Here is a 57,671-nt window from a genome sequence, read left to right on the forward strand (position 1 = left end):
CGGTAAGTAATCCTGCTCAGTTTTGTTGTCAGACTTACTTTAGCGAGAAATGACAAATTTTGGTTAAGGCTACCAGGAACAAGGAGAATTTTAGCTTCTGTCTCTTTCCCTGCTAACTTGAAGGTTGCAAAATTAACTGCCACTCTGACTTTTGGCGATTCCAGACGGGTGAAGATGTTTCGCCGACAACATAAGGACCCCAGTAGCGCCCGGAACCATCTTGAGCAAAGGCAATCAGCACATCTCCCTTTTCTAGCTGTACAATTCCTTTGGGTAAAGAGAGAACTAATCCACTGGTAGCACCTTCTTGGGGAGCAAAGTCCCAGTGTCCTGGTTCACCGTACACTGATTGTTTGACGGTAGCAGACTGCTGTTTTCTCACTCCTACCTGTTTTGGTAAAAAGGCAACTCTCACTGGATAATCTGTTTGATTACTCAAGCGTAAAGCTCTCTGAGGAGTTTTGACCGACGTTGCTCTTGGATTGACTTTTGTCGTAGATTGGTTGTTGGTGACTGACTCGATCGCAGCAGAATCCCGATTTGATAAGGAAACTGGAGAAACTCGCGGCTGTGTTTGCTCAACAGTAACGCTGATTTCCCACCGACTCAGGATCAATGCCACAAGTACAAATCCACAGCTAACGCTAAAGATAGTGTAAACTTGCCATTTTGGTAGATTCATAGTTTTTTAGATATAACTATTTTTATGTTTAAGAGGTGATAATTTTGTCATAACAGATCCCCGTTCAGATGGAAACGGATTTGGGCTAAATAAAATAACCTTTAATATAAATGACTAAGCCCATGACGGTAATTTCGGAGTTAATCTTAAATTAACTCCCCCAGATTATAAAATGTTACTTAGGTTCCCGTTTCTCTTCTTAAATTATCTCTGGCAATGCAAAACACTCGTCTTAACACTTTAGTTGTTTATACTAGTAATCAGATTGGCGCTTGGTTTCGCAACCCTTGGCGACGGTTATCATTACAATTAATCTGTTTGTTGCTGGGCTTTTTTCTGGGAACTGCTGTCTCTACGGAAACTGGTCAATCGGCACGATGGGATGTGCCAGCAGCCGGAATTTTGGTATTATTTACTGAGTTATATAGTAGATTTTTTTACACAACTAGAAAGCCTGGAGTCCAACGCTCTTTATTAACTGAATCAATTAATTTGCTCAAAATTGGCTTGACTTTTAGTCTATTTATTGAAGCGTTCAAACTCGGTTCTTGATGCTATGCCAGAACTCAACAGGAAATCATTAAGAGAAATCCTCGAAAATTGGGTTTCTAGTAATAGTTTATCAGCATCTTCTCTGGAAAAACTACAGATTTGGGCTTTGGCAGATCAGTCACGGGCAAAAGCTTTTGGAATTACTTCCGAAAATGTGGCCCAGTTGCTTGATAATCGCTCGCACTTCTTCCCCCAACTCCATCCCCAAGTCATCGCATATTGCCAAAACAAAGGTTTCACCAGTCGCCCTTTAATTCTAGAAACTCTCTGGGAATTATGGCTACCTTTGGCAATTCAATTAGCAACTTGGCGGCGTGATTTACCACGTCCTTTAATTCAAGGAATCTTGGGCGGACAAGGCACGGGAAAAACCACTTTAGCAGCTATTCTTACTTTAATTTTAAAACATTTGCGGCTCGAAACTATAAGTATTTCGATCGATGACCTCTACAAAACCTACGCCGAAAGACAAGAACTGCAACAACAAGACCCTAGATTAATTTGGCGAGGGCCTCCGGGAACTCATGATGTAGAATTAGGAATTAAAGTTTTAACTCAATTACGCCAACAAAAAACACCTGTAGAAATTCCCCGCTTCGATAAATCTTTGTGGCAAGGTGCAGGCGATCGCACTACGCCAGAAATAGTCGAAAAAGCTGATATTGTATTATTTGAAGGTTGGTTTGTGGGGGTGCGTCCGATCGATCCTACCACCTTCGACTCTGCACCAGAACCAATTGTTACTTTAAGCGATCGCACTTTCGCCCGTGACATCAATTTTAAACTCCAAGAATACGTTCCTTTGTGGCAACTTTTAGACCGTTTAATTGTCCTTTATCCCGTCGATTATCGGCTTTCTTTGCAATGGCGTAAACAAGCAGAACAAGAAATGATTGCATCTGGAAAAACCGGAATGACAAATGAAGTTATTGAGCAATTTGTCGCCTACTTTTGGCGCAGTATTCACCCAGAATTATTCATTAAACCATTAGTTGAAAACCCAGATTTAGTAGATTTAGTTATTGAAATCAATCCCGATCATTCTCCGGGTGTCCTGTATTAATAAAATCATTCGTTGTCTAAAAAAAGCGATCGTTATTGCATATCGATCGCCTAAACCTAATATAATATCTATATCCTACGGTAGATAAGTTAATTGCATTTGTACTGTATATATTTTATGCTGCAAGTCAGATAGAGTTGCAATACAGACGCTCTATATTATTTAAAGGCTTCTACTACCATTTATGCTGTTGCCCAATTATGTAAAACTTCGGGTTGAGTCAGTAAAAATTCCACTACGTTGGTTACTGGTGATACCGTTTGTGTTGCAGACAGTGGGAGCAACGGCACTAGTGGGTTATCTTTCCTACCGTAGCGGACAAGAGGCAGTAGAGAATCTAGCGAATCAGTTGTTGCGGCAGACATCAGAACGAGTTAGCGATCGCCTTAACAGCTACTTACAACGATCTCAAAAAGTTGTAGCTGCCAATCTTTTAGCAACACAACAGAAAATCGTAAACCTGAATAATTTTGCACAACTGCGGCAACAACTATGGCAGCAGATAGTTTTAGACTCATCGCTACCGGGTAGTTTGTTTTGGAGCGATCGGGGTAATGGTCTGGGATATGAAAGAATAGGTTCCCAAGAGAGACAACACTTTGCCCAAAAAGTAACGGGTAAACTATTCCCGATCGGAACCATTTATTTAACCGAAATGAATCCCAATCAGCGTCGATTTTATGAGGTTGATTCTCAAGGCAAACCCCAAAATTTGGTTCTGACAATTAAGCATAATTTTCGCACTCTTGGCTGGTATCGTCAGGCGAAAACCGTTGGTAAACAACATTGGACACCTATCTATGTCGGTCAAGTTGTCCCGACTTTACAAGTCATGGCAGTCGCTCCTATATACGATCGAGCCGGAAATTTTCAGGGAATGTTTACCTCAATCTATTTCCTCTCCGAAATTAGTACATTTCTCAATCAATTAAACTTCTCTCCCACAGGACAAGTTTTTATTATTGAACGATCGGGCAATCTGATTGCTACCTCAAATTTATCAGACGCAATTGGAACGAGATTAGTTAACGGAAAACCCGATACGCCTAACGGCACGCTACGCGAACGCTTACCAGCCGTAAATAGCCAAGATGAAATAACACAAAAAATTGCTCAACAGCTACAGAAAAGATTCGGCAGCTTTCACCAGATAAAAAATGCTCAACAACTAAATTTCACTATTAATAATCAACGGGTTTTTGTACAGGTTAAATCTTTTAAAGATCGATACGGCTTGGATTGGTTAGTAATCACAGTGGTTCCAGAGTCAGATTTTATGGCTCAAATTCAGAGCAATAAACGCCTCACTGTCTTACTTTGCTTGCTGACTTTAGGCTTGGCAATTACATCAGGATTGACAATTGCTAATAGATTCACTACCCGTATTACTCGGCTAAATCAAGCCAGCCAGCAACTCGCAGCTGGAGATTTAACCCAGAGATTACCAGATGATAGCTCAATTGTCGAAGTACAAGGATTGGCGCAATCTTTCAACCTAATGGCAGATCAGTTAGAAGCATCTTTTGAGCGGATCAAAATTGCCCTAGAAGAATCTCAGGAAAAATTTACTACTATTTTTCGTACTAGCCCCGATCCGATCGCAATTTTAACCAAAACAGAAGGACGCTTTGTAGAAGTCAACGCCAGGATGAGTGAGTTCTACGGTTATTCCCGTGAAGAACTTATCGGTTACACAGCGACAGAATTGGGTTTGTGGGTAAATTTAGACCAACGTCAGCAGTTTCAACAATTCGTAGAACAGGGTGCAGTTTACAATTTTGAGACTACAACTCGGATTAAATCTGGTGAAATTAGGATATTGCTGCTCTCAGGTGAACGCTGCAACCTGGAAGGACAGGAGGTAACGATTATTGTAATTAAGGATATTACCGATCGCTACCAACTGGAAGCCATGAAAAACGAATTCGTTTCAATGGTTAGTCATGAATTACGAACACCTTTAACTTCAATTCGCGGTTCTCTGAGTATTTTAGAATCAGGTGTCTTGAAAAATAAACCGGACAAAGCTCAACAAATGTTAGAGATTGCCGTCAAAAGCACCGATCGCCTAGTCCGTTTAGTCAATGATATCCTCAATTTACAGCGATTAGACTCCGGTATAGTGCCGCTAGTTAAGGAAATCTGCCAAGTTAATGATTTGATCGAGCAAGCAATAGAATCAGTAAAGGCGATCGCCAACCAAGCAAATCTCACCTTAGAATGGGTTCCCCTAAATGCTTCCGTTTGGGCATCTAGCGACGAAATTATTCAAACTTTAATTAACCTTTTGGGCAATGCGATTAAGTTTTCTCCAGCAAACAGCACTATTTGGGTGAAAGCTGAAGTTACCAACAATTTAGATTTACGAATCATAGAAAAATTCCCAGAGTTAACCGAAATTAACCCCGAAAAATATATTCTGTTCTCAATTACAGACCAAGGAAGAGGCATTCCTCCAGACAAATTAGAATCAATCTTTGGACGTTTTCAACAAGTAAATTCTGCCGATTCTCGTGAGAAAGGAGGAACAGGTTTAGGGTTAGCTATCTGTCAAAATATTGTCCAACGACATCAAGGATTAATTTGGGCCGAAAGTGTCATGGCACAAGGAAGTACTTTTTATTTCACTCTGCCAATGGGAGATTAGCGATCGCACCAACCAACAAATCAATCCCTAACCCGGGATAGATAACTTAATGACACTGATAGGCTGGGTGTTTTATCCTAACAAATAGAGAAAATTTGCAGAACTAATTATTACCTGCACTTGCTCAGAGGCTATAACTACCGTTTATGCCGTCGCCCCGTTCTCTTTTTTGCCAACACTTTCGGATTGATTCAGCAAAAATTCCGCTGTGGTGGTTGCTGGTAGTTCCGTTTGTGTTGCAAACTGTGGGAGCAGTGGCGCTAGTGGGGTATCTGTCTTACCGCAGCGGGCAACAAGCCGTAGAGAAACTGGCTCATCAATTGATGAAAAATGTTGGACAGCAAGTTACCCAGGAACTCGATCGCTATTTGCAAAATGCCCACAAGTTCAATCAATGCCAAATAGCAGCGATCGAATCAGGCGCAATCAACCTACAAAACCTCGATCGACTACATCGATATTTAATCCTACAACATCGGCAGAATGAAGAACTGACAACACTTTTGTTTGGAACTCCCCAAGGCGATTTGCGAGTCAGTCATCGCGTCAGCAAGAGAGATTATGGCGTAACGACACGCTTAAAACCGGGAGAGTTGCCCTTTGAAGCTGCTATATCCAAACCATCCAACCCTGCCATTAACCATACTTACAGTGTTAATCAGGCAGGGGATTTGGGGCGCTATTTGGAAACCGTTAAAAATATTGATGTGCGCGATCGCCCTTGGTATCGTCAAGCGGTGAAAACGGGAAAAGCAGGTTGGACTAACCCTTTTCAAATTAGTAGTACTAATATTTTGGCTCTCAATGCTTACACTCCTTTTTATAATAAATCACGTCAATTGTTAGGAGTCTTTGCTGTTAATATTAGCCTCAATCAACTGAGTGATTTTCTCCGTCGTTTAGAGGTGGGAAAATCGGGGAAAGTGTTTATTATCGAGCGCAACGGTTTGTTGATTGCTGACTCAACCGCAGAACCTTCTTACTCAGTATCGGGGAAACCTGACTTAAGTGGAATAGCTGAACCGGGAACTTTGAAATTTAAGCGTCGCTTACCTTGGGAAACTCCTCATCCTGCAATTCAAGATTCCTATCAGTATTTGCAAACAAAATTTAGTAATTTGACAACAATAAAATCGCCGCCAGCCTTAAATTTTCAAATTCGTGGTAATCGTTATTTTTTAACCGTTTACCCCTATCAAGATAAATATGGGTTGGATTGGTTAGTAGTAACAGTAATTCCAGAATCGGATTTTATGGCAGAGATTCAGAATAATAGGCGCACCACTTTATTACTCTGCTTGCTGACTTTATTGATGGCGATCGCATCAGGATTAATTCTCGCCAATCGATTTACTACTCGCATTACTCGCCTAAATCAAATTAGTCAGCAACTCGCATCTGGAGATTTAACCCAGAGGTTGCCAGCCAATAGTTTAATTATTGAAGTCAGAGAATTGGCGCAATCTTTTAATCTGATGGCAGATCGGTTAGAAGAATCTTTCGATCGCCTTCAGAACTGTCTAGAAGAGTCAGAAAAAAAGTTTACCACTGTTTTTCGTACTAGCCCTCAGCCAGCCTGGATTGCTACCCTAGCAGAAGGACGCTGCATTGAAATGAACGACAGTTTCAGCAAGGTTTTGGGCTATTCCCGAACTGAGGCGATCGGGAAAACCTGTGTTGAGATGCAATTATGGACTGATTTGGCAGATTTACAACACTTTCGCGCATCCCTGCTTCAGTATGGCAGAATAGATAATTTTGAAGTCAGGTTTCGCACCAAATCAGGTGAAATTAAAACAGTATTGCTGTTTGCCAAAGTCACTCGCTTGGATGAGCAAGATTGTGTAATCGGGGTGTTGAGCGACATTAGCCATCGCAAACAAGCCGAAATCGCCCTACAAGCTAGTGAAACCCGTTTTAGGACAGTCGTAGAATATGCGCCAGATGTATTTGTGATTTACGATCGCGATCTACGCTTGCAATATGTCAACGAGCGTGCCCTGAAGCGAACCGGATGGACTTACGAAACCTTTATCGGTAAACGAGATGAAGATTTGTTTCCCAAAGAAGTCACCTCTACCTATTTGCCAATCCTACTGCGAACCGTCGAAACTCGCACTTTTGGGTCGGGAGAAGCCACAATTCAACTACCAGGACAAGAACCTTACACAATTCTGGTAAAGTATGTCCCGATTTTGGATCGACAGGGTGAAATTCAACAAATTTTTGGCATTACGACTGATATCACAGAACGCAAACAAGCGGAAATCGCCCTACAAACCAGTGAAACTCGCCTCCGGTTAGCATTGAAAGCTTCTGGCGCGATCGCTTGGGAACGCGATCTAGAAACTGATGAAATCTTGTTTACCAACACTGTTACACCGTACATCCCGGAAAACATCCCCTATCAGCAAGCAATGGCATTAGTCCATCCAGACGATCGAGTTGCACTCGATCAAGCTAATCAAGAAGCTATTGCTCAAAGAGGCACATTTCAGATTGAACATCGCGTCGCAACTTCCCTACAAAACCCGGAATGGCGATGGTTTCAAGTTAGTGCTAGAGTTCTCACTGACAGCACAGGTAAACCTACTCGCATCATTGGAATGTCTGTGGATATTACCGATCGCCACCAGCTTGATACCATGAAAGACGAATTTGTTTCCATAGTTAGTCATGAACTGCGGACACCTTTAACTTCTATTTATGGTTCCCTGAACCTTTTAAAATCGGGTGTGTTGAAAAATAAACCGGACAAAGCGCAACAGATGTTAGAAATTGCCGTAAACAACACCGATCGCCTAGTACGTTTAGTCAACGATATTCTCAATTTACAGCGATTAGACTCTGGTCAAGTCCCTCTGATTAAGGAAATTTGCCAAGTTAGTGAATTGATCGAGCAAGCGGTAGAATCAGTAAAAGCGATCGCCGACCAAGCCAATATCACTCTAGAATGGGTTCCCCTATCGGTTACAGTTTCCGCATCTGGCGACGAAATTGTTCAAACCTTAATTAACCTCCTGAGTAATGCGATTAAATTTTCCCCAGCAAACAGCACCATTTCGATGAAAGCCGATGTAACCAACAATTTAGATTTGCGAATTTTAGCAAAATTCCCAGACCTAAAAGAAACCATTCTCTCAAACTGTATTTTGTTCTCAATTACAGATCGAGGAAGAGGCATTCCAGCAGACAAACTCGAATTGATTTTTGGGCGCTTCCAACAAGTAGATGTCTCAGATTCTCGTGAGAAAGGAGGAACAGGTTTAGGGTTAGCTATTTGTAAAAATATTGTCCAACGTCATCAAGGATTAATTTGGGTAGAAAGTGCGATCGGACAAGGAAGCACTTTTTATTTCACACTGCCAATGGAAGATTAATCAAATTGATTTAAGCTGTGGAGCATTTAAAAGTTATATTGTAGGGTGCGTCAGAAGGGGATATTTTCCTTTCTATATAAGGCTTTACCCTCTGACGCACCCTACTCGTTAATAAGTGATAGGACTTACCCACTGGCGATCCCCCAACCCCCTTACCAAGGGGGCTTGAGAAATTCCCCCTTTGGTAAGGGGGGCTAGGGGGGATCGGGGTTTCAGGCTGAGAGTGCGTAAGTCCTAAGTGATTTAAATGCGTAACAGCTTACCCAATCCCCAATCCCCAATCCCCAATCCCCAATCCCCAATCCCTAATCCCTAAATCCCCAACTGAATTTTCCGCACCAACTCATAAAAAGGTTCCCAATTATCCTCATTAGTAATCGGTTCCCAAATCGCTTCAATTTGCGGTCTAAGTAACACAGTTTTCGGATTCCAACGCTTCATTCTCGCTGCAACTTCTGCCATTTCCGACTGGGGCAAATTCTGCAAAACTCGATGATATAAACTCCGCCAATTCTCCAAACTTTCCCGATTTTCCAAACCTTGTAAAAAGTCCGGTTCACTCAAAATTGAATTAACATCCTCGCGCCAGTTACGGGAAAACAAATCAGTTATTTCCGAGAAAAAAGCATGATAACCAACTTGAGTATCTCCTAAAACCTGAATAGTTGATTTTAACAACTCTTCAGCTTCCGGCATTGGCAAATTTTCTAAACCCAACTTTCGTAACATTAACTCTTGATAATGTTGGGCATAAAATTCCGAAAACTTCTCCAATGCCGCTTCCATATCTGCTTTCGACATTACCGCACGCAAAGGCACTTGCAGCATTTCCAAATTCAACTGGCAAATAGCAGGTTGATAACCGTAACAGTAGCGACCATAATAGTCAAAATAAGCGGCTGTAAAAGTGGGATTATAAGTAGGAATAAAAGCATAAGGCCCATAATCAAAACTTTCCCCAGTAATTGACATATTATCAGTATTTAAAACTGCATGACAAAAACCTGCCGCCATCCATTGCGCCACTAATTGGGCTACTTTTTGCACTAATTGGGCATAAAATAACGCATAACGTTCCGATTCATTTTCTATCTTTAATAAATGAGAATAATAAATCTCAATTACATGATCTAACAGCTTTTTAATTAGATCGCTACGTCCAATATAATGTAACCTTTCAAAAGTACCAAAGCGGATATGAGAACGGTTAAAACGTACCATTACAGAGGAACGAGTTGGCGAAGGTTCATCGCCGCGCCACAGAGATTCCCCAGTTTCAATCATGCTAAAACAGCGGGAAGTTCTCACACCCATTTGATGTAAAGCTTCAGCTGCTAAAACTTCTCTCACTCCCCCTTTAAGTGTTAATCTCCCATCCCCACCACGCGAGTAAGGTGTTCTACCCGATCCCTTAGTTCCAAAATCGTAAAGTTCCCCATCTATTCCGCGAATTTGTCCGTAAAGAAAACCTCTGCCATCTCCTAAAGCTGGGTTATATTCCCCGAATTGATAGCCATGATAACGCAAAGCTAAAAAAGGTCTAACCCCTTGAAATTGACCAAAAGCTTCAATAAAATCTTCGTCAAACACTTTTTCTGGATCTAATCCAATTTGGGGTAATAATTTATCATTACGAAACCGTAAAATATGCTGGGGAAATTCCGCTGCCAGAACGCGATCGTAGTAATCTTCACCCAAGTTTTCTAATGCTGGTTCGTATTTCAAATTTAAGAAAGGATTAGCAACATTTAATTGCATTTCATCTACCCCAAAAAAACTACCTAGATCCCCGACTTGTTGAAGAAGTCGGGGATCTAAAAACTTTAAAAACTAGCCTCCTAAGATTACCATCATGAGTTTACCAGTTAGCTCAAATCTTTGCTTGCTAGTACTTACTGACGGTTTTGGTTTTGGTTTTGGTTTTGGTTTTGTTGAATTTGCGCTTCCAACTTTTTGAGTTGTTCTGGAGTCAGAACCGATCGGATTTGTTGGTTAGAAGCCTGTACAATTGTACCAATGCGAGATTTTTGATCTTGAGAAAGGTTCAATTTTTGCAGAACTGGGGCAGCATTTTCACCAGAACGCATTGCTTCACTAAGCATAGTACGCTGTTCTTGGGTGAGTACTTGCTCAATTTTTTGTTGTCTGTCAATCAAAATACTGCGAATTTTTTGGATTTGATCTTGACTTAAACCCAGTAATTCTTCAACACTCTGAGATTGACTGTTTGGTTGAGCGTTTGGTTGACTGTTTGCTGGGGGTGTAGTGTTTGGTCTGGGAGGCTGTTGTGCAAGCGCAACTTGAGAACCTATTGTAGCGAGGGCTACAACGCTAGCAAATAGGGAAACGAGCTTGGCGGAAGAAAAAGCCATTCAAAAAATCCTAAAAAAAGAACAACAAAGTGGTTTGATGAAAGAGTGTACTATCTATTCATCAATTTGGCTGACGCGACGCAGGTTTAGGATATCACTCATTTTTTTAATTTGAGTGAAGATGCGTTCTAATTGCTCATGATCGCGGATATCAATACCAAGATCGATTACAGCTGGTCGGCCTTCAAAAGTCCTAACCTGAGCATTTCGCACGTTGATGTTATTATCTGTCAAGCGGGAGAGAATATCTTTGAGCACTCCCACGCGATCGAGCACTTCAATTTGGATATTAACTGGATAAGTCTGCCGACAACCAGTGTCGGGATCTAAAGATCTCCAGCCAACGGGTAAAAGACGATCTCCTGGTACACTTTCCAAATTAGGACAACCCTGCCTATGGATAGAAATACCCCGACTACCTCTTGTTACCACACCGAGAATCGGTTCAGCGGGAATCGGATTGCAACACCCAGCTAGATAATGAAGCAATCCATCTATACCAACAATGGGAGAACAGGAACTACTGTGACTGGACTTACTATTGTTGGTATTCGGTACAGAACGTGACGTTGTGGGTACTAAAGAAGTTTCCTCAGTTGCAGGTTCAATTGGTTGCAAGGCTTTCACAGTTTCTCGCATCCGATTTACCACCAAGTTAAGGGTGACTTCGCCGTAACCTAAAGCAGCTAGGAGATCGTCAACGCTGTGATAGTTACATCGTTCTGCAACTGACTGCATTTGTTCGGATTTGATCACTGCCGAAAAGCCGCTTTTGCCAAATTCCTTTTCTAACAGTTCTCTTCCCCTTGCCACATTTTCGTCCCGATGCGATCGCTTGTACCATTGCCGAATTCGGTTCTTGGCACCAGTGGTTACTACAAAGTTTAGCCAATCTAAACTCGGATGACTATTTTTCTGAGTCATAATATCCACGATATCGCCATTTTTCAAGGGCGTATCTAACTGCACCATTCGACCATTCACCTTCGCGCCATAACAGTGATTCCCCACTTCTGTATGTATCCGATAGGCAAAATCTACCGCTGTCGCACCTTGCGGCAAAGAAATTACATCCCCCTTGGGAGTGAAAACGAAAACATCATCAAATTCTAAGTTATCTTTGACGTTTTCCAGGTATTCTTCCGCATCTTTCAGTTCATTTTGCCATTCCAGCAGTTGCCGCAACCAAGTAAACTTTTCTTCATCAGCAGTGACGCGACTGCGATTAGATTTACCAGTTTCCTTATATTTCCAGTGCGCTGCAATCCCATACTCAGCTATGTGGTGCATTTCCAAAGTGCGGATTTGGATTTCTACAGGTCTACCAATTGGCCCAACCACAACCGTATGTAACGATTGATAGCGGTTAGGTTTTGGTAAACCAATATAATCTTTAAACCGACCGGGAATCGGCGTAAAAGAATCGTGAACCACAGCCAAAGAACGATAACATTCCTCGTTTGTCTCTACAATTAAGCGAATTGCTGCTAAATCGTAGATTTCGTGGAATTCCTTTTGCTGTCGCTGCATTTTTTGGTAAATGCTGTAAAGATGCTTAGGACGACCACTAATATCTAATAATTTAATTCCAGCTTCATCGAGTCCTTCTTTGAGGACATCTTGTACTTTACCAAGTCTAGCTTCCCGATCGGTCCGTTTTTCCGCTACCAATTCTTGAACTTGGCGATAGGATTCTGGTTCTAAATATTTAAAAGATAAATCTTCCAATTCCCACTTAAATCTACCGATCCCCAAGCGATTTGCCAAAGGAGCAAAAATTTCTCTGGTTTCTTGAGCAATGCGACGGCGTTTTTCATCTGCCAAATGTTCTAAGGTTCGCATATTATGGAGGCGATCGGCTAACTTCACCACAATCACCCGAATATCCTTCGCCATCGCCACGAACATTCGTCGGATATTCTCCGCTTGTCGTTCTGTCTTACTAGAGAAGTTATGGGAAAACTTGGAAAGTTTGGTGACACCTTCCACTAATCTGGCGACTTCTGCACCAAACCGCTCTTCGATTTCTTCGACTGTAACATCGGTGTCTTCTACCACATCATGAAGAAACCCAGCTGCTATCATCGCACTACCGCCACCCAAGTCGCGTAACAACCCCGCGACAGCAACGGGATGACAAATATAGGGTTCTCCTGATTTGCGGTACTGACCTTCATGGAGTTGGTAAGCAAATTCAAATGCACGACAAATTAAGCCTGTATCATTGGTGGTACAAACTTCGGGGTTCGCACAATTAGCAGATAAACATTCCTGTAACCAGTCAGGAATGACGCAATTAATAATGGGAGTTGGCGCGACTGCGTTCATAATGTTGAACTTCAAACCTTAAGGATAAAAAGATTTCCACAAATTTGGTCAAATCAGCTAGTGAGCAATTTTGTCCCAAGAGGGTTGAGTACCCTTACCTTGGTGAAAATAGCATTAGCATTCATCAAGGGCTGTACTTTAAGAATATTGTTAACGTAAGGAATCAGAACTGCCCAAAACCTAAAACTTGGCTTAAGCTATGTCTCATCCCCAGTTAAATAACTGTCTGCATTAATGAAAACTTTTGTTACATAAGATTGTATCTCAAGCATTTACATAATGTTGCCAAATTCATTTCGCGATCGCTATCAGAAATTTTTACTAACCATCGAGCATTGTCAAAATCTACTCAATGGCTACTCATCTATCTCACAATCACCAGAAAACCAACAAACCGCAGCCACAAGCTCAGCCAAACTGGAGTTAAAACAGGATTTCGCTCAATTACAAGCAGTTTTTACCGAAGAAATTGCCAATTTAAGTTTAGATGACTTAGAACCAGCCATAGCCTCTCGCTTACAATCCTACCTAACAGAAATCAACAAGCAACTTCAACTACTAGGAATTGATCTCACCTTTTTACAAGCTTCTCGCCAAAGGGCAACCGCACAAACCAAAATAGCCCAAATCCGCTCCCGTCTGCAAACCTTAACAAATTACTCGCAAGCGATTTTAGATCTTTGACTTCTGCCCCTGAAATTTTGCCTAATCCTCTCTAAAGTTACTCAAAAGAGGGGTTTCAGACCCAAGGAGTTTTGATGTACGATCGCTGCACTTCAGGAAAAAATATTTTCTCTCTAGGGCCACCGTAGTAATATCGAAATTGGTTCAATATTATCGAAGAGTTTCCCAGAGGATTGAAAAAACCGTGCAGTGTCCCAAAAATCAGCGTATAAGCTTAGTTGATGGTACATTATCTGATAAATTACCCGTCAAACATTGCCCAGATTGTCAAGGAAACTGGATTTCTCACACTAGCTACGAAGAATGGATATTATCTCAACCCCCAAGATTAGCTGAACCAAAGTTAATCGCTAGTAGCTCTGTCACAGACTCCAATTTTGTCCCCTCTCCTAATGATAATCGTGCAGCACTCTGTCCCGAATGTCAGCATTACCTAACAAGAGCTAGAGTTTTCTATAATCGCTGTTTTTATATCGAGCGTTGTATGCACTGCGGTGGAATTTGGTGCGATAAAGGAGAATGGGAAGTTCTGGAAAAACTAGGTTTACATACTAATATTGAACAACTGTTTTCTCATGAATGGCAATCAAGAGTGCGGGAGATGGAATATGCAGAAAAAGAACGTCAAGCGACTGAAGCAAAACTCGGTGCAAAAGTCGCATCAATGGTTTTTGAATTAGCAGAAATCCTCGAAAATCATCCTAATGGCGATTTTGGTGTTGCTTACTTAATGCGGCGATTTAATAAGTAATTTGATTAGTCATTGGTCATTGGTCATTGAGCAATGACGGTGATAACGACTAAAGTCATTACTACGAACTTATTATGATTATATAACAAATGACCAATGACAAAGGACTAATGACTAATGACTGGTGACAAAGTTCTCTTTGCTGTAGAAAATTTGCGCGTAGCTTATCCTCTAGCTTCATCAATTTCGGAAAATATTCAATGGGCTGTTGATGATGTTTCTTTTACTTTAAAACCTGGTGAACGTCTGGGATTGGTGGGAGAATCTGGTTGCGGAAAGTCTACTTTAGGACGTGCAGCAATGCGTTTGTTACCTACATCAACGCGCATTGAAGGAAGAGTAACTTTTCAGGATCGATCGGTTTTCGATCTGTCTCCATCAGAGGTGCGTCGCTTTCGAGGAGAAGCGGTAGCATTGATTTTTCAAGATCCAATGACTCGCCTCGATCCGCTGATGACTATTGGCGAACATTGCATCGAAACTCTCAAAGCACATCAACCTGAATTATCTTCCCGTGAGGCGAAGGAAAAGGCAATTGCTACTTTAGAAGCGGTGAAGATTCCTGCTAGTAGATGGGCGCAATATCCCCATGAATTTAGCGGGGGAATGCGGCAAAGAGTGGCGATCGCACTCGCCCTCCTCCTCAACCCTAAATTAATTGTAGCAGATGAACCAACAACGAGTTTAGATGTTACTGTTTCGGCGCAAATTTTAGATGAATTAACTCGGCTTTGTCGGGAAAGAGAAATGGCTTTATTGTTAATTTCTCACGACTTGGCAATGGTGGGGGAATATTGCGATCGCATGGCAGTAATGTACAATGGGAAAATAGTTGAAACTGGCAAAACTGACTCAATTATTTACCATCCTCAGCATCAATATACGCGATCGCTCCTACAAGCAGCACTGCATTTACAAGCAGTTGATGAGAAGGAAGCAGAGGGGCAGAGGGGCAGAGGGGCAGAGGGGCAGAGGGGCAAAAGTCCGATTTTGCAAGTTCAGGATTTGAAACAGCATTACAGTTTAGAAAGTGGTTTTATTGAGAAATTATTGGCTCGTAAAAGTCAAACTATTAAAGCTGTTGATGGGATTAATTTAGAACTTTATCCAGGGGAAATATTAGGGTTGGTGGGAGAATCTGGTTGTGGGAAAAGTACCTTATCCCGGACAATCTTACAATTAATTCATCCTACTTCTGGAAAAGTCGAATTTTTAGGCAAAGAACTTACCACTCTTCCTCGTGAGTCAATGCGACTAACTAGAAGAGACATTCAAATGATTTTTCAAGATCCCCATGCTTGTTTAAATCCTCGGATGACAGTCGGACAAAGTATTAGCGATCCCTTATTTATTCATAAATTAGCAACTCCCACCGAAGCAAAAACCCTAGTATTAGAAATGCTTAAAAGAGTGGGATTAACACCAGTTGAAGATTATTATGAACGATATCCTTCTGATTTATCTGGAGGACAACAACAAAGGGTAGCTATTGCTAGAGCTTTAATTACTCGCCCGAAATTGGTAATCTGTGATGAGCCAGTAAGTATGTTAGATGCTAGTGTGCAAACCCAAGTTTTAGAATTAATGTTGGAATTAAAGCGAGATTTTGATTTAACTTATTTATTTATTACTCATGACCTTTGGGTAGCGCGGTTTTTCTGCGATCGCATCGCCGTCATGAATAGCGGTAAAATAGTAGAAATTGGCCCCACTCACCAACTTTTCACCAAACCCCAACACCCCTACACTCAAACATTATTAAAAGCTGCCCCTTTGTTAGCTAAAAAAACATAATAGTCATTAGTCATTAGTCATTAGTCATTAGTCATTGGTCAAAACTTTAACAAATGACAAATGACTAATAACCATTGACTAAGCTTGCAAATGTGCTTCTAAGAACCATAAACGCTTATCGATCGCACGGGAAACTTCCGTGTAAAGATCGGCAGTATCAGCATCACCCAAACTGCCAGTTTTATCGATGGCATCCCGAATCAACTTAGCATAAGGAGCATAGCGTTCTGCCAAAGCGGTAACATGAGATTTGCCATCTAAAATATCTAAAGGATACTCTGGCAAAGTAGAACGTTCAGCAGCAATCCGTGCCGTACCCAAAGCTACGCCACCTAAAGCTGTAATCCGTTCCGCGATCAAATCGATAAACTCTTCTAACTCAGTTGCCATTTCATCGAACAACTCATGCAACTGGAAGAAATCCATGCCTTTGACATTCCAGTGAGCTTGCTTCACTTGAGTTTTCAGATCTAAAGTAGATGCAAGACTTTGGTTAAGAATTTCGGCAATTTGCGATCGCACTTCCGCAGGAATGTCAATGCGAGTCGGGTAAAGGCGCGAAGCATCCATATCGTGACTCATGAGTTTAGCTAGTAAAATTTGATTTAAACCGAGCCTGTAAGCAGCTTTTTACTGAATCAAACTCAGCTATTGAGAAGAATATTCTAATTTTAGTACACATATACACAGATCCCCGACTTCTTCGAGAAGTCGGGGATCTCGATGGGATTGAGCAAATTAATTACTTAACCCACTTTTTACCAACCAATTCTGCCAAATCGACAACCCGTTGAGAATAACCCCATTCGTTGTCGTACCAAGCAACGACTTTCACCATATTGCCACCCATAACCATAGTTAGGCTAGCATCAACGATCGAGGAAGCATCATGACCTTTATAGTCAGAAGACACCAACTCTAAATCGCTATATTCGAGAATACCCTTCAACGGGCCTTCTGCTGCTTCTTTAAGAGTTTCGTTAACTTTTTCTGCAAAAGTTTCCTTCTCTACGATTACCACCAAGTCCACTACAGAAACGTTGGGAGTAGGAACGCGCAAAGCGATACCATTAAGTTTGCCCTTCAATTCTGGCAATACTAAAGCCACGGCCTTAGCAGCACCAGTAGAGGTAGGTACAATATTCATTGCGGCTGCTCTTGCCCGACGCACATCTCTGTGAGAAGCATCCAAAAGACGTTGATCTCCGGTGTAGCTGTGGGTAGTGGTCATTGTACCCTTGATAATCCCGAAATTCTCATGAATTACCTTAGCCACTGGAGACAAGCAGTTAGTGGTACAGCTAGCGTTGCTGATGATTACGTGCTTATCATGGTCATAATCATGATCGTTGACCCCAACCACAAAAGTACCATCATCATTTTTGCCTGGGGCGGTAATCAGAACCTTTTTCGCACCAGCGTTTAAATGTTTGGATGCTCCCTCTCTGCTGGTGAATACGCCAGTAGATTCAATGATTAGATCGATATCCCAGTCTTTCCAGGGCAAGTTTTCTGGATTACGATCGGATACACATTTAATCGTCTTGCCATTGAGAATTATCGAATTATCATCGGCACTGACATCCGCAGCAAACGTTCCTAGCATCGTGTCATATTTCAGCAGGTGTGCGTTTGTTTTCGGATCGGAGGTGTCATTAATTGCGACTACCTCAAAATGACTATTTTCTCTTCCTGCCCAGCAACGCAAGAAATTACGTCCGATGCGTCCAAAACCGTTGATGGCTACTCTTATCACTGCGTCTTGCCCTCTGTCTACTGTAATGATAAAACCCAAGTATTGAACCACATCATATCGCAAAGGGTGTACCAATAGAATGCTCTTGAACTATTTGGGATCAGAGGAAATCTCAGTTAAATTTTTTCTTCGTGATGTTCCTGGTAAAGTTGCTGATTCAGGATGTAAGTTCTGACTGCTTCGGGAACTAAGTAACGGATGGAGCGGTGTTCAGAGCAGTACTGGCGAATTAAACTAGAAGAGATCGCTAATTGTGGTACTGACAAAACTTGCCAGCGGATGGGTATAGATTGAGTGGCTAGTTGCTCGACTACTGTTTTAGCAAGTAACTCCAGTTCGATGTTGCTGCCTTCTTTCCGAGGTGCGACTAACCAATTACATTTAGGGATCAATTCTTGGCGACGATACCAGCGTGGTAAAGTGGCAAAAGCATCTTGACCAACGATCCAATGCCAGTGAGTTTGCGGATAAATAGCTTGCAGGTGGGTTAGGGTTTCAATGGCGTAAGAATGTCCGGGAAAATGGGTTGTTAGATCCGGGAGGATAAAGGCTGGGCGATCGGCGATCGCCAATTGCACCATTTCCCAACGATAGGGAAAATTTAATTTGGGAGAAAGTTTTTTGTGGGGGGGAGAGCGATCGACCACCCAGATTACGCGATCTAATCCCAACTGATCGACAGCCGTTTGGGCAATCAACAGATGTCCCCAGTGAATCGGATCGAACGTACCCCCGAAAATAGCTACTTTTTGCATACCCAAACATTACTTTTTCATCAAAAAAGGAAACAGGGAATAGGGAACTCCTGAACAGTTTTCCCGATTTTGAACTTCCATCAGGCAGTTACAGACCTCTTTTTGGCTGGCACTAGCTTAAATTTCCTGAATTACAAAGATAAATAGCGTATAGCTACACAACAGATGAGAAACATTCCGCAATCTTATAGTTATAAATCATCGTAATATCTAAAAAGCTCAGTTTAGGGAAAATTGTGCAATCTTAGCTTATAAGATCCTGCTTTAATCGGTATCGGGAAAAAATATTTCCTGCTATGATAACGCCTGTTATCTGTGGTGTGTGGTTTTATGTGGTGTGTAAGGAGCTACGATGCTAACTTCAGTAGATTTTAGCGGCAGACCATTTCATTTCATCGGCATCGGTGGAATTGGTATGTCAGCACTCGCTTATGTAATCGCCAAACGCAAATTACCCGTGTCTGGCTCAGATATTCGTTCTAGTCATATTACCGAGCGTTTACAAGCAATAGGCGCTCATATATTTGCCGAACAACAAGCAAGTAATTTAGAATTTTTCAGTTCTAGCCCTAACTCAGGTTGTCTAGGTGCCACAAATCTTCACTTTGGGGAATCAGCAAACAACGGCACAGCTTACTTGGCAGTAGCACGAAAAGAGTCAGTTTTACCCCAAGTTGTTTGTTCTACGGCGATTAATCCTGCCAATAGTGAATATCGCGCTGCATTAGATTTGGGTTGTCCGATTCTCCATCGCTCCGATTTGTTGGCAGCCTTAATTCAGGATTATCAGAGTATCGCAGTAGCCGGGACTCATGGTAAAACCACTACTAGCAGTATGGTGGGATATTTGTTGCTAGAAGCTGGTTTAGACCCAACTATTGTAGTTGGGGGAGAGGTGACAGCTTGGGGAGGTAATGCACGATTAGGTAAAGGTAAATATTTAGTTGCCGAAGCCGACGAATCAGACGGTTCTTTGGTGAAACTTTCCTCGGAAATAGGCATTATTACCAATATTGAATTAGATCATCCAGATCACTATGAAAACTTAGACGAGGTGATCGATACTTTTCAGGTATTTGCTTTGCGCTGTCAAACTACGATCGGCTGCATAGATTGCACAACGGTAAAAGAACACATTAACCCTGCAATTAGTTATAGCTTACAACCAGAAATCGGTGCAGATTACACAGTAGATTGTGTAGTTTACCGAGCCGAGGGAACAACCGCAAGGGTTTGGGAACGAGGCAATATCCTGGGACAGTTGAACTTGCAGTTGTTAGGGAAGCATAATCTTAGCAATGCCTTAGCGGTAGTGGCATTAGGTCGTTATCTGGGATTGGAATTTGAGGTGATAGCAGATGCCATCGCCACATTTTCAGGAGCCAGTCGCCGCTTTGAAAAACGTGGCGAAGTCAACGGCATTCGCTTTATTGATGACTACGCTCATCACCCCAGCGAAATCAACGCCACCCTAGCAGCTGCGAGGCTTCAAGCTAATGGATTAGATTTTCCCCAAAACCGAGTTGTAGCAATCTTTCAACCTCACCGTTACAGTCGCACCCAAACCTTCTTAGCAGAATTTGGTCAATGTTTCTCCAGTGCTGACTTAGTGGTTGTCACCGATATTTACAGCGCTGGAGAAGCAAAATTAAATGATATTAGCGGTGAAAAAGTAGCCGCAGAAATAGCGGCTCACCATCCCCAGGTAGTCTACCAACCTTCCTTAAAGGCAGTTTCTCGCTTTCTGACGGAAAATCTTCAGCCAGGGGATCTAGCAATCTTTTTAGGCGCAGGAAACCTGAATCAGATTATTCCCGAAGTAGTAGCTTTTTATGAACAAACTGCTCAAGGAATGCCTCAAGAATATCGCCTGAGAGCCTAAGCTTGAGCCATAAATTTTTCTGAAGCCTTCCGGTATACAAGCTTAAGTGAGGAGCTATGACTGTCTCAAAAGACCTCGTTAACGGCCTAAATGTCGCTAGATTCCAGGGTCAGCGGCACAAAACAGATAATCTGAAAACCGAAAAAATTTGTTTACCTGGTACGGAGTGTTTAGTAAAGTCTCATGTGTCTTTGGCTAGCTTTACTTCGTTTCGGGTAGGTGGACCTGCCGAATGGTTGGTAGCCCCTAAGCATTTAAATGAATTAGAAGCTAGCTTTGAATGGGCAATAAACCGCGATTTACCAATTACTCTTTTAGGAGCAGGATCGAATTTACTGATTAGCGATCGCGGTTTGTCCGGTCTAGTCATCTGCACTCGCCACCTTCGTTATACTTACTTTGACCAAGAAACCGGACAAGTAACAGCAGCAGCAGGTGAACCCCTAGTCCGTCTAGCATGGCGAGCCGCTGAATTGGGCTGGTCAGGACTAGAATGGGCGGTAGGCATCCCCGGTTCAGTCGGTGGTTCTGTAGTCATGAACGCAGGCGCTCACACTGGTTGCATGGCAGATATCTTGGTTAATGCTCATGTACTCTCCCCCAACGGCTCTCTAGAAATTCTCACCCCAGAAAAATTAGGTTACAACTACCGCACCTCCCTATTACAAGGGGACAAACGCTTGGTAACTCAAGCTACCTTTCAATTGAAACCAGGTGCCGATCCAGCTAAAGTAATTGCTACCACTGCTCAACACCTCAAACAGCGTCATAGTACCCAACCTTATAACAAACCTAGCTGCGGTAGCGTGTTCCGCAATCCCAACCCTCATAAAGCTGGTTGGTTGATCGAACAAACAGGCTTGAAAGGTTATCGGATTGGCGGTGCCACAGTCGCCGAACGTCATGCTAACTTTATCCTTAACTGCGGTGGAGCGAAAGCAAACGATATTTTCCAATTGATTCACTATGTACAACATCAAGTAGAGCGTCATTGGTCTTTATCTCTGCAACCAGAAGTGAAAATCTTAGGTGAGTTTCAGCCTATTTAGACTTCTAGCTTTACTGAAAGGTTCAATTTTGAGGCCCGAAATTCTGGTGAGTGAAGGCAACAGGGAACAAGAGGTAGAGAGGTGGATTCCGTCAGAGGAGGTGGGGGGAGATGAAGAAGAGTTAGTTAAATTATTTTCCCCCATCTCCTCTGAAAACTTTCCTCGTCCGATGTTCCTAGCCTGTGCCAGAATGGGTTACGTATAAACAGACAAATAAGGTTATGTCACAGCAAAAGGGATTTGGCTTCGGCTTGGGCAAAATGAAGGAATTAGCCGAAGCTTTTAAGAAAGCTCAACAGGTTCAAGAAGGCGCTAAAAGGCTACAAGAAGAATTAGAGGTAATGGAGATTGAAGGACAATCTGACGATGGTTTAGTCAAGGTTGTTCTCAATGGTAATCAAGAACCACAGCGGGTGGAAATTTCACCTGAAGCTGTGGCTCAAGGTGCAGAAGCTCTGTCTGCGATCGTTACTTCCGCAATGAAAAATGCCTACAACAAATCAACCGCTACCATGCGCGAACGCATGGAAGAGTTGACTAGTGGACTCGATCTTCCCGGAATGTAAGGAGATGGGGGGATGGGGGGATGGAGAGATGGGGAGATGGGGAGATGGGGAGAATCCCAAATCTACATCAACAACTCCCCCCACCCCCCTACCTGCCCACCTTCCCAGTCCCTTGTCCCCAGTCCCGAATCTTTAGAGGCTAGGAGTTTTGCCTGTTTCCGCTTGGCTGGGAATGGGTTGAATGTCTGTGTAGCCCATGTTTTCGGCGACTGTACGTAAAACGGAAATTTGCCCTTCAAAATCCAGTTTTTCGATTTGTCCTAAAGCGTCATTTATCGGTTGAGTTGCTTGGTAATCACCAGGCATATCTACCACTGTGTCGCCCATTGCTTGCGCCCAAGCAAACCAAACCATTAGCTGATTGTTTTGTTTCAAAGTACCGTAAGCACGGGAATATTCTGTGTCCTCACGATTCACAATTTCGCGCATAATTGCTAATTGGCGATCGCTATCTAATTCATAGTAATCGCCTAAAAGTTTGGGCGCTAATTGTGGATCGGTTGCAGTTGGCGCTGCTGGGGTAATTGAATCGCCCATTTTTTTGTAAACATAATAGAGTAGGGCTAACTTTTCGTCTGTGTTTAGCGCGTTAAAAGCATCGACAACTTTTAGAGATTCTTCTGATAGCGCTTGAGACTTGATGGTGTTTTGACTTAAAACCATAGATTTCCTTCCCATAAATTTGAGTAGTTCAAATTCAAGGAATAACAGGGTTGATGGCATAAAATCCCCTGGCTACAGATAGAGTTTTAGACATAGTTAGAGAGCGAATAATATTCTCTCAAAAGGTGGATTTGGGATCTATCGGAAGAGAGTCAGAATAGCAAGGATAGCTCCTTTATGCTTGGTGTGGAAGTCTAGAAAACAGGAACCGCAAATATTATGTCTGAAAAAGTAACTCCTCAACCTAACCAAGCACCTACTCATGATGCTAAATTAGCAGCAGAAAATATGACGAGTGGGAATGAGCCAATGCCTGCTGTAGATTTGGATGCTGACTACGAAGCATCGAAGGCTTTTAGTGTTAGTGAAATCGATCGCACTGGCGAAGGTGCCCAAGCAGCAGCAAAGGCGACAGCACCCAATTTTGAAGTACCAAAACCCCAAGAAAGTGCGCCAAAAACCGAAGCTACAGGCAATCCTAGTGATTATTTAGATATGGCTAGAGACGTTAATCCTGTGGCTGAAAGTGCGGGAAATGTCGATGATGAATTAGTGGAGAAAGCTTTGAAAAAAGGTGAAGCTGCTAAATAATCAAAGTTGAGACTATTGCATTAGTGCTGCGATAGTCTCAATTCCAGTAATCTAGATATTATTTAAAGTTTTACAACATTAATCTTGCGAAACAATTAAAACCAATTTATATTAATCTTATCTAAAATCACACAGGCTACTCAAGCCCTATTTTTAAATTTGCAAAATGAATAATGAAAACTATACAAACTCCTTAACTAAGGGATTGTCTGGTCAAGAAATTTACCAAAGAATTAGCGATAATATTCAAAAAGTAATGAAAGGGCAATCAGTAGCAGTCAGAAAGCTATTGTCAGCCTTTGCTAGCGGTGGTCATGTTTTACTAGAAGATTACCCAGGAACAGGTAAAACTACTTTAGCTAAAGCTTTAGCATTTTCTATTGATGTGACCTTTAAACGGATTCAATTTACACCCGATCTTTTACCTTCAGATATTTTAGGTGTTTCTATATTAGAACCGAGCAATAACTCTTTTCATTTCCACGAAGGGCCAATTTTTGCTCATATTGTTTTAGCTGACGAAATTAATCGCGCCTCCCCAAGAACGCAATCTGCACTATTAGAAGCAATGGCAGAATTTCAAGTCAGCATTGATGGAAATGTGCGAAAACTTAAAGAGCCATTTTTTGTCATTGCTACGCAAAATCCAGTAGAATCTCGCGGTACTTATCCACTACCAGAAGCGCAAATGGATAGATTTGCATTGCAATTTAGTTTAGGTTATATCTCACCTGAAGACGAAGTTAACTTGCTTTCCGATCAAATTCAACAACATCCAATTGATACACTTCAATCTTGCGTTGATTTACAAGATGTAATCAATTTAAAACAACAGGTGAAACAAGTTAGAATTAGCGAAGAATTGAAACGGTATTTGGTAGATATTGTTAACGCAACGCGATCGGCAGAAGGTGTACAATTAGGAGCAAGTCCGAGAGCTTCCCTAGCGTTAATGAAAATAGCTCAAGCATTAGCTTTATTTGATGGCTATGAATTTGTCACTCCAGAACATATTCAAGAATTAGCAGTAGCAGTAATAGCACATCGGTTAGTTATGGAACCGCAAGCACGTTTTTCTGGAAGAACTGCTACCGGAGTTGTTGAAGAAATCCTCAAATCTCTACCCGTTCCCACCTAAAAAATGAACCGTTTTACCTACCGATTTTTCCGTTTCAGTTATGCACTAGAACAATCCCGTCGCCGACGATTAACGACTCAAGGACTGATAATTTTATTATGTGTAATTATCTCTGCCACTCTTGGCTTAGATACCACACAAAATATGACTTATCAAATATTTACCTTCCTCTTATCAATTCTATTAGTATCAATAGTTTTTAGTCGTTTTTTTGCTTTTCGTTTCAGTGCAGTGAGGATACTTCCTAGATTTGCAACAGTTGGGGTAAAATTAAAATACCGCATTGTCATTTCCAATAAAACTAATAAGATTCAAAATAACCTAAAAATATTAGAAAGTTTTGCCGCTCCTCGTCCCACTTTTAAAGAATTTAGCGAAACCCCAGAACCAAATGAAGAAAAGCGCAATTCTTTTGATAAATACATGGGATATTATCGCTGGCTATGGTTAATAGCGAGAAAACGAGTAGCTACAGCTAAAGCAATAGATTTACCTGCGCTTCTACCTAACAGTAAAACCGAAGTTGTTTATGAAATAACGCCTGATTATCGAGGTGTAATTCGGTTTGCTGATTTAACAGTTATTCGACCAGATCCTTTTGGGTTATTTAATGCTTGTGTAACCAATTATTTACCTCAATCTTTATTAGTTTTACCCAAACTATACCATCTCCCAGCAATTAAACTCCCAGGTTCAAGGAGATATCAATCTGGTGGGGTGGCGTTGGCTTCATCGGTGGGAGATTCTGAGGAATTTCGGTCTTTACGAGAGTATCGTCCTGGAGATCCTATGGGAAAAATTCACTGGAAAAGTTGGGCAAAAGTTGGTAAACCAATTGTTAAAGAAGAACAGGATGAATTTTTTGTTAGACACGCTTTAATTTTAGATACTTTTCAATCTATTAAGTATAGCGAAATTTTAGAAGAAGCTGTTGCGATCGCAGCTTCCCTAGCCTGTGAAGTACAAACCCAAGAATCCTTATTAGATCTAATGTTCGTTGGTCACGAAGCTTATTGTTTCACATTTGGTAGAGGTTTGAGTCATACTGATAAAATGTTGGAAATTCTCGCATCTGTTGTAGCTTGTCAGGATAAAGCTTTTGATTCAATTATCTCGGTAGTTATGGAGAGGATTTCTTTACTAAGTGGCTGCATTTGTATCTTCTTAACTTGGGATGAATCCCGCCAAAAATTAGTTAACTATCTTAAAGGAATGGGTATTCATATTTTAGTATTAATTCTTATTGAAAAAGAAGCAGAAAGTTGGGATACGAAATCTTTAACCGATAAACTAGCAACTTTTCATATTTTAAACTTAGGTAAAATCCAAGAGGAATTAATGCAAATATGAAAACTCCACCACTGCTAATTGGTGCGGCTTTAATATTCTGGGGATGGCAAACAGGACTGTGGATTTTTGCCATACCAATGGCTGTAATTATTGAGGGTTCTCGATCGATCTCTTGGCGATGGGAGTTCACTAGCATTGATGTTCGTCGTGTAGCAAATTTATGCTTAATTATTCTGATTGTTCTATTTATTTCTCTGTTAATTCAAAACCCTACATTTTATTTTGTTTATACACTTTTACAGTGGCTTCCGGTTGTCTTATTTCCACTTTTGATTGTGCAAACTTACTCGGTGGATGAACATATTGATGCTGCATCACTTTTTTTGCTATTTAATCGCAACAAGGGAAAAGACAATAAGCAGTTTACTATTGATATTACTTATCCCTATCTCGCCGCTTGTATTTTATCAGCTAGTAATGCCAATAGTGGGAATATATCTTTTTATTTGGGGATGTTTTTATTAATAACGATCGCACTGTGGTCGGTGCGTTCTAAAAGGTTTTCTCCGCTAATTTGGCTTGGTCTATTGCTAACTGCTGGAAGTATAGGATTTATCGGACAAATTGGATTGCATCAACTTCATTTAAGTTTAGAAAGCCATGTAGTTATCTGGTTAGGTCATGGTAGCGAACTAGCGACAAATTCATCTAGCAAGCAAACAAATATTGGAGATATTGGGGTATTAAAGCGATCGAACGAAATCGTCTTAAGAGTCAACCCTGAAACTCAAAAAACTCCCCCTAGACTTTTGAGAGAAGCAACTTATAATAAGTACAAATCTTCAATTTGGGTAGCATCTAAACCTAATTTTACTGTTGTTCAACCTGACAATAACGGCACAACTTGGACTTTAGCAAATCAACCAACCAAGAGTTCTAAAATCACAATTGCTACTAACCTTCGTGGTGGACAAGGTTTATTAGCACTACCAGATGGCACATTTAAAATTGATGGATTAGCAGTGAATCGTTTGGAGAAAAACAAGTTTGGCGCAGTTAAAGTAGCGGGAAAAGTTAACGATATTGATTATCAAGCTTATTTTAATCATGAATTGTCTTTAGATAATCCACCAACAGCAGAAGATCTAGAAATACCTAATCAAGAAAAAGCAGCACTTAATCAAGTTATTAGTCAACTGAAGCTCGAAGGAAAATCGCCACAAGAAATAGTAAACACTGTAGATAGGTTTTTTCTGAAAAACTTTACTTATTCTCTGCAATTGACTGGTAAAGATAATTATGCAACACCTATATCAACATTCTTACTCAAAAATCGTGCTGGACATTGTGAATATTTTGCAACTGCTACTACACTTTTGTTGCGTGCAGCAGGTATACCAGCGCGTTATGCTGTGGGATATTCAGTTCATGAGTTTAGTAATTTAGAAAATCAATATATTGTGCGAAGTCGCCATGCTCATGCTTGGACAATGGTATATTTAGATGGCAGATGGCAAGTATTAGATACAACTCCTGCTGATTGGACAAATATTGAGGATGCAACGGCTTCTAAATTATCATTGATAACTGATTTGTGGTCGCTATTGAGTTTCAGAATTTCCAAATTTTTGCGAGGTAATAACGAATTAAAGTATGTTTGGTGGTTAATCTTTCCTTTGGTATTTATTTTAATCTGGAGAGGTGGGCAAAAAAAAGGTGCGCGGCGTTTGTCGAGGAAGCAAATATCGTTAAAACCTACTGTTAAGTCTGAGTTAGCTAAAAAGAATTCAGAATTTTATTTAGTTGAAAAAGCTTTAAATGATTTAGGATTAAACCGTTATTCTTCTGAGTCTTTGAAGAACTGGATTAATAGACTGAAAAGAGATTCACTAGGAGGAGATTTAATTGATGATATTATACCGATTATTGAGCTTTATTATCGCGATCGCTTCGACCCAGCAGGAATTAAAAACAATGAAAAAACTGTCTTAAAATCTGCGATCGAAGCTTGGTTAGATAAACATCAAAAAGCTCATTAGAGTTACTCCTGAACGGTTGGGAGAAGCTTATCCCGCTAGCAGTCTGCATTGTTAGTGAAGAAGCTGAAAAACGAGAATCTCAAATTATTTGTTCTTGAGGATTATTTAAATCAAAGGATTAATTATTACCATGACATCAGTTCAATTCACTGCAAAATTTTCTCTAGAAGAGTTCCTGCAATTACCGGAAACCAAACCCGCCTGTGAGTACATTGACGATCAAATCTACCAAAAACCAATGCCCCAAGGAAAACATAGTATTCTGCAAACTCGCCTAGTAACTACTATTAATCGAGTTGGCGAACCACAGCAATTAATTTATGGACTTACAGAATTACGATGCACGTTTGCAGGGCGTTCTCTTGTCCCAGATATTGCCGTATTCGAGTGGTCACGCATTCCTGTCGATGAAGATGGAGAAATTTCTAACCGAGTGGAAATTGCCCCAGATTGGATAATAGAAATCCTTTCCCCCGAACAGTCTCCAAACCGGGTGATTAACAAGATTATTTTCTCTCTTAAACATGGAACAAAGTTAGGTTGGTTCATTGACCCAGATGATAAATCTGTGATGGTTTTTTTACCCAATCAATTACCAGAAGTTAAATACAATGCAGATATTTTACCTCTTCTCAGCGTGATTGAAAGTGGGCAAATTTCAGCAGCCGATGTCTTGGGGTTGTTGAAATTCAAATAAAGATTTTCTTGTACTTTTCTTTAATTCAATCAAAAATCTTACGGCATGAAAAAGATAATGGTTTGGATGGCAAATATTAGTCTCTACCCTCACCAGGCTTTGGTATTAGTATGCGTTTTCTATTCGTATTAGTAGGAATAATAAATATGAGCTCAACCAAATTAACTGGTTGAGCATTAACTTTTAGAGGACTTTTGAGCGTATTCCGGCGATCGGCAAACATAGTAGCTTTGTGGAATTAGAAACATAAGCTCTTTGCCGGAAAACATCGTAGTTATTCCGTTCGATCGCATTTAAGATTCTTTGATACAGCATCAAAGCTGCCCAAATAGGCCAACGAGAATCAGTACTCAGGGCACGAATCCCCTTTTCTGCTAATACGAAATACTTGCGTGCCCGTTGAATTTGGAAACGCATTAATTCCCGCCAACGATCGTCAACTACACTATTAAATAAATCAGCTTCGGTGTAATTAAACAAAGCTAATTCTTCTAAAGGTAGGTAGATGCGTCCCCGACGAGCATCTTCTCCAACATCGCGGAGAATGTTAGTTAATTGGTTGGCTATTCCTAATGCGATCGCTTCTTCTGTAGGAATATAAACTTCTCGATCTTTGTTCCAAGGGGCAGTGTAAATAGTCTTATCAACACCGATGACAGCAGTAGACATTAACCCAACTGTACCAGCGACCCGATAACAGTAGAGGTTGAGTTCTTCAAAAGTCTCGTATCGACTGCGGTATAAGTCCATCCGTTGACCTGCAATCATATCCCGGAATGGTTCAATGTCCATCGGGTAACGTTGCAAGGTATCAACTAAAGCGACATCTTGATCGTCTTGGGGAATGCCAGCAAAAACGGATTCTAGCTGTTGTTCCCAGCGATCGAGAGTTTCGTCAGTGGTGTTGACTGATTGGGGGCCATCTACGAGTTCATCTGTCCGACGGCACCAAGCGTAAATAGCCCAAATTGCCCGACGCTTGGCCTCCGGCATTAGTAATGCGCCTAAATAAAACGTCTTGGCGTATTTAGCTGTAATTTGACGACAGAGTTCGTAGGATTGCTCCAAAGAGGCCAGCGTTCTCATGCGAGGGTAATTAGACAGTTGCAGCATTGGTCGCAGGCTGGGAGGTGATTGGGGTTGTGTTTACCTTTTTTGCTGTTTGCGGGTGTGCTTCAGCGATCGCCTGCGCTGTCAGCTTACCAGAAAGTACGGCACCTTCCATACTGCCTAAATAACGTTGCATGGTGTAACTACCTGCAAGATAAAAATTACTAATAGGAGTAGTTTGGGTAGGACGGTGTTGTTGACGGCCTGGAATTGCTTTGTAGACTGAGCGAGGCGTTTTTACGATGTGATATTTCAGCAATTTGGCTGGCTTATCACTGTCAAAGTGGTGGGGGAAGAGTTTTTTCAACTCTGCCATTGTTGCGGCTACGATATCTGCTTCGGAGCGATCGATCCAATCTTTCGCGGGTGCTAAAACGAGTTCTAGCATTGAGCGATCGGGATTGGCATATTCCCGACAAGTGTTACTCATGTCCGCATAGACGCTGAGTAAGTCAGAACGGGAAAACAGCAGTTGATCGATGTCTGTGAGTTTGCGATCGAACCACAAATGTAAATTAATTACAGGCACACCTTCCAAACCTTCCAGCTTTTGGAAAAATTCCATTTGCTGCCAAGGTTTAGGTAACAACACTTTTACCACATCAACCGACATCGCAGAAACATAAACATCTGCGCTCAAAATTTCATCAGGTGCGCCGTTGAGTCCGCGAATCACAAAATGTTTAACTGTGCCATCTTCGTTGAGGACAATTTCCTTAAGTGGCGAGTTAATCCGAACTTCCCCACCACGTTGGGTAATATAGTCCGCTAGAGGCTGACACATCCGTTCGGTAGGAGATCCATCCAAAAAGGCGATTTTCGAGCCGTAGCGCTCTTGCAGGAAGCGATTAAGCGCCGTTAATGGAATAGTTGCGGATACTTCATCAGGATTAATGAAGGTGAGAGCTTTGGAAGCCGCGATAAAGATATCAGTGTTTACTTTTTCGTCAACACCTTGTCTTCTCAGCCATTCCAAAAGCGAGTATTTGTCCATTTCTTCCACATACTTTTGTCCCCGAACTACAGCCGGAAGTAGTCCAATGGCAAAGCGGATTTTCTGCTCCCAAGTCAGCATATCCTTGTTCCGCAGAATGGATAAAATCACATTGAAGGGTGCGGGGATATCGGGAACATCAAAACGGGAATATGTTCCAGGTTTTTCTGGTTGGTTGAAAATTAGTGTATGTTCTTTCCACTGGAGCCGATCTTCGATGTCCAATTCCTTGAACAGTTGAAGCATATTGGGATAGGCTCCGAAGAAAGCGTGTAATCCAGTTTCGTACCAGTCGCCGTCTTTGTCTTTCCATGCAGCCACTAATCCTCCTAGTACGTCTCGGCTTTCTAGGACGATCGGGGTGTGACCGACATCTGTGAGATATTTAGCGCAGGAAAGTCCTGCTAGACCTGCTCCAGCGATCGCAACTCGCATTCGTATGGTATTACCCTTAATTTTGCTTGCGTCTTTATCGCTCTCATTATACTTTACAGTCCGTTACATTTTGCAAAAATTGTGGCGATCGGGGATTGGGGACTGGGGACTGGGGACTGGGAATTCTTTATTTTTTGTCTCTAGAGGACAGGGTAATTATTATTCAATTATCAAATTCATTGCTTTTTGAATTATTTTTTATTGATTAACTAATTCACCTAATTCTTCTGTTTGATATTGTCCTTCAAAAGCTTCTAATGCTGCTTTTTCCAAAGCCAAATCGTAAGCTTCTTGTAAAGTTTCTCTTAATTCATCTTCAGTCAGGTAAGTTCCTTTAACTTTTTGGCGGCGATTGGTGCGTTGAATTTGCGTAACTGAATTACGAATTGACAGATTCCAAGACCTAGTAGTGCGATTTTCGACGGCTTGTTTAATCAGGTGTAATAATAAAATGATGCCATAACTAAATATTTTGTTTAATTTATCAGATTTGTTCATCTCTTCGAGTTCTTCTACGATTAACAAAGCTTCTGCAATATTGCCTTGATGTAGTAATTCTTTCAGGGTGATTAGTTCTTCCATTAGCTTGATTACTCCAGTAGTAATGGGAATTAGGAAAAGATTTTGATATCGCTTGACTTTCATCTAGGTGGACGAATCACACGAATCAATTTGCCTCTCAAATCTCCTTCATTAGAAATAGCTTCATTAATTCTTGTAGCCTGTCTTTCCGTATCTAAGTCTTCTTTGCAGATAATAATCCCTGTGTGTTCAGGTTGTAAGCGATGTAGTCGGATAAAATCAGTCCAATTTCTGGTTAAAACTGCCCGTTGATTGCTAATAGCAAAAGTTAATACTTCCTCATCAGGAATACGTAATCCAGATTGTCCTGCTTCCCTAGCTGTTAAAACATCGTGACCAAAAGAACGTAATAATTCTACAATTGGCAATGGAAAGTTTTCATCAGCATAAAGACTTGCCATTTTTCAATCTTCCTCATTTCTTTGAATTGCTGCTTCAATTTCTTCTAGATGTGCTTGAGCATAATTCCAAGCATTCACCAAGTCTGCTGCACTCAAATGGGGAAAATCTTGTAAGATTCGGGCATCACTTGCACCCAAACGGCGATAATTAATCAGTGACCAAATGGGAATGCGAGTTCCAGCAATTGTGGCATCACCGCCACACACGCCAGGAGTCTTTTCAATGCCTTGCGAAGTGTCACTTAGACTTTGGGCTAATAGTTGAATTGCTTGGGCTTTTTCGGTGGGTGTTAATGCCAGGAGTTTTGGTTCTAATTCTTTGAGTGTCATAGAATATTTGGATTATCAGAAATATTTTAGTTAAGATTTTAGCGGATATCTGCTTGTTAGTACTTTGTCGAAAAAAATCAGGGTGGATATTGCCCACCCTAAATAAATTTTAGATTACGGCGTTACCTCTCTATCCAACCAATCAACTAAATCAGCAACCTCCGAAAAATCTAACAACGCCTCACCTAAATCTTCCAATTTCTCAACAGATAAACTGCGAATTCTTGCCTCTAAATCAGGAACAACGCTACCAACACGACGGTTAAGTTGGCGTAGAACAAAGGACAAAGCTTCTTGCTGTCGTCCTTGTTCTAGTCCTTGCTCTATTCCTTGTAGTTCCCAACTGGTAACAATCTCCATAACTACCTCCCTTGTAGATGGTTCAATTGTACTAATTTCAGCTTGGAGAAGTCGTTCCTCTTCAGCTGTCAGACGTAGATAAGTGTCAATAAACCCGGAAATCAGTTTCATTCGTGCTTTATCTAACCGTAAGGTAGCCATCAAGCACAAACATTCAAATTTGACGCGCAGGCGATCGGATTGTGCTATCCTCATTTTTGCCATTAACGCACTAGCTACTGGATTTTGGTAACGCAGAAAATCGCGCCAATTGAGGCGATTTAGCTGAATTACTCGATAATTAAATTCCAGTACCCGGAAGTCGGGGAAATCAACTCGATGAAAGGTTGGTTCTGGACGTTGTGGTACGTCGTAGGAAAATAGGGCAATGGGATAAACTGGCAAAGCGTGTTTTTCGTACAATCTGGCAAAGTAGCGAAACATTCTTTTGCTGAAGTCGCCTCTTGCTTCTGATTGGTGTTCGGTATGAATCAGGAAAAATGATTCTTCACCTCGAAATCTGACTTTTGCCACTAAGTCGGCTTCGTATTGTTCACCTGCTGTAACATCGGTGAAAATTTCCTTATCCAGAAAAGTCAGCGAGTCACGTTCCAGATATGTTGCTACTTCGGGGAAAAATAACTCGATGAACTCGAAAAAGAAGGTTGTCAGTAGTTCTTTAAATAAACGGTCATGATCGATCATCGCTAAGATGCTACAGCTAGATGTGAAAATTTTATAGCGATCGCCAAACTGTAATACTGAGATCTTGCACTAGTCCCAACATCCGCCTGCGAATCAATTCGCAGGCTAATAGCTCAAGTCCATTAAAATGGACTGAAAGTTTTTGAGTCCTAAGTATTTTAGTGGGATGGTGCGTTACGTTAGCACTAACGCACCCTACAAATAGAGGCTTTGCGTAAGTCCTGTAGTCCTCTTTAGAGGACTTTAGCTATTAGCCTGGAAATTGATTTCCAGGTGGATGTTGGGACTAGTGCAAGATCTCAGTAATGAACACTATCAATTGCTGAAACCATTACTTTTCCTACCTTCTGCCTTTTGCTTTTACTCTTACCTTCTGCCTTCTGCTTCCTGCCCTCTGCCTTTCCCCGATGTATCTGCCGCTGGCAAGATAGAATAATTTCAGCAATAGTTCTCAACATTATTTAATAGAGGCGAGGAGAACAGTAACGCATGGGAAAGGTAGTCGGCATTGACTTGGGTACAACAAACTCAGTGGTAGCTGTAATGGAGGGTGGCAAACCCTTGGTAATTGCCAATGCCGAAGGAATGCGGACTACTCCCTCTGTAGTTGGCTTTAACAAGGATGGGGAACGTCTGGTAGGGCAAATGGCGCGGCGACAAGCTGTGCTTAACCCGCAAAATACGTTTTATGGGGTGAAGCGGTTTATCGGGCGTAAGTATGCGGAAACTAGCCCAGAGTCGAAGCGAGTGCCTTATACGATTCGCAAGGATGAACAGGGAAATATTAAGATTAAGTGTCCCCGTCTGAATAAGGATTTTGCACCAGAGGAAGTTTCGGCAATGGTGCTCAAAAAGTTGGCGGATGAAGCCAGTCGTTACTTGGGACAGCCAGTTACAGGGGCGGTAATTACGGTTCCGGCATATTTTAACGATTCGCAACGGCAAGCGACAAGAGATGCGGGAAGAATTGCAGGTTTAGAAGTTAAGCGCATTCTCAATGAGCCTACGGCTGCGGCTTTGGCTTATGGTTTAGATAAGCGGGAAAATCAAACTATTTTGGTGTTTGATTTGGGTGGTGGCACTTTTGATGTGTCGATTTTAGAGGTTGGTGATGGGGTTTTTGAGGTTAAGGCGACTAGCGGTGACACTCAGTTGGGGGGGAATGATTTTGATAGTAAGATTGTTGATTGGTTGGCGGAACAATTCTTGGAACAGGAAGGGATTGATTTAAGACGCGATCGCCAATCTTTACAACGCTTAATGGAAGCAGCCGAAAAGGCAAAAATTGAGCTTTCTGGTGTTACTGTTACTGAAATCAATTTACCATTTATTGCGGCAACTCAAGATGGCCCGGTACATTTGGAAACTCGGTTAACGCGATCGCAATTTGAAAGCTTATGCACCGATTTAGTTAGCCGTCTCCGCAGACCTGTAAAACGGGCTTTGGCTGATGCCAATATGTTGCCAGAAGATATCGATGAAGTGGTACTTGTTGGCGGGGGAACGCGAATGCCAATGGTACAAGATTTGGTGGCTAGTATTATCGATATCGAACCTAACCAAAACATCAATCCTGATGAAGTTGTGGCTGTTGGTGCAGCAGTGCAAGCGGGAATTTTAGCAGGAGAATTTAAAGATATCCTGTTATTAGATGTGACTCCGTTATCTTTGGGATTGGAAACAATCGGCGGGGTAATGAAAAAATTGATTCCCCGCAATACAACAATTCCTGTGAGAAGATCTGATACTTTTTCGACCGGAGAAAACAACCAAACAATGGTAGAAATTCACGTTCTCCAAGGGGAACGGGAAATGGCAAAAGATAATAAATCTTTGGGTCGATTTAAGTTATTAGGAATCCCACCTGCGCCGAGAGGAATTCCTCAAATTCAAGTCGCTTTCGACATTGATGCTAACGGAATTTTGCAAGTCACGGCATTAGATAGAAGCACAGGTCGAGAACAAACAGTTACGATTCAAGAAGCTTCGACTTTAAGTGAAAGTGAAGTGCAACAAATGATTCGGGATGCGGAAGAATATGCGGAAGTCGATCGCTTGCAAAGAGAAAGAATTGAAAAGCGAAATCGTGCCGAATCTTTAGCAACTCAAGCCGAAAGACAACTGCGAGAAGTAAGTATAGATTTGGGAATGCAGTTTGCTAATGAATATCGTTACCGCATTGAAAGTTTAGTGCGAGAATTGCGCGATTATTTAGCTAAAAATGATGATGCGGGAATTGATAGAAGTCAAGCAGATTTGCAGGATATTCTATATGAAATGAATCGGGAAGTGCGGCTGCGTTATACCGAAGAAGAAGACGATTTATTTGGATCGATTCGTCGCGCTTTCTCTGGGGATGATGACGATGACGACTTCGATTTTAGAGACAGAGATAGACCTTACTACGGTAATAATAATCGTGATTATGACGCTCGCCGCTATGACGATCGCCGGGACGCGATTCGTGACGATCGCTCTTACAATGGTACAGGGTCTAATCGTTCTCGCAATACTTCTGATGGTATTGGAACAGGTCGAAGAAGCCAACAACCGCAAAGACAAGATTGGGATGATGATGATGACGATGATTGGTTCTAATTTGTCATATAAATAGTCACCTGTCATTGGTCATTTGTGATTAGCGATAAACAAATAACAAATGACCAATGACATAAGACAAAATAACCAATGACAAATAACCAATGACATAAAACAACTAAACTATGGAAAACTTTAGAAACTATTACGAAATACTGGGTGTTCCCAGAGAAGCATCAGCAGAAGAAATTAAAAAAGTCTACCGGAGATTAGCTAGACAATATCATCCCGATCTAAATCCGGGAAACAAAGAAGCGGAAGAAAAATTTAAAGATATCGGTGAAGCTTACGAAGTACTTTCCGATGTTGATAAACGTGCAGAATACGATCAGTTTAGTCGCTATTGGAAGCAAAGAGGATTTGGGGGAGGTCGATCGAATCGTGGTGGCAAAAGTTGGTTTAATGGTAATCGTGATGACAAAGATGATGACTATTACAGCCAATTTACCGAGTTTGGTCAATTCATCGATGAACTATTAGGACGCAGTAACAAAAAAGTCCGGGTAGCAACGGAAGAAGACATGAATTCCCGTGCTAAAGTCGCAGAAGATGAATTTCGACCCGGAAATACTAAAGTTAGTTACACCGTTCCTTCTCGTCCAACTCGCAAAGATATTGAAGCGCGATTAACTTTACCATTAGAAAGAGCTTACACAGGGGGAGTAGAAAGAATTCGCTTGGAAGATGGGCGCAGTTTAGAAGTAAATATGCCCCCCGCAATGGTAACAGATCAACGCATTCGTTTGAAAGGTCAGGGCATTGGCGGTGGCGATCTTTATCTGAAAATTACTGTTACTCCCCACTCGTTTTATAAGTTGGAAGGTGCAGATATTGTTTGCCAATTACCGATTACTCCCAGTGAAGCAGTTTTGGGCGCACCAGTGCAAGTGCCAACTTTAGATGGACGGGTAAAAATGAACATTCCTCCGGGTGTAAAATCAGGTCAAAGATTGCGCCTTGCTAATAAAGGTTATCCGATGGAAGATGGTAGTCGGGGCGATCAATTGTTGGAAATTCAAATTGTGATTCCGAAAGAGATTAGTTCTAGGGAAAGAGAACTTTATGAAAAAATCCGCCAAATTGAAACCTTTAACCCTCGTGCGGATTTACCAATTTAACAATCGAGAGGTTTAATTACCGTTACAATCAAGTATAAAGTTAAATAACATAATACCAGTCGAATTATGACTTTGGGCAATTTGCGCGACCTGTATCAACAGGTAATTCTAGAAAGATATAAAACACCCAGGCACAAGGGTAAAACTAATCCGGTGCATCGATATCAAAAAGGGCATAATCCTTCCTGTGGCGATACGATCGAATTGACGTTACAGCTAAATGATGCTGGCGACACAATTGTAGATGCCAAATTTGAGGGGGAAGGTTGTGCAATTTCGATGGCTTCTGCTGATTTAATGGCGGAAGCTTTAAAGGGGAAAACTGTTACCGATGCTTTGGAAATGGTGGAACGTTTCCAAGGGATGATGAAAGGTGAGGCGGAGTTTCCCAAGGAGTTGCGAAAATTAAATGTTATGCAAGGGGTTGCCCAATTCCCTGTGCGAATTAAATGTGCTAATCTAACTTGGCACGCTTTAAAAGCGGCGTTGCAATCAGCTGCTAATGCTGATTCAAATGGCTTTATCAGTAATGAAAAAGAGGAAGCTTAATTGCAGTTTGTTGAGATTTTAGGTGGGGATTTTTCCGGGGAAATCAATTATAAACTGGGTACGTTGTTGCGCTTTAGCGCCACTATAGCGAAGACAGCGCAACAACGTACCTAATATTGGTTTAAAATCGAAAATTGAAAATCAAAGATGGCAGAAGTTATGTTAACAACAACTGATTTTTTAATTGCTGGTAAGTGGGCGGGGATTCTAACTTTAGGTTGTGCGGTTTTGACTGTAATAGCTTTTGTTTTTAAGTGGGGATTTCGGTTTCGATTTGTTGGTGCTACTGGGTTTATGGGGGTGTTAACTGGTGGTTTATTTGCTTTAGGTTTAGGGTTGTTTACTCATACTACTATTCCTGGTGCAATTCGCTATTCGGTGGTTTTTGATAATGGGGCTACTTTAGCTTCGATCGCAGTTCCCCCCACAATAACTCAGTCTGAATTAGATGCAACTTTGCGTCAAGCCGCCGCAGATTTGTTTTCTTATGGCAGATTGGGTAGTGATAGTTTAGTCATTCGTGCTAGAACAATGATTCACCCAGAAGCGGGGGTTTCGCAACCGCTGATTTTGGGTGAGGTGAGGCGATCGCTAATGAACCGCGCAGATGATAATTTATCAGTAAACATCTACGCCGAAAATCTCGCTAAATTACCACAACCAACAGCTTAATTTCACAAAGTTAAAAAGTTCGTTTTCAGGACTGAAGTCCAACAAAATAAAAATTTCCACAGAAACCGGGTTTAAAGAAACCCGGTTTTTTCTCGACAGTTACCCCCATTATGATTGGGCGATTGAAATACGTGCTACACAAAACTTAGTCCGCTTGACAAAGACTAAAGAATAAGGGGGGTATTTAAGCCGGATTTGGTATTATTTAGCAGTGAATATTTATGCCGAAAATCTCGCTAAAATACCACAACCAACAGCTTAATTGAAATTCGGGGAAAAGTTCGTTGTGAGGGCTTCAGTCCTTTAAAGTTAAATTTTATACATAAACCGGATTTCTTGACGGAAGAAAGTCGCAATTTTGGCGCTTACCTTATGTTTGTTGCTATAGCATCTATCTAAAGTTACATAAATATAAAAATTTTAACAATCCATTAGTAATTATTAGCAATTGAGCGGGTATTATTTTAATAGCAGAGTTTGAATCTCTGAGTTAACAAGAGGAATCCCTACCCAACGATTTTATTTGGGTGAGCCGGAAATAAAAAATACGGATCAGGAGAATGTAATAAATGAAGCATTATAGAGTTCGAGCTATTATTCTTGCAGGAGTTATTGGTATTTGTGCAGTGTGGGTGACTCCGGTACGATCGCAAGAGCAAGAATCAACATCAGAAGCGAAAACGGAAAAGGTGGAAGCAGTTCAACCAACAAAACCACCAGATCCCAAAGCTGCAACCACAACTAAACAGCTTGATATTCCAGTCGATGAACTGAAACTGATCCTCAAACCGCTGACGCTAGAAGAAGTGCAAAACGAAGCAGCAGCGTGGATGTTAGTGCTGCAAAATAAAGCCAAAGAAATCAGCGAGGCTGAAGTTACAATTAAGCGGCAAAATTTAGCTATTGCCAAACAAAAAGAAGGTGCAGAAGCCTTAGAAAAAGCTAAACAAGCTCTCCAAGAAGCCGAGAAAGTACAAAAAAGTGCTGCACCGGGTTCGCCGCAATATCAAGAAGCCACAAAAAAGGTAGAAGAAGCCCAAGAAAACCTGAAAAAAGCCCAAGAAGCGGTTGATGAAGCCAAAACAACTAAAGCAGAATTAGGAAAAGATGCAACAGCGCGTGAGGCATTAGAAAAAGCTAAGAAAACGGGCAACCTGGAAACAGCGAAACAAACGATCGAGCAAACAAAAGCCGATCGAGATAAACAGACTGCTGGCTCTTTAGCTTATCAAGACGCAACCAAAAAAATTGAGAAACTAGAAGCAGCGATTAAAGAAGTTGAGGATGCTCAAGAAGCGCAAAAAGGCGCTCAACCAGATACACCAGAATATCAGAAAGCTACCCAACAATTAGAAAAAGCAGATGCAGCCCTAAAACAACTACTCAAAGAGTTAGGGGTAGGGACTGATAAAACTCAGCAGTCATCCCAAAACCTCAACAACGCTACAGCTGCACTGGATAAAACCGAAATTAAAAACAACCCAGAGGAAAAAGTTGCTGGTTCACCCGGAGTTGTAAATAATGAACAGAACTTGCAACAAAAACAACAGCAGTTGGAAACAACAAAGCAAAAGTTAGAAAAGAGTGCTGAAGCTGAGGCGGAAGCGAAGAATCAACTCGTTACTACTGTTACGGAACTTCAAGGACAGCAGACGGCGCTGATCGATCGCCTAAACGCAGTCTTAGAAGAACTAGAAAGAAAAGGTGGCGATGTTAAGTCTTACCGCCAATACATTCAAGCAGTTACTGCTGTCGAAGTAGATGCCAAAGACACTGAGGGGCTGGGCTTGCGGCTGATTAGCTGGGCACAATCTAGCGAAGGAGGTTTGCGTTGGGCAACTAATTTCGGGAAGTTTACTGGGATTATTCTGGCTTCGATCGTTGTTTCTCAAATCCTGGGTGCGCTGCTCAATCAAATACTTTCCAAATTTGGCGGTACATCAGCAATTATGCGCCATTTTATTGTCATGCTGGTCAAACGTGGCGGAGTTGTAGTCGGTTTCTTGCTAGCTTTAACCGCACTGGAAGTCAGCCTTGGCCCCGTTTTAGCCTTGCTTGGGGGTGTGAGTTTCGTCCTCGCATTCGCGCTGCAAAGCAACCTTGGCAACTTAGCCAGCGGTTTGATGATCATGGTTTACAAACCCTTCGATGTGGGCGACGAAGTAAAAGTAGGATCGCTTTGGGGATGGGTAGAGGCTATTACCTTAGCTAATACGAAGATTAAAGGTTTTGGTGGTCAGATATTTACTATTCCTAATAACAATATTTGGAGTGATACGATCGAAAACCTGAGCCACGACAAAAACCGCAAAATCATGCTCTCTTTCCGGATCGACTTTGACGAAAACCTCAAAAAAGTAGAGCAACTAATTGTAGAAACTATCAAATCTCATCCTAAAGTGCTGGCAGAACCTGCTCCTAGTACTTTTGTCTGGCAGATTGAAGACTACTATATCAGTGTGTTTGCTGGTGGATGGACGAAAAAAGATGATTTTTGGGAAACTTACGCAGATGTTATTCGTCTAATTCAACAACGTTTCAACGAAGAAGGTATTAACCTCGCTGCTATTCCCAAAGCAATTGAAATTGGAGTAGAAATGAGCGAGCTTAATGGTAAAGTTGCCCATCTCCCTGCGGAACTCCCCCCGCAACGGGCTGCTGTAGAAAACTAATCATTTTTTTGCTCACTTTCTAAACGACTAATTTCTGTGAGTAATCCTCGTAAAACCAAATTAACATTACCACTACTTGTTACCATATCCCAATTTTGGATGGCTCTTTCGGGTTAATCGGGAAAAATGTTCATATATGTTACAAACCAGGGAAACGGTGCGTATAGCCTACGGCATTCAAGAAAAGGCACGGGAATTTATTTATGCGTTGAAATGCTGAATTTATCGCCCGTGCCTAACACACCAAATCAGTTAAATAAGATTTTGTTATCACCATAAATCCGGGAGAGTCGCTTCTGTAATATCCATGATTTTCAATTCTTGAAACTATGAATTATCTTTTGCTGTTTCTGCTGATTTAAATTTCTTCCCATTAGGCATAATTGCGCCTTCAAGGAAAGCAACACTCAACTCAAAATCACTCACTTTAGCACCTTTAAGATTGGCACCAGTTAGGTAAGCGCCCTCCAAATTTGCACCACTTAAACTAGTATTTTTTAAATTAGCACCACTGAGGTTAGCTTGAGTTAAATCTACACAGATTAAATTAGCGTTACTAAGATTAGCACTACTAAGATTAGCCTGATTCAACTTCGCAAAACCAAAGTTAGCATGACTAAGATTAGCACCACTAAGTTTGCTCTGACTGAGGTTAGCATTGTCCAAGTTGGCGTAACTTAAGTTAGCATTAGTTAAATCCGTTGCACTTAAATTAGCTGAACTAAGATTAGCTTTAGGAAGATTAATATCTACTAATTCTGCACCAGAAGTGTCCAAACCTCGCAAAGAAACGCCATCTTCATTTAAATCTTGTAGTGCTAAAAGTCTGGCGTAACTAACTTTTACTCCATGTGCTGCATCAATTGTACTCCAAGCTTGGTAGTGAAATTGCTTGCGGCGATCGGGAGCTTCCTTAATAAACAAAACTAAGGCAATTACTAAACTCAATACATCAGCACTTTCCACAATTTCCGAAATAACAGAATTTTCATTAGCAAATAAATAGGCTAAAATAAACAATAAAGCTGCACTAACCGCGACTAACCAAGTGGGTAACACCCAAAAAGTATCAACAAGTTTTTTCGGAATATTAGTGAAAACTTTAAGCAAGTCTTGAATAGTAGTTTTTTCTCGCTGTTTCGGATCTTTTTCTGGCTTTGTTTCAGGCTGACTTACTGTTGATTCCGCAGGCTTTACTGTTGCTGCCACTTTTGGTGAGGATATTTCATCTGCACCCTTTAACATTTCAGCCGTAATAGCTTGATAAGCAGCTAACCAAGCTTGCTTAACTTCAGGAGTCCAATCTGTTTGGAGATATTGTTCAAAAGTAGTAAGTAAAGCTGCACCAACTGGGCCATAATATTTAGGAATTACTCCATAACTAACGTGCCTAGCTCCCAAAGCATTCAGTACTGCTCCTAAGTTTTCTGGTTGGCGGAGATTTTCGACGACTAACACCAAAGAATTTAGCAGCTTTTTGTACTGATTTGTCATATCAGTTTTGGTAAATAAAGGTTTGACTTCTGGATTAGCTGCAAATAAGTTTTCGTAGAAACTCACCACAAATTCATTAGCATGAGGTTTAATTTTCTCAAAACTTTGCTCTAACAGTTCTACATTTAAAGACATTTTTTTATCCTGAATTCATCAATGCTTTTACTCATGTTTCAAATGAATAGGTTTTTCTGGTGATAAGTTGCTAAAAATTTATAGTTAACCCGGAAAACCCATTTACTTAAGTTTTAGGTTGATGCTATAAATTTAACTCCGCTAATTCTTGATAAAGTTTAGCCATGAATTCTGCTGGATCTTTGATGCCCATTTCTCCCAAAGCTTTCCATTCATTGGCGCTATAATCTAAATCGATTCCCATGATATCTTGAACCCAATAAGGTAAATTGGATGGGTTTTCCATTAGTTCGTAAGTTAGCTTGAGAATCTCTACTCCTGAAGTATTGTGTCTAGTTTTTGTTGCTAAACAAAAAGAAAGTAATTTGGCTAAATTGCTTTCTGGTGGAATTGAAATGAGAAATGCCATTTTTTCGGCTAAGACAAACTTATCCAATTTCATGAGTAATCCTTTTCCTGTTAGTATATTTATTATCTCAAAAATCCGTTCTTTTGTAATTGCCACCTTCTGAAAGCCTGATATTGCAGATTCCGCACGTCAATCTATAATAACTCAAGTTGCTAGTTATTAATTTTGAGGCTGTAGGGTGCGTCAGATAGCAGAATTTTGGGTAAGATAGCTAAATTTATCGGTCTGACGCACCCTACTCAACCGTAACTAGCAACTTACGTTAATAGAGAAAGTATTACACCAATCCTGAGTAGCTTAGCTATCAATAAAAATACTTGAAGTACTCGCCAAGCTACCCAAAATGTTTAGTTATTTACTACATTTTGAAGTGCGGAATGTGAGTTCTAAGAAGATACTTCTGCTGCACCTTGTAACATCAAAGCAGTAATTGCTTCCAAAGCATCTGTCCATGCTTGCTTAATTTCAGGAGTCCAATCCTGCTGAAGATACTGCCCAAAAGTTGTTAGTAATGCTTGCCCAACTAAGGGGTAATGTTCGGGAAGTGTTCCGTATTTGAGATGTTTAGCTCCTAAAGTTTGAAGAATTTCCACTAAAACCTCTGGCTTCCGTAAATTTTGTACTACCAAGACTAATGCCGCTAACAAATGTTTACGTTGTTCCGCCATATTAGTTTTGGCAAATAACGCCTTTGCTTCTGGGTAAGCTGTAAACAGGTTTTCGTAGAAACTAGCTACAAATTCCTCAGAGTGAGGTTTTATTTGTGCAAAACTTTGCTCTAACAGTTCAACATTTAAAGACATATTTTTCTAGAACACAATATTACTCCACAACAATTTAAACATATTTTAGATAAAATTGTACTAAAACAAATAATAATTTAATATTGCAACTTTTCAAAGTTTTTTTGGCTCTCTTGTACTTGTCGGGGAAATTTCTAGTTAATAAAGATTGGAGAAGAGAGGTCAGCATAAAATCTGTGCTAACCTCTCTTTGTTTAATCACACAAACCGAGTTGCATTATGCGGCAGCGTTTAGGTTAGCAACTAACCCATACACCGATACGTAATCTTCTAACTCTTGTAAGTCAACAGTGCCATTTTTATCACTGTCGAGAATGTGGAACAGATAATCAGTAATGTGTCTTCTAACTTCTTCAGGACTACGTTCGCCTACTGTTAAGTCTTCAATCATGCCTAACAGTTCAAAAATCTCGTCTTTATCCAGTGACTTACTGCCGTCTTTATCCAATTCTAGGAACAGTTTTCTGATATCTTCTGTTGCCATTCTTGAGGATTGCAATGTTTCGCGCAATATGTCATTGCTGAAAAGATTCATGAACAAAATTTGCTCAATTATGGGGATGCAGAAGAAACCTAGTGCTGCCCAAAAAGCGGCATATTTCAAAGTATCTGGGTTGGGAACTACGCTAACTGCGCTCATGAATAGGGCAGCCCAGAGGAAAAAGTTGGGATTCACTAATAGAATGTAAGCGTCTTGTGCTTCGGCTTTGATGATTTTCCCGTTGGAAAATACGTAAGTTAAGGTAGCAGCTAAACGCATGAAGATAAAGATTAATACTGCTAGTGCTAGTTGTTGTAAACAGGCGATCGATCGCTCAGGCGCAGCTGAAGTAAATAAGTCGGAAATAATCGTATATGGCGTAAACTGGAAGCCTGTAAATAAAGCCATAATTGCCACAGCTAAAACACCGATAAATTTCCAGTTTTTACTGTGGTGATTTGATTCTACAGGAGATTTACCCCGCCAATATTGCGCGATCGCAGCGGGAATTGCTAAACCTACAATTAAAATGACAAAGAAAAAGTTCAAACTGTCAACTTTAATTGGTAAAGGTGCAAGAGCAAAAGTCCCTAGAAGCGCCAAAGGAGCAACTATTGATAACAACCGAGACAGCACCGCAGAGGGATAAAGATTCCCGCCCCAAAGTACTGATAAAACTGGCGAAGTCAAAGCTGGGGGCACCATCCAAAATAACACCCACAAAATTTTGTATAAGTCTGCCGGACTTTGATACAAAATTCCTGAAAATATTAAAAATAGTCCGATCGCCCATCGAACTAACATCCAACCATTAACTATCCACTTGACAGTCGGAGTTACTTTACCCCTAGTTCCAGCAAAGTCAATATCCAGATAAGTATAAAAAGTGGAAACTGCCAAACAAGCAACAATTAACCAAGTAAAAACTGGCGGAAGCAGTTGATAATCAGAAGCGCTCAAAGCTCTCGCCAAACTGCCAACTAAAAATGACACAGCATAGAGCAAAATCGCCCACATAATCGAAAGATCGTTGATCTTTTTCCGTAACTCCGCACTACCGCTAGATTCTTTATCACGGAACTTAGTCAACTCTTCTTTACTCAGAGCCTTACCATTTGGCAACTTCAAATGTTTATAAGCCGTTGGTGGTAAGCCACTTAAATAAAGCGCTAAAGGCTCCAAAACATACTGATGGCACACTACGAGAACATCTTCGCCTTGTTCCAAATGGGGAACAACTTTTTCCCGATAAAAACTAGCAGCCCTCGCATAAACTTGGTCTATTTTTTCCCCAGCTGGAGGAGCTTCATTATGCGAATGTAGCATTTCCTCGAAGCCTTCATAGCCCAAAGCAAGGCGCAACAAATTCAAATTTCTCCCAGCAAAAATCCCAAAAGATTTCTCACCAATGCGGTGATCGATATTAATCGGAATATCTGGTGATTTGAGTGATTGGCTGACATCAACTGCTATTTGACAAGTTTGCCGCGCCCTTCTCATGTGCGAAACATATACAGCATCAAATTTGATGCCTCTTTTCTTAATATCCATTCCGGCGCGACGTGCTTGCAACTTACCAAATGCTGTTAATCCAACATCCAGCACCCCCGCAAAAATATTGCGTTCGTTGCTAGTACTTTCACCATGCCTAATGAAGTAGACTTGCCCTATTTTCCGCTCTGTTTCTGCCATACCATCAGAAATTTCTGCGGATACATTTAGAGAATTATTAACTTTTCCCATGCTTTCTTTAACTCGCGATCGAGGCTTTTTATTTGACGTTAAAGTTCACTTTGCTACTGCAAATGAATTGTTAAACATATCAGATGTTAAAATTTATTTACACATATAATATTTTATTTAACAAAAATTAATATCAAAGATATGGGAGGATTTTAAAGTTATTTTAAAGCATAATTTTCTAGTTATTTGTTTGGGTAACTATCTAGAACCAAGCTAATCAAAAATTTTTTAGCCCAAGTAAAAACTACAGATCGGTGAGGGAAGTTAGGCGGAAAAAAAGCTATTAATTAAGAAATTTAAGTAATTGAATTACTTAAGAAAAGTTGAAATTAAAGGAAAAGTAGATTTTTGTTGCAATAAGTACAATAATCCAATCGACTAACCGTAGTATAATTAAATATCATACTTTGTCAGAGATAAAATTGTCCAGTAGGGTGCGAAACGCTTGATTAGCTCTTTGAGAACCAGGTAGTAATTACGAGCAAGCAGCGCCATACCTTACAGGACTTCTCTGATCACTGGGATGAAAGCCAAAAGTTAAACTCTCATGCGCGTTAAGGAGTAGAAAATGCGAATTGCTCGTAATGTAACAGAATTGATTGGACGCACCCCACTAGTACAGTTAAATCGAATTCCGCAATCAGAAGGATGTTTAGCACAAATTGTGGTCAAATTGGAAGGGATGAACCCAGCTGCTTCTGTAAAAGACCGCATTGGCGCAAGTATGATTCAAGTAGCAGAAGAAGCGGGATTAATTCAGCCAGGAAAAACCGTTTTAGTTGAGCCAACTTCTGGTAATACAGGCATCGCTTTGGCAATGGTAGCAGCTGCCAAAGGTTACGAATTAATTCTCACCATGCCAGAGACAATGAGCATCGAAAGACGTAATATGCTCAAAGCTTATGGTGCCACCTTAGAATTAACTCCAGGTATGGAAGGAATGCGGGGAGCAATTCGCCGTGCGGAAGAAATTGCTGCTACTATTCCTAATGGTTATCTGTTGCAGCAATTCCGCAACCCAGCTAATCCGAAAATACACCGCGAAACCACTGCTGAAGAAATTTGGACTGACACAGATGGAGAAATAGATTTTTTAATTGCTGGTGTTGGTACTGGTGGTACTTTAACCGGAGTTGCGGAAGTAATTAAACAGCGCAAACCAAGTTTTAAAGCGATCGCAGTTGAACCTGTAAATAGTCCAGTGCTTTCAGGGGGAAAAGCAGGCCCTCATAAAATTCAAGGTATTGGTGCGGGGTTTGTTCCCGAAGTTTTGAAAGTAGAATTAATAGACGAAGTAATTCCAGTTGCAGATGATGAAGCGATGTATTTCAGTCGTCGTTTAGCAAGAGAAGAAGGTTTGCTTTCTGGTATTTCTTCCGGTGCAGCTTTAGCAGCCGCAATTAAAATTGGCAAACGGGAAGAAAATGCAGGTCGTTTAATTGTGATGATACAACCAAGTTTTGGCGAACGTTACTTGAGTACGCCGTTGTTCCAAGAACCACAAGTTTTGGAAACCACCAAGTTGTAAGAGGCAAAGAGGTTCCAGGGGCGGACGCTGTAGGGGCAATTCATGAATTGCCCCTACAAAGTCCTTAATGCCTTCTGGAATAGCTTTTTTTCAGGTTGAAGTATTTACTAGTAGAAATATTAGCAAGTCTAGGGATGCTCTCAGGGTGAGAGCTAGTTTTTCAACTCTGTAATAACTATCTGAGTAAAGCTTAAAAAAATGCCTGAAAAAAAATCAAATTGGCTAATTCCAGTGCCGAAAACATTTTAGCAAAAATCAATGAATTAGCCAAGACTAATTCAATTAATGTAACCCAAAGAAATATTCAAGGGAAAACTATTACCGAATGGTCAAGTCCTGGACAAGAAGCTTGGTTAGGTTATGGTTGGTTAGATGGAGAATCACTGTTTATCGCTACAGGTAGTTCCGTTGTTGACGCAATGGCTAGTAATTCTCAATCTCTAGAAAATAGCCCATCATTTAAAGCTATTACTAATACTTTACCGAAGCCAAATGGTGGTTATTTTTACCTGGATATGGACAAAACAATGGCTTTGATGAATCGTAATTTGCCTAGCACTCAAGCAAGTACAATACCTCCAGAAGTTAGTGCTTTTCTCAATTCAATTCGGGGTATTGGTATCACTGCTACTCAGCCAGATTCATCAACTAGCCAAATGGAAGTTTTACTAGCTTTGAAGCCAAAATCAGGAAATTAGACTTCTACTGCTGAAGCTATTTTACATAGAATTTGGTTTTGAATGTAAAGAAGACGGGACAACCGTCTTTTTTTTTCGTTGTAGCGACTTCAATCTTATCATGTCCGATCGATTACCCGCATTGTAGAGACGTTGTATACAACGTCTCTACAATGTATACAACGTCTCTACAATCTTTCTTGTATAGGTATTACAAGGGACTGGGAATGACTGACAATTGAGTTAAACGGACACACTCTTGAGCGATCGCCCAATCTTCTTGTGTGTGAATTACTAAAACTTTGACTGGGGAATCAGGTGTAGAAATATCTTGATCTACAGGTCTATGGTTATTTTTCTCCTCGTCAATTTTTAGCCCTAAAAACTCAAAAGATGCACAAACATCAGCACGCAAATTAGCAGCATTTTCCCCAACTCCGGCGGTAAATACTAAAGCATCTACACCGCCCAAAGAGGCAATCATCGCACCAATAAAAGAGCGTAATATGTGAAGATAAACATTGTATGCGAGTTGAGCACGGGTGTTACCTTGGGCGATCGCTTCTTCAATTTTTCGCATATCCGCAGATATTCCCGAAAGTCCTAAAAATCCCGATCGACGATTAAAAATATCATCGATTTGTTCGCCTGTATGACCCCTTCGCAACAAGTCTATAATAATTCCTGGGTCAATATCTCCTGAACGAGTTCCCATCATTAATCCAGCAGTGGGAGTAAATCCCATTGTTGTATCAATGCTGTGTCCATTTTTTACCGCTGCTAAAGAACAACCATTTCCTAAGTGACAGGTTACTAATTTTAATGATGTTAAATCTTTGCCTAAAAGTTGGGCTGCACGTTGGGAAACATATTGATGACTAATGCCATGAAATCCGTAGCGACGAATGCCATGTTCGTAAAATTCATAAGGTAGGGCATAGACAATAGCTGCTTCCGGCATTTTGGCATGAAAAGCTGTATCAAACACAGCAACTTGTGCCACTTTTTCGCCTAAAATTTGTTCTATAGCTTCAATTCCTTGTAAATTAGCTGGGTTATGTACGGGGGCGAATTTGGCAAAATCAGCGATCGCTTCTTTAACTTCTTTGGTAATTAAACTACTTTCTTTATACTTATCTCCTCCATGCACCACCCGATGACCAACGCAATCAATTTCTGCTAAACTATCAATTACTTTAGTTTCACCTTGCCAAAGACTTTTCAGCATATACTCAACAGTTTCTTGGCGAGATTGGGCGTTTAATTCCTCTTTTAAAACAGCCCCATGAATTGTTTTTACCTTCAGTTCTGCAACACCTTCATGGTGACTCCAATCAATTTGTGCTTCCCAAATTGGTTTCGGTGATTGCACTGGTAGCGCTTCTTCTTTTAGGGAATAAAGGCAGCTTTTCTGACTGCTAGATCCAGCATTGAGAACTAGTATTTTCATTGGGATCGATTCCGATTTTTGATTAACTACTGAAAACTTCTGCCCCTTGCAGCAAGTTTAAAATGCCTCTTTTAAGCGTCGCAGACGATTTGAGTAACTCCGCATTACTTCTAGGGCAAAAACAGGTGTTTCATGCACTGCAAACAGAAATCTGTCTTTATCTAAATATGCAAGTTTGCAATTAGTTTTCGCAACAGCTGTGGTAGCCCTTTTATGTGATTCATGAACTAATGCTCCTTCTCCAAATACATCACCTGTTTCGATCGTTTCTACAACTTTATTACCCACATATAAATCTACTACACCTTCGAGTACACCATACATCACAGCACCAATTTCTCCAGCTTCAAAAATTACTTCACCTTTGGAGAATTCTTTAATTCCTGGTTGTTTTTGATAAATGAGGACAGTTTTTGCTGGTTCTAACATTACTTTCTAACTCCGGTAAAAACATTGCTTTACTTTAATATTTACAGCAAAGCAGAGGAATTGCTGGAAGCAACTACTACTCGGAGTATACCTTAGCAAAACCAGAATTATTTAAAAATTTTAGAAAAAGGATTATTGCCGAATCAAAGATATTTCCCCCCGGCGATAGTTGTCATTACAGTTTTATCCGATAGTCAGGCAAATTACTGTAAGAAAAGTTGCCAAATCTTTTGGAAAAATGTTTTATGGTTGACAAATTCTGTCTTGCTAAGTAATGTATTGAACTAGACGTTGAGAGTTTAAGTGCCAGGTAAATTCCGCAGATGTGGGCCCAAATGAGAGCGATCGGCTAAAACATGAAGTAAAGGGCCATGTACGCCGTATTCAATTACACTAACAGAGGCTACAGGGGCAGAAATGCGATCGCGAAATCTCCCCACATCAATTCCTAACAACCAACAAAGCATAATTCTAATGGTCGCCTTGTGAGAAACAATCAAAATATTACCCGTTTTATAAATTTGTTCAATCTCCTCCAGCACAGCAGAACTGCGTTGAGCAATATCCACCGCTCTTTCTCCACCCGTCGGCGCATTCCAACCCGGATCTGCTAAATAGCGAATATAATCATCATGGAATTGTAAACTCACCTCTTCTGGAGATAAACCCTCCCACTTACCATAAGTAATTTCTTTGAGTCCATCTCGCAATTGCATTTCCATGCCAATAGCATCACACAATGGCTTCGCTGTTGCTACAGTGCGGCGCAAAGGACTACAAAAAATTGCCGTCCAAGGAAAAGAATTATACGCTTGGGTAAAAGCCTGTGCCATCTCTATTCCTTCAGCAGTTAACTCTGGATCGAGCGAGCCACAATAACTATTAGCACGGCTGTAAATTGTTTGTCCGTGTCGTAAAAAATACAGCATTAAGCTCATGAATCTACCTTCAGAGACTGTTCCCCACAACATTCAAACTTTATCTTAATACAATAGATAATTGAACAAGCGGGAAACTTCACAACTTGCTTTTTTGGAAAGGGTTTATTATATTGAATTTGGCATCAGCATTACACCATGTTACTTAAGAGAAGATGATTATTACATTAATAAAATATTAAATTATTTCCCAGTAAGCTAGTTAACTTTATTTAGTTAAGCTTAATGATAAAGTTTATACAAAAATAGAAAAACTTAAAAATTATAGTTGCGATGATGGATTGATTGCATTTTAGATGTTAAACTACCTGCAAAAGTTACCAACCTCAACAACGTAGAGATAAAAAATGCTTATACAAAGCTAATCCTAAGTCAACAAAAAGGTTCAGAAGCTGGGAAAATAATCCTTAATTATCTATCCCTTGTAAGAGATGATTTTCTGAGAATTCTGCCTAACCTTGGATAAAAGCTCACAAAAAACTGACTAGTTCTAGAACTAAGTCTGTGTAGCAATTGTAGAGACGCAAGTAAACCTTGAGAATGAGGAAATATGGTAGCAACTCCTCCCAAACCAACGACTGACACAGCATCGATTAGCGCATTTGGAACAGCGCGAGCTACAGTAGAGGGAGCCCCCCTGAGCGGCGAAGAACTCCGCAAAATGCACGCTTTTTGGCGGGCTTGCAACTATTTAGCAGTGGGAATGATTTACCTGAAAGATAATCCCCTGCTCAGAGAACCCTTGAAAATCGAACAGATCAAAAAGCGCTTGTTGGGACACTGGGGATCGAGTCCAGGGATTAGTTTTGTCTACACTCACCTGAACCGAGTGATTAAAAACCAAGACCTAGATATGATTTACCTGGTAGGCCCTGGACATGGCGCACCCGGTTATCTTGGGCCCTGTTACTTAGAAGGAACTTACTCGGAAATTTACCCAGAGAAAAGCGAAGACGAAGAAGGAATGAAAACCTTCTTTAAAGAATTCTCCTTTCCTGGTGGCGTGGGTAGTCACTGCACCCCGGAAACTCCCGGCTCGATTCACGAAGGTGGCGAACTGGGTTACAGTATTTCCCATGCTTACGGTGCAGCTTTCGACAACCCAGACTTAATTGTGACGGTGTTAGTGGGGGACGGCGAATCTGAAACAGGTGCTCTGGCAACCTCCTGGCACTCTAATAAATTTATCAACCCAGTGCGAGATGGCGCAGTGCTGCCGATTTTGCACCTGAACGGTTACAAAATTAACAACCCCACGATTCCGGCACGTATTAGCCACGAAGAATTAGAAAATCTCTTCAAAGGCTACGGCTACACGCCTTACTTTGTGGAAGGGTCCGATCCTGAGACAATGCACCAAGCAATGGCAGCTACCTTGGATCATTGTGTTGCTGAAATCAAAAAAATTCAGTTGGAAGCCCGCAGCACAGGTAATGCCTTCCGTCCCCGTTGGCCGATGATTGTCCTGCGGAGTCCTAAAGGTTGGACTGGCCCAGGAGAAGTCGCCGGACACAAGGTAGAAGGCTTCTGGAGAGCGCACCAAGTCCCAATGGCAGATGTGGCTAAGAATCCCGAAAGCTTCCACCTGTTAGAAAATTGGTTACACAGCTACAAACCAGAAGAACTGTTTGACCACAACGGCAGATTAATTCCCGAACTCAAAGATTTAACACCGAAAGGAACTCGCCGGATTGGTGCTAATCCCCATGCTAATGGCGGATTATTGCGGAAAGATTTACGGATGCCAGATTTCCGGGAATATGGGGCGAAATTTGACAAACCCGCACAAATTGAAGCAGAAAATACTAAACCTCTGGGTGTTTTCTTGCGGGATGTAATGAAAATGAACTCCACTAACTTCCGGGTGTTTGGGCCAGATGAGAATACCTCAAACAAACTCCAAGCGATTTACGAAGTTAGTAAGAAGTTCTGGATTGCCGAATTTTTCCCGGAAGACTTAGACGGTAGCGAACTGTCTCCCGAAGGTCGGGTGATGGAAATGCTCAGCGAACATACTTTGGAAGGTTGGCTGGAAGGTTATTTGTTAACTGGAAGACATGGATTTTTCTCGACTTACGAGGCTTTTGTCCATGTGATTGATTCGATGTTTAACCAACACGCTAAGTGGTTGGATATTTGCCGTCAGCTTTCTTGGCGGGCGGATATTTCTTCGTTGAATTTGTTGATTACTTCAACGGTTTGGCGACAAGATCACAATGGTTTTACTCACCAAGATCCAGGTTTCTTGGATTTGGTGGTGAATAAGAGTGCGGAAGTTACTCGGATTTATTTGCCTCCAGATGTGAACTCTTTGTTGTCAGTGGCAGATCACTGTTTGCGGAGTAAGAATTACGTGAATGTGATTGTGTCCGACAAACAAATGCACTTGCAGTATATGGATATGGATGCTGCAATTAAGCATTGTACTAAGGGGATTGGCATTTGGGATTGGGCTAGCAATGACCAAGGTTGTGAACCTGATTTGGTGATGGCTTGTGCGGGTGATATTCCCACTTTGGAAGCACTAGCGGCAACGGTAATGTTGCGTCAGGAATTCCCGGATTTGAAGATTCGGTTTATTAATGTGGTTGATTTGTTTAAGTTGCAGCCTGATAGTGAACATCCTCACGGTTTAAGCGATCGCGATTTCGATAGTTTGTTCACTGTTGATAAGCCGATTATCTTCAATTTTCACGGTTATCCCTGGTTAATTCACCGCCTTGCTTATCGTCGAACAAATCATAATAATTTGCACGTTCGCGGGTACAAGGAAAAAGGTAACATTAACACACCTTTGGAATTGGCGATTCAAAACCAAATCGATCGCTTTAGTATTGCTATGGATGCGATCGATCGCATTCCTAGCTTGAAAGTTGCAGGCGCTCATGCTAAAGAAAAATTCAAGAATATGCAAATTGATTGCCGCAACTACGCTTACGAATACGGCGTTGACAAACCAGATGTTATGCACTGGAAATGGCCGTATTAATTAGGGCATGAGTCATTAGTTATTAGTCATTTGTCATTAGTTAAGCATCTTACAAATGACAAATGACTAATGACCGATAACCAATTACTAAACAAAAAAAAAGGATAGACAAGAAATGGCTAAAACTTTGTTGGAACAACTGCGGGAAATGACAGTTGTTGTTGCTGATACAGGAGATATTCAAGCGATTGAAAAATTTACACCTAGAGATGCTACAACTAACCCTTCTTTGATTACAGCGGCGGCACAAATGCCCCAGTATCAAGAAATTGTAGATGAGACTCTCAAACAAGCAAAAAAAGATTCTGGTGCTGGTGCGCCTGATTCTCAAATACTTTCTTTGGCGTTCGATCGCTTGGCGGTGGCGTTTGGGAAAAAGATTTTGGAAATTATTCCGGGTCGGGTTTCTACTGAAGTGGATGCTAGACTTTCTTATGATACAGAAGGGACAATTGCTAAGGCTCGTTATTTAATTTCGGAATACCAATCGGCGGGGATTTCTCCAGAGAGAATTTTAATTAAAATTGCTGCGACTTGGGAAGGAATTCGCGCTGCTGAAGTGTTAGAAAAAGAGGGAATTCATTGTAATTTAACTTTGTTGTTTGGCTTGCATCAGGCGATCGCTTGTGCCGAAGCTGGAGTTACTTTAATTTCGCCTTTTGTGGGGAGAATTCTCGATTGGTACAAGAAAGAAACTGGTAAAACAAGTTACGCACCCGCAGAAGATCCGGGCGTACTTTCTGTCACCCAAATTTATAATTATTACAAAAAGTTTGGCTACAAAACAGAAGTAATGGGAGCTAGTTTCCGTAATATAGACGAAATTACTGAGTTGGCAGGTTGTGATTTGTTGACAATTTCTCCGGCATTGTTGGCAGAATTACAAGCAGGGACAGGAGAGTTACCGCGCAAACTTGACCCAGCATTAGCAGGAAAATCAGAGATGGAAAAAATGTCGCTCGACAAAGCGACCTTTGATAAAATGCACGAAGCCGATCGCATGGCTAACGAAAAACTCGATGAAGGAATCAAAGGTTTTACCAAAGCTTTAGAAACTCTGGAGAAACTATTAGCAGACAGACTGGCACGTTTGGAAGGTGCAGCTACCCTCACTCATGCAGCGGAAGATATTTTCCATGTCTATGATTTAGACGGCGATGGATTTATTACCCGCGAAGAATGGCTGGGAAGTGATGCGGTGTTTGATGCCTTAGATGTCAACAAAGATGGAAAAATCACTGCTGAAGAAATGGGCGCAGGAATCGGAGCAGTGTTACAATTAGCGACCAGTAAATAACCCAGAATTTCTGGGATTTTAGATTTGCGATTTGCCAATAAAAAATCGCGAATCTAAAATATAACATCTAAAGTCTAAAAATCAGTGGGAATTGGATTTATGCAAACATTGCCGAATTCATCAGAATCAGTAGCAGAAGTTAGAATAGAGGACGATCGCACTGGGTTAAGTGTAGAAACGCTAAAAAGAGCCTTTGCAGATAACCTGTTTTATATTCAAGGAAAATTTCCGGGAATTGCCAGTAAAAATGATTTTTACATGGCATTAGCTTATACGGTGCGCGATCGTTTATTGCGCCGTTGGTTAAACACCGCCGAAACCTACACCAGAAACGCCTCCCGTACCGTTGCTTATCTGTCAGCCGAATTCCTCATGGGGCCACAATTAGGCAACAATTTAATTAACTTGGGAATTTATGACCAAGTTAATCAAGCAATGAAAGAACTTGGACTCGACTTGCGAGATTTGCTAGAAGAAGAAGAAGAACCCGGACTAGGTAACGGCGGTTTAGGTAGATTAGCAGCTTGCTATCTCGACTCCCTCGCTACCTTAGAAATTCCCTCTTTAGGTTACGGCATTCGCTACGAATTCGGCATTTTCGAGCAAGATATTAAAGACGGTTGGCAAGTCGAAATAACTGATAAATGGTTAAGTGCTGGTAATCCTTGGGAACTTCCCCGCCCAGAATGGTCTGTAGAAGTTAAACTGGGTGGACGCACAGAAATGCGTGCTGATGAACATGGACGTTTTAAAGTATATTGGCTGCCGGAAAAAGTAGTTAAAGGCATCCCTTACGACACCCCAATTTTAGGTTACAAAACTAACACCGCTAACACCCTACGTTTGTGGAAAGCAGAAGCAGTAGAATCTTTTGACTTTTACGCTTTTGATTCGGGAGATTACTTAGGCGCAGTTCACCAAAAAACTGTTTCGGAAAACATCTCGAAAGTACTTTATCCTAACGATAACTCGGCTCAAGGTAAGGAACTTCGTTTAGCGCAGCAAATCTTTTTTGTTTCCTGTTCGCTAAAAGATATGATGCGAATTATGGAACAACAAAAAGTTTCTTTAGACCAGTTCCACGAAAAATTCGTGATTCAGTTAAATGATACTCACCCATCAGTTGCGATCCCAGAATTGATGCGGTTACTGATTGACGAACATGATATACCTTGGGAAAAAGCTTGGGAGATTACGAAGAAAACTTTTGCTTACACTAATCATACTTTATTGCCAGAAGCTTTAGAACGTTGGCCGATTAGTTTGTTTGGCAAAATGTTACCCCGACACTTGGAAATTATCTACGAAATTAACAACCGTTTCCTAGATGAAGTCCGTATGAAGTTTCCCGACGATAAAGATAGATTGCGGCGGATGTCGTTAATTGATGAATCGGGGGAACGTTATGTGCGGATGGCATATTTAGCTTGTGTGGGTAGTTACTCAATTAATGGTGTTGCAGCATTACACACTGAATTGTTGCAAAAAGATGTGTTGCATGACTTCTACGAAATGTACCCGCAGAAGTTCAACAACAAAACTAATGGCATTACTCCCCGACGTTTTATGGTGTTGAGTAATCCCAGACTTTGTAAATTACTCCACAGTAAAATTGGCGATGATTGGGTAAAAAATCTCTATGAAATGAAGAAATTAGAAGCTTTTGTTGACGATCCCGAATTCCGTCACCAGTGGCGGCAAATGAAGCAAGAAATCAAACAAGATGTGGTGGATTACATTAAGGAAACTACAGGAATTAATGTCAATGTTAATTCGATGTTTGATATTCAAGCGAAACGTTTTCACGAATATAAACGTCAACATTTGAATGTGCTGCACATTATCACTTTGTATAACCGGATTAAGGCTAATCCAAACATTGATATTACTCCGCGAACTTTCTTGTTTGGTGGGAAGGCGGCACCGGGTTATTACATGGCAAAATTAATCATTAAGTTGATTAATTCTGTGGGAGATATCGTTAACCGCGATCCTGATGTACGCGATCGCCTAAAAGTAGTTTTCCTCAAAGACTTCAGCGTGAAATTCGCCCAAAGAATTTATCCGTCGGCTGATCTTTCGGAACAAATTTCTACCGCAGGTAAAGAAGCTTC

Annotated in this window: 47 protein-coding genes (1 of these 47 only partly in view); 26 read left to right on the forward strand and 21 right to left on the reverse strand. The window is 41.1% G+C overall.

All coding sequences use genetic code 11. The features are described 5' to 3' along the window. Positions 1-112 precede the first annotated feature (112 nt). Positions 113-682, reverse strand: coding sequence for a hypothetical protein (locus ACE1CC_RS30300; protein WP_413274149.1), 570 nt, complete (start codon positions 680-682; stop codon positions 113-115). 216 nt (positions 683-898) lie between these two features. Between ACE1CC_RS30300 and ACE1CC_RS30305 the strand changes: the two genes are divergently transcribed. The 4 genes from ACE1CC_RS30305 (at position 899) to ACE1CC_RS30320 (ending at position 8,324) form a co-directional block, all read left to right on the forward strand. Beyond that, the gene (locus tag ACE1CC_RS30305) at positions 899-1,234 is read left to right on the forward strand and encodes a DUF565 domain-containing protein (RefSeq protein ID WP_413274150.1); all 336 of its coding nucleotides are present in this window, start codon (positions 899-901) and stop codon (positions 1,232-1,234) included. 4 nt (positions 1,235-1,238) lie between these two features. Beyond that, a complete protein-coding gene (locus tag ACE1CC_RS30310) occupies positions 1,239-2,297 on the forward strand; it encodes a glycerate kinase (RefSeq protein ID WP_413274151.1) in 1,059 nt (352 codons plus the stop codon). 184 nt (positions 2,298-2,481) lie between these two features. After that, positions 2,482-4,944, forward strand: a complete 2,463-nt coding sequence (locus ACE1CC_RS30315) for an ATP-binding protein (protein WP_413274152.1) — start codon at positions 2,482-2,484, stop codon at positions 4,942-4,944. 146 nt (positions 4,945-5,090) lie between these two features. Then, entirely contained in the window at positions 5,091-8,324 is a 3,234-nt protein-coding gene (locus ACE1CC_RS30320; RefSeq protein WP_413274153.1) for a PAS domain S-box protein, read from the forward strand. A 312-nt stretch (positions 8,325-8,636) separates the two neighbouring features. Here ACE1CC_RS30320 and ACE1CC_RS30325 read toward each other — a convergent pair whose 3' ends face one another. The 3 genes from ACE1CC_RS30325 to ACE1CC_RS30335 form a co-directional block, all read right to left on the reverse strand. Next, positions 8,637-10,082 carry a protein adenylyltransferase SelO gene (locus ACE1CC_RS30325; protein WP_413274154.1) on the reverse strand — a complete coding sequence of 482 codons (1,446 nt, stop codon included), beginning with the start codon at positions 10,080-10,082 and terminating at the stop codon, positions 8,637-8,639. Positions 10,083-10,216: 134 nt separating this feature from the next. Continuing rightward, on the reverse strand, positions 10,217-10,696 hold the full coding sequence (locus ACE1CC_RS30330) for a hypothetical protein (RefSeq protein ID WP_413274155.1): 480 nt from the start codon (positions 10,694-10,696) through the stop codon (positions 10,217-10,219). Positions 10,697-10,750: 54 nt separating this feature from the next. Then, positions 10,751-13,024: a RelA/SpoT family protein gene (locus ACE1CC_RS30335; protein ID WP_413274156.1), complete on the reverse strand. Its 2,274-nt coding sequence runs from the start codon at positions 13,022-13,024 to the stop codon at positions 10,751-10,753. Positions 13,025-13,303: 279 nt separating this feature from the next. Here ACE1CC_RS30335 and patD point away from each other — a divergent pair, with 279 nt between their 5' ends. From patD to ACE1CC_RS30350, 3 genes are all read left to right on the forward strand, one after another. Continuing rightward, positions 13,304-13,708 carry a heterocyst frequency control protein PatD gene (gene patD / locus ACE1CC_RS30340; RefSeq protein ID WP_413274157.1) on the forward strand — a complete coding sequence of 135 codons (405 nt, stop codon included), beginning with the start codon at positions 13,304-13,306 and terminating at the stop codon, positions 13,706-13,708. A 184-nt stretch (positions 13,709-13,892) separates the two neighbouring features. After that, positions 13,893-14,459 carry a TFIIB-type zinc ribbon-containing protein gene (locus ACE1CC_RS30345; RefSeq protein ID WP_413274158.1) on the forward strand — a complete coding sequence of 189 codons (567 nt, stop codon included), beginning with the start codon at positions 13,893-13,895 and terminating at the stop codon, positions 14,457-14,459. 117 nt (positions 14,460-14,576) lie between these two features. Next, positions 14,577-16,253 (forward strand): dipeptide ABC transporter ATP-binding protein, encoded by a 1,677-nt coding sequence (locus ACE1CC_RS30350; RefSeq protein ID WP_413274159.1) that lies wholly within the window; start codon positions 14,577-14,579, stop codon positions 16,251-16,253. A 78-nt stretch (positions 16,254-16,331) separates the two neighbouring features. Here ACE1CC_RS30350 and dps read toward each other — a convergent pair whose 3' ends face one another. From dps to nadD, 3 genes are all read right to left on the reverse strand, one after another. Next, positions 16,332-16,835, reverse strand: coding sequence for a DNA starvation/stationary phase protection protein Dps (gene dps / locus ACE1CC_RS30355; protein WP_413274160.1), 504 nt, complete (start codon positions 16,833-16,835; stop codon positions 16,332-16,334). Between the two features lie 160 nt (positions 16,836-16,995). Next, positions 16,996-18,009 (reverse strand): type I glyceraldehyde-3-phosphate dehydrogenase, encoded by a 1,014-nt coding sequence (locus ACE1CC_RS30360; protein WP_413274201.1) that lies wholly within the window; start codon positions 18,007-18,009, stop codon positions 16,996-16,998. Between the two features lie 116 nt (positions 18,010-18,125). Next, positions 18,126-18,764, reverse strand: a complete 639-nt coding sequence (gene nadD, locus ACE1CC_RS30365; protein WP_413274161.1) for a nicotinate (nicotinamide) nucleotide adenylyltransferase — start codon at positions 18,762-18,764, stop codon at positions 18,126-18,128. 352 nt (positions 18,765-19,116) lie between these two features. Here nadD and murC point away from each other — a divergent pair, with 352 nt between their 5' ends. The 4 genes from murC to ACE1CC_RS30385 are packed head-to-tail and all read left to right on the forward strand — an operon-like array spanning position 19,117 to position 22,261. Then, positions 19,117-20,646: a UDP-N-acetylmuramate--L-alanine ligase gene (gene murC / locus ACE1CC_RS30370; RefSeq protein WP_413274162.1), complete on the forward strand. Its 1,530-nt coding sequence runs from the start codon at positions 19,117-19,119 to the stop codon at positions 20,644-20,646. A 56-nt stretch (positions 20,647-20,702) separates the two neighbouring features. Beyond that, positions 20,703-21,695, forward strand: coding sequence for a UDP-N-acetylmuramate dehydrogenase (gene murB / locus ACE1CC_RS30375; RefSeq protein WP_413274163.1), 993 nt, complete (start codon positions 20,703-20,705; stop codon positions 21,693-21,695). A 28-nt stretch (positions 21,696-21,723) separates the two neighbouring features. Beyond that, a complete protein-coding gene (locus ACE1CC_RS30380; RefSeq protein ID WP_413274164.1) occupies positions 21,724-21,900 on the forward strand; it encodes a hypothetical protein in 177 nt (58 codons plus the stop codon). Positions 21,901-21,916: 16 nt separating this feature from the next. Next, a complete protein-coding gene (locus ACE1CC_RS30385; protein WP_413274165.1) occupies positions 21,917-22,261 on the forward strand; it encodes a YbaB/EbfC family nucleoid-associated protein in 345 nt (114 codons plus the stop codon). Between the two features lie 132 nt (positions 22,262-22,393). On the opposite strand, the gene ACE1CC_RS30390 is transcribed toward ACE1CC_RS30385, so the two are convergent. Continuing rightward, a complete protein-coding gene (locus tag ACE1CC_RS30390) occupies positions 22,394-22,924 on the reverse strand; it encodes an orange carotenoid protein N-terminal domain-containing protein (RefSeq protein ID WP_413274166.1) in 531 nt (176 codons plus the stop codon). 219 nt (positions 22,925-23,143) lie between these two features. Here ACE1CC_RS30390 and ACE1CC_RS30395 point away from each other — a divergent pair, with 219 nt between their 5' ends. The 5 genes from ACE1CC_RS30395 (at position 23,144) to ACE1CC_RS30415 (ending at position 28,679) form a co-directional block, all read left to right on the forward strand. Next, on the forward strand, positions 23,144-23,515 hold the full coding sequence (locus ACE1CC_RS30395; protein ID WP_413274167.1) for a hypothetical protein: 372 nt from the start codon (positions 23,144-23,146) through the stop codon (positions 23,513-23,515). Positions 23,516-23,681: 166 nt separating this feature from the next. Continuing rightward, positions 23,682-24,653 (forward strand): AAA family ATPase, encoded by a 972-nt coding sequence (locus tag ACE1CC_RS30400; protein WP_413274168.1) that lies wholly within the window; start codon positions 23,682-23,684, stop codon positions 24,651-24,653. Positions 24,654-24,656: 3 nt separating this feature from the next. After that, on the forward strand, positions 24,657-26,003 hold the full coding sequence (locus tag ACE1CC_RS30405; protein WP_413274169.1) for a DUF58 domain-containing protein: 1,347 nt from the start codon (positions 24,657-24,659) through the stop codon (positions 26,001-26,003). After that, a complete protein-coding gene (locus ACE1CC_RS30410; protein ID WP_413274170.1) occupies positions 26,000-27,982 on the forward strand; it encodes a transglutaminase-like domain-containing protein in 1,983 nt (660 codons plus the stop codon). The genes ACE1CC_RS30405 and ACE1CC_RS30410 overlap by 4 nt, the downstream gene beginning before the upstream one ends. A 130-nt stretch (positions 27,983-28,112) precedes the next feature. Continuing rightward, a complete protein-coding gene (locus ACE1CC_RS30415; RefSeq protein WP_413274171.1) occupies positions 28,113-28,679 on the forward strand; it encodes a Uma2 family endonuclease in 567 nt (188 codons plus the stop codon). Positions 28,680-28,862: 183 nt separating this feature from the next. Here ACE1CC_RS30415 and crtB read toward each other — a convergent pair whose 3' ends face one another. The 6 genes from crtB to ACE1CC_RS30445 all read right to left on the reverse strand — a co-directional run bounded on the left by crtB (position 28,863) and on the right by ACE1CC_RS30445 (position 33,575). Continuing rightward, complete coding sequence (gene crtB / locus ACE1CC_RS30420) at positions 28,863-29,792, reverse strand: 15-cis-phytoene synthase CrtB (protein ID WP_413274172.1); 930 nt, start codon at positions 29,790-29,792, stop codon at positions 28,863-28,865. Next, complete coding sequence (gene pds / locus ACE1CC_RS30425) at positions 29,776-31,218, reverse strand: 15-cis-phytoene desaturase (protein WP_413274173.1); 1,443 nt, start codon at positions 31,216-31,218, stop codon at positions 29,776-29,778. Before pds ends, crtB begins: the two co-directional genes overlap by 17 nt. 198 nt (positions 31,219-31,416) lie before the next feature. Beyond that, positions 31,417-31,800: a DUF29 family protein gene (locus ACE1CC_RS30430; RefSeq protein WP_413274174.1), complete on the reverse strand. Its 384-nt coding sequence runs from the start codon at positions 31,798-31,800 to the stop codon at positions 31,417-31,419. Positions 31,801-31,859: 59 nt separating this feature from the next. Continuing rightward, a complete protein-coding gene (locus ACE1CC_RS30435) occupies positions 31,860-32,201 on the reverse strand; it encodes a DUF5615 family PIN-like protein (protein ID WP_413274175.1) in 342 nt (113 codons plus the stop codon). Between the two features lie 3 nt (positions 32,202-32,204). After that, entirely contained in the window at positions 32,205-32,531 is a 327-nt protein-coding gene (locus tag ACE1CC_RS30440) for a DUF433 domain-containing protein (RefSeq protein ID WP_413274176.1), read from the reverse strand. A gap of 114 nt (positions 32,532-32,645) precedes the next feature. Continuing rightward, the gene (locus tag ACE1CC_RS30445; RefSeq protein ID WP_413274177.1) at positions 32,646-33,575 is read right to left on the reverse strand and encodes an Rpn family recombination-promoting nuclease/putative transposase; all 930 of its coding nucleotides are present in this window, start codon (positions 33,573-33,575) and stop codon (positions 32,646-32,648) included. Between the two features lie 489 nt (positions 33,576-34,064). On the opposite strand from ACE1CC_RS30445, the gene dnaK reads away from it, so the two are divergent. The 5 genes from dnaK (at position 34,065) to ACE1CC_RS30470 (ending at position 41,184) form a co-directional block, all read left to right on the forward strand. After that, positions 34,065-36,173, forward strand: coding sequence for a molecular chaperone DnaK (gene dnaK, locus ACE1CC_RS30450; RefSeq protein WP_413274178.1), 2,109 nt, complete (start codon positions 34,065-34,067; stop codon positions 36,171-36,173). A gap of 125 nt (positions 36,174-36,298) precedes the next feature. Next, the gene (locus ACE1CC_RS30455; protein ID WP_413274179.1) at positions 36,299-37,291 is read left to right on the forward strand and encodes a DnaJ C-terminal domain-containing protein; all 993 of its coding nucleotides are present in this window, start codon (positions 36,299-36,301) and stop codon (positions 37,289-37,291) included. A gap of 66 nt (positions 37,292-37,357) precedes the next feature. Next, positions 37,358-37,840 (forward strand): Fe-S cluster assembly sulfur transfer protein SufU, encoded by a 483-nt coding sequence (gene sufU / locus ACE1CC_RS30460; protein WP_413274180.1) that lies wholly within the window; start codon positions 37,358-37,360, stop codon positions 37,838-37,840. 159 nt (positions 37,841-37,999) lie between these two features. Continuing rightward, entirely contained in the window at positions 38,000-38,512 is a 513-nt protein-coding gene (locus ACE1CC_RS30465) for a Ycf51 family protein (RefSeq protein ID WP_413274202.1), read from the forward strand. Between the two features lie 569 nt (positions 38,513-39,081). Beyond that, positions 39,082-41,184 carry a mechanosensitive ion channel family protein gene (locus ACE1CC_RS30470; RefSeq protein WP_413274181.1) on the forward strand — a complete coding sequence of 701 codons (2,103 nt, stop codon included), beginning with the start codon at positions 39,082-39,084 and terminating at the stop codon, positions 41,182-41,184. 327 nt (positions 41,185-41,511) lie between these two features. Here ACE1CC_RS30470 and ACE1CC_RS30475 read toward each other — a convergent pair whose 3' ends face one another. From ACE1CC_RS30475 to ACE1CC_RS30490, 4 genes are all read right to left on the reverse strand, one after another. Then, complete coding sequence (locus ACE1CC_RS30475; RefSeq protein ID WP_413274182.1) at positions 41,512-42,813, reverse strand: pentapeptide repeat-containing protein; 1,302 nt, start codon at positions 42,811-42,813, stop codon at positions 41,512-41,514. 124 nt (positions 42,814-42,937) lie between these two features. Beyond that, the gene (locus tag ACE1CC_RS30480) at positions 42,938-43,318 is read right to left on the reverse strand and encodes a hypothetical protein (protein ID WP_413274183.1); all 381 of its coding nucleotides are present in this window, start codon (positions 43,316-43,318) and stop codon (positions 42,938-42,940) included. Between the two features lie 290 nt (positions 43,319-43,608). Next, complete coding sequence (locus ACE1CC_RS30485) at positions 43,609-44,025, reverse strand: globin family protein (protein WP_413274184.1); 417 nt, start codon at positions 44,023-44,025, stop codon at positions 43,609-43,611. Between the two features lie 217 nt (positions 44,026-44,242). After that, a complete protein-coding gene (locus tag ACE1CC_RS30490; protein ID WP_413274185.1) occupies positions 44,243-46,249 on the reverse strand; it encodes a histidine phosphatase family protein in 2,007 nt (668 codons plus the stop codon). A gap of 568 nt (positions 46,250-46,817) precedes the next feature. Between ACE1CC_RS30490 and cysK the strand changes: the two genes are divergently transcribed. Further along, positions 46,818-47,777 (forward strand): cysteine synthase A, encoded by a 960-nt coding sequence (cysK, locus tag ACE1CC_RS30495; RefSeq protein ID WP_413274186.1) that lies wholly within the window; start codon positions 46,818-46,820, stop codon positions 47,775-47,777. A gap of 218 nt (positions 47,778-47,995) precedes the next feature. After that, complete coding sequence (locus ACE1CC_RS30500) at positions 47,996-48,475, forward strand: DUF3352 domain-containing protein (RefSeq protein WP_413274187.1); 480 nt, start codon at positions 47,996-47,998, stop codon at positions 48,473-48,475. Positions 48,476-48,665: 190 nt separating this feature from the next. On the opposite strand, the gene ACE1CC_RS30505 is transcribed toward ACE1CC_RS30500, so the two are convergent. The 3 genes from ACE1CC_RS30505 to ACE1CC_RS30515 form a co-directional block, all read right to left on the reverse strand. Next, on the reverse strand, positions 48,666-49,904 hold the full coding sequence (locus tag ACE1CC_RS30505; RefSeq protein ID WP_413274188.1) for an acetate kinase: 1,239 nt from the start codon (positions 49,902-49,904) through the stop codon (positions 48,666-48,668). 57 nt (positions 49,905-49,961) lie between these two features. Next, positions 49,962-50,333 carry a Crp/Fnr family transcriptional regulator gene (locus ACE1CC_RS30510; protein WP_413274189.1) on the reverse strand — a complete coding sequence of 124 codons (372 nt, stop codon included), beginning with the start codon at positions 50,331-50,333 and terminating at the stop codon, positions 49,962-49,964. Between the two features lie 299 nt (positions 50,334-50,632). Next, the gene (locus ACE1CC_RS30515) at positions 50,633-51,271 is read right to left on the reverse strand and encodes a histidine phosphatase family protein (RefSeq protein ID WP_413274190.1); all 639 of its coding nucleotides are present in this window, start codon (positions 51,269-51,271) and stop codon (positions 50,633-50,635) included. A gap of 550 nt (positions 51,272-51,821) precedes the next feature. On the opposite strand from ACE1CC_RS30515, the gene ACE1CC_RS30520 reads away from it, so the two are divergent. The 3 genes from ACE1CC_RS30520 to ACE1CC_RS30530 form a co-directional block, all read left to right on the forward strand. After that, the gene (locus ACE1CC_RS30520; RefSeq protein ID WP_413274191.1) at positions 51,822-54,260 is read left to right on the forward strand and encodes a phosphoketolase family protein; all 2,439 of its coding nucleotides are present in this window, start codon (positions 51,822-51,824) and stop codon (positions 54,258-54,260) included. A gap of 115 nt (positions 54,261-54,375) precedes the next feature. After that, positions 54,376-55,557, forward strand: a complete 1,182-nt coding sequence (locus tag ACE1CC_RS30525) for a transaldolase (RefSeq protein ID WP_413274192.1) — start codon at positions 54,376-54,378, stop codon at positions 55,555-55,557. Positions 55,558-55,656: 99 nt separating this feature from the next. After that, positions 55,657-57,671: the 5' portion of a glycogen/starch/alpha-glucan phosphorylase gene (locus ACE1CC_RS30530; protein ID WP_413274193.1), read on the forward strand. 517 nt of this gene lie beyond the right edge of the window; the window shows 2,015 of its 2,532 coding nt (coding positions 1-2,015); its start codon is at positions 55,657-55,659; its stop codon lies off the right edge, out of view.

This window comes from Floridaenema aerugineum BLCC-F46 (assembly GCF_041929345.1).
Taxonomy (GTDB): Bacteria; Cyanobacteriota; Cyanobacteriia; order Cyanobacteriales; family Aerosakkonemataceae; genus Floridanema; species Floridanema aerugineum.

Bases quoted from the DNA above. Each gene is read 5' to 3' on its own strand.
- ACE1CC_RS30300 (WP_413274149.1), bottom strand. From the start codon at position 682: ATGAATCTACCAAAATGGCAAGTTTACACTATCTTTAGCGTTAGCTGT.
- ACE1CC_RS30305 (WP_413274150.1), top strand. From the start codon at position 899: ATGCAAAACACTCGTCTTAACACTTTAGTTGTTTATACTAGTAATCAG.
- ACE1CC_RS30310 (WP_413274151.1), top strand. From the start codon at position 1,239: ATGCCAGAACTCAACAGGAAATCATTAAGAGAAATCCTCGAAAATTGG.
- ACE1CC_RS30315 (WP_413274152.1), top strand. From the start codon at position 2,482: ATGCTGTTGCCCAATTATGTAAAACTTCGGGTTGAGTCAGTAAAAATT.
- ACE1CC_RS30320 (WP_413274153.1), top strand. From the start codon at position 5,091: ATGCCGTCGCCCCGTTCTCTTTTTTGCCAACACTTTCGGATTGATTCA.
- ACE1CC_RS30325 (WP_413274154.1), bottom strand. From the start codon at position 10,082: ATGCAATTAAATGTTGCTAATCCTTTCTTAAATTTGAAATACGAACCA.
- ACE1CC_RS30330 (WP_413274155.1), bottom strand. From the start codon at position 10,696: ATGGCTTTTTCTTCCGCCAAGCTCGTTTCCCTATTTGCTAGCGTTGTA.
- ACE1CC_RS30335 (WP_413274156.1), bottom strand. From the start codon at position 13,024: ATGAACGCAGTCGCGCCAACTCCCATTATTAATTGCGTCATTCCTGAC.
- patD (WP_413274157.1), top strand. From the start codon at position 13,304: ATGTTGCCAAATTCATTTCGCGATCGCTATCAGAAATTTTTACTAACC.
- ACE1CC_RS30350 (WP_413274159.1), top strand. From the start codon at position 14,577: ATGACTGGTGACAAAGTTCTCTTTGCTGTAGAAAATTTGCGCGTAGCT.
- dps (WP_413274160.1), bottom strand. From the start codon at position 16,835: ATGAGTCACGATATGGATGCTTCGCGCCTTTACCCGACTCGCATTGAC.
- nadD (WP_413274161.1), bottom strand. From the start codon at position 18,764: ATGCAAAAAGTAGCTATTTTCGGGGGTACGTTCGATCCGATTCACTGG.
- murC (WP_413274162.1), top strand. From the start codon at position 19,117: ATGCTAACTTCAGTAGATTTTAGCGGCAGACCATTTCATTTCATCGGC.
- murB (WP_413274163.1), top strand. From the start codon at position 20,703: ATGACTGTCTCAAAAGACCTCGTTAACGGCCTAAATGTCGCTAGATTC.
- ACE1CC_RS30385 (WP_413274165.1), top strand. From the start codon at position 21,917: ATGTCACAGCAAAAGGGATTTGGCTTCGGCTTGGGCAAAATGAAGGAA.
- ACE1CC_RS30390 (WP_413274166.1), bottom strand. From the start codon at position 22,924: ATGGTTTTAAGTCAAAACACCATCAAGTCTCAAGCGCTATCAGAAGAA.
- ACE1CC_RS30395 (WP_413274167.1), top strand. From the start codon at position 23,144: ATGTCTGAAAAAGTAACTCCTCAACCTAACCAAGCACCTACTCATGAT.
- ACE1CC_RS30400 (WP_413274168.1), top strand. From the start codon at position 23,682: ATGAATAATGAAAACTATACAAACTCCTTAACTAAGGGATTGTCTGGT.
- ACE1CC_RS30405 (WP_413274169.1), top strand. From the start codon at position 24,657: ATGAACCGTTTTACCTACCGATTTTTCCGTTTCAGTTATGCACTAGAA.
- ACE1CC_RS30410 (WP_413274170.1), top strand. From the start codon at position 26,000: ATGAAAACTCCACCACTGCTAATTGGTGCGGCTTTAATATTCTGGGGA.
- ACE1CC_RS30415 (WP_413274171.1), top strand. From the start codon at position 28,113: ATGACATCAGTTCAATTCACTGCAAAATTTTCTCTAGAAGAGTTCCTG.
- crtB (WP_413274172.1), bottom strand. From the start codon at position 29,792: ATGCTGCAACTGTCTAATTACCCTCGCATGAGAACGCTGGCCTCTTTG.
- pds (WP_413274173.1), bottom strand. From the start codon at position 31,218: ATGCGAGTTGCGATCGCTGGAGCAGGTCTAGCAGGACTTTCCTGCGCT.
- ACE1CC_RS30430 (WP_413274174.1), bottom strand. From the start codon at position 31,800: ATGGAAGAACTAATCACCCTGAAAGAATTACTACATCAAGGCAATATT.
- ACE1CC_RS30435 (WP_413274175.1), bottom strand. From the start codon at position 32,201: ATGGCAAGTCTTTATGCTGATGAAAACTTTCCATTGCCAATTGTAGAA.
- ACE1CC_RS30440 (WP_413274176.1), bottom strand. From the start codon at position 32,531: ATGACACTCAAAGAATTAGAACCAAAACTCCTGGCATTAACACCCACC.
- ACE1CC_RS30445 (WP_413274177.1), bottom strand. From the start codon at position 33,575: ATGATCGATCATGACCGTTTATTTAAAGAACTACTGACAACCTTCTTT.
- dnaK (WP_413274178.1), top strand. From the start codon at position 34,065: ATGGGAAAGGTAGTCGGCATTGACTTGGGTACAACAAACTCAGTGGTA.
- ACE1CC_RS30455 (WP_413274179.1), top strand. From the start codon at position 36,299: ATGGAAAACTTTAGAAACTATTACGAAATACTGGGTGTTCCCAGAGAA.
- sufU (WP_413274180.1), top strand. From the start codon at position 37,358: ATGACTTTGGGCAATTTGCGCGACCTGTATCAACAGGTAATTCTAGAA.
- ACE1CC_RS30465 (WP_413274202.1), top strand. From the start codon at position 38,000: ATGTTAACAACAACTGATTTTTTAATTGCTGGTAAGTGGGCGGGGATT.
- ACE1CC_RS30470 (WP_413274181.1), top strand. From the start codon at position 39,082: ATGAAGCATTATAGAGTTCGAGCTATTATTCTTGCAGGAGTTATTGGT.
- ACE1CC_RS30475 (WP_413274182.1), bottom strand. From the start codon at position 42,813: ATGTCTTTAAATGTAGAACTGTTAGAGCAAAGTTTTGAGAAAATTAAA.
- ACE1CC_RS30485 (WP_413274184.1), bottom strand. From the start codon at position 44,025: ATGTCTTTAAATGTTGAACTGTTAGAGCAAAGTTTTGCACAAATAAAA.
- ACE1CC_RS30490 (WP_413274185.1), bottom strand. From the start codon at position 46,249: ATGGGAAAAGTTAATAATTCTCTAAATGTATCCGCAGAAATTTCTGAT.
- cysK (WP_413274186.1), top strand. From the start codon at position 46,818: ATGCGAATTGCTCGTAATGTAACAGAATTGATTGGACGCACCCCACTA.
- ACE1CC_RS30505 (WP_413274188.1), bottom strand. From the start codon at position 49,904: ATGAAAATACTAGTTCTCAATGCTGGATCTAGCAGTCAGAAAAGCTGC.
- ACE1CC_RS30510 (WP_413274189.1), bottom strand. From the start codon at position 50,333: ATGTTAGAACCAGCAAAAACTGTCCTCATTTATCAAAAACAACCAGGA.
- ACE1CC_RS30515 (WP_413274190.1), bottom strand. From the start codon at position 51,271: ATGAGCTTAATGCTGTATTTTTTACGACACGGACAAACAATTTACAGC.
- ACE1CC_RS30520 (WP_413274191.1), top strand. From the start codon at position 51,822: ATGGTAGCAACTCCTCCCAAACCAACGACTGACACAGCATCGATTAGC.
- ACE1CC_RS30525 (WP_413274192.1), top strand. From the start codon at position 54,376: ATGGCTAAAACTTTGTTGGAACAACTGCGGGAAATGACAGTTGTTGTT.